Here is a 57,472-nt window from a genome sequence, read left to right as displayed (position 1 = left end):
CCAGCCGTTGATGGCAAAGTATGTTGGAATCAGCGAATACCCGGTTCTCCTGCCCCTGTACCAACAGCATGGGAGTAGTGACCTTGCTGGCCTGGGAGAAGTAATTGTCGGGCAGGGCGGCATAGCGTGGATTGCCCGGCTCGAACTTCACCGCGTCGTGGTTGGCGTTCACCATCTTGAGCACATGGCGGTAGTAGTTGACGCTAATGCCGCCAAACAGATCGCCCAACCTGTCGTGAGTCTCCTTGGCCATGTTCTCGTGCATGAACAGGGCCGGTTTGCCGGCACCCCACATAAAGCTCAGCATATGGCACTCGGACGAATCGCATTCATGGTGGAACCAATCCACCCCCATTGCCAGCAGCTTGCCGGCCGACCAGGCCGGCTGGTGCCGCCAGCGCGGATTGACATATTCCAACCCCAGCAGCCAATCACAGGCAAATGGCCCCAAGCCCAGTTTCAGCTTGGAAAAGGGGGGCACGCGGGCGGTCAGGGCGATGCTGTTGAGGATCACGCTACTGACGCCACCCACCTGGCCGGCGAACAGGCTCATGCCGAAGGTGAGGGCGCCGACACAGTGCGCGATCACATGGATGCGCTTGTGCGGGCCGACCAGCTGGCGCAGGGTGGCGATGGCAGCGGGGTGGTCGTACAGCGCCAGGTCGTCCAGGTTGGCGCTACCCCGGACCAGGTTGTAAGGAAAGCGGTTGCTGCCACGATGATCGAGTGTGAAGACATCCCCATAACCCTGATCCAGCAGGTGCTGCACCAGATTCTCGTGCTCGGGCATGATGAACATGTCGGACGAGGTGGTCAGGCCGTGGATGATCAGGACCACATCATCGCAACTGGCGCGCTGGAAGCGGGTCAGTGATAGCCCCAAGCCGTCGCCGGTAGTGAAGGCATGCTCGCTGATGCAGGCGCCTTGTACGCCCTCCGTGGTGTAGCGTGGGTAGAGTCGGGGGGCTTCATGGGGCCTGGGTGGCAAGGAGGGGCCGTAGATCTGCCAGAGCGAGCCGGCGAAGAATTCACCAAAGGCAGCCAGCCCGACCAGGCTGTTGTTGCCCGCTGCATCGGTCGCCCTCACCGTGCGCAGCACCTTGGCAAAATCCACCACACCCAGGCTCAGTATGCCGGTGGCCAGCAGATCGCTCTGTGGCGCCTGCTCGGGCGTGACATGGCCGACAAACAGGTTGGTATAGAGCGTGGTGGTGTCGTGCCACAGGTCGAAACCGAAGTGGTGCTGCACTTCCTTTTCGCCTGCCAGGGTAAAGCGCTCGCCATCCTCGTTGCGGCAATAGACCCGGTAGTTCATGACCTTGCGATCGCGGTCTGCCGTATTGGGCATCAGCATGAAGCGGCCCGATTCCACCTCGGCCCGGCCACCCACCAGCGGGCCTTCGACATAGCCTGTCAATTGCGCCGCGTGCTCGGCCGTATCGAGAAAGGTTTTAAGGTCATCGACATCGACGTTGACATGCAAGGCCAGCGGCAGGCCGGCAGCGCGACCCTCCTCGAAACCATCGCTGAAGCTGCTGCCGCCCAGGCTGGCGTAGCCGCTCATGGTCTCGGCAAAATGTATGCGTATGCCGCTGAGATGTTCGTTCATGCCTCTCTCCTTCTGTTCTTATGCTTAGCGGCCCTAACCAAACCCGGCTTGGTGGATCGGCAGCGCTTGCTTGCACACCTCGCTACAACAGGCTGTCTGTCGGAGCTTGGCCGGTGATGCCATGTGCTATCCATTCTGACAGCGCGGCAATGGTGGCGGCAGGGTTGGCCCCCAGTGCGGTGGGCATGATGGCGCCATCAGCGACATACAGCCCCTGGTAGCCGAACACCTGGCCCCGATCGGCCTCGGCAGCGCTGACCACGCCGGCCTCGGGGCCATCGGCCAGGGTACAGCCCCCCAAGGGGTGGACGGTAACATTGTTGCGCATGGGGCGCAGCCAGGTGGGCAGGGGCAGGAACACCTCACCGCCAATAAAGCGATTGAAGCGCTCACCCAGCGCCAGGATGGCATCGTATAGCGGCTGGCTGGTCTTTTGCGGCCAGTCCAGGTCCAGGTAGCCGGCCGGGTTCAACGAGAAACGGCCGTCGGCCTGATCCTGGCCCATGCACAGCAATACGGCGCTGTACTGGGTGATATCGTGCTGCAGCAGCCGGTTGAGCAAAAAGCCCACCTGCTGGTTCTTGCGGCCCGGGTAGAGTGAGCAGATGGCTGCCCACGCCACCTGCAGCAGTGCCTTGAACTTGTCCCAGGGGTGCAGTACCGGCTGCAGGGCGGCCATGGCCCAGGCCGCATGGGTGGGGACGCTGGCGTCCTCCAGCAGGAAGGCGCGCTGCGGGTCGTATTGTTCGAACAGATGGTGGTCTGTGTACTGGGTGATGACCGGGCCATAGGTGGAGTTCACCGGCACTTTGCTGTCGAGGGCGAAAGAGAGGAAATCGCCGTTGCCGGAAAAACGGTAGCCCAGCCGCTGGCTGATGGCGGGCAGGCTGCGATGGATGTCGCGGCAGCGCAGCAGCAGCTCGTTGCTGCCCAAGGTGCCCGCCGAGACGATAACCCGCCGGCTGGTCACGGCGGTCACGGTATCGTGCTCGAAGTCGTCGAAGTACACGCGGTAGCCATGCTCGCCCCTGGCATTGGCATCGTCCTCACCCTGGGCATTGAGTGGCACGATGCGCTGGACCTGGGCCTGGGTCTGCACCTTGGCGCCATGTACGGTACGTGCCACATGCAGGTAATTGAGGTCGGTGGTGTTCTTGGCATGCACATTGCAGCCTATGTCGCACTCGCCGCAGTAGGTGCAGGAGGTCTGCACCGCACCGTAGCGGTTGGGCTCCTGCACGCCTATCTGGGTGGCTTGGGCCTGCTTGCCGTAGCTGTAGCCATTGCCGAAGTACACGGCAATATCGGCCAGCTTGCTGCTGAGCTTCTGCTCGGCGGCAAAGCGCTGAAACTGCTGGGTGCGCAGGATAAAGCGGCGGTCGGATTGATCCTGATGGGGAGGGATGGTGCGGGCGCCCAAGACCGACTGGGCCACATCGTAATAGGGGGCCAGGGTGGCGAGCTTGAGCTGGATGGGCCAGTGCTGGTTGAAGGTGTGCTCGGGTGGGCGCAGGAACACATTGGCGTAGATCAGCGAACCGCCGCCCAGGCCGGCACAGGTGACGGTATCCATATGCGCGAAGCTACGCACATCGAACATGCCCAGCAGCCTGCCCTTGGCCACCTTCTGCTTGCGTACATGGCGGGGACGGTTGCCGGCGGCATCATCAGGACACCAGAAGTTATTGGCCAGGTCTGCCGGGCTGCGTGGGAAACTGCCTTGTGGATAAGCCTTGCCGCGCTCCAGCAGCAAGACCTGGCCGGGCCAGCGCTTGCTGAGTCGGGCGCACATCACCGCGCCACCAAAACCACTACCGATGATGATGGCTTCATATTCCGGAGCAAAGGACATGTTGCGGGCTCTCACTGGGTAACAAACTGTGCTGGAGTTTAGTTGAGCCTGGTCAACAAGCCAGCATTAGAAAAGGGTGCCTGATCTGCTAGGATGCAGTGTTTCCCTTGCTTGGCAGGGCGCCTACCCCAGCCTCAGTCTGCAACAGCGGCGATGCGCAGGGCCGATGTCGTCCCCGGCCGTGTGGCAATAGAAGGCGCAGGCACTGTTTGCGCCATGCCGCTGGAGGATTACCCTGCGCCCGACGGCCTGGCACCACCAAAGAATATGTCCGTGCACTCCAGCTACCACCGTCCCTTCCATAGCGTCCTGCATTGCCTGCTGGTGCTGTGCCTCTGCATGGCAGCGGCCATGGCGGCCGAATCGCCGATGCTGGCCCTGAGCCAGGACGATCCCGATGCGGTGCTGCTGACCAGCTATATCGAGGTACTGGAAGACCCTTCGCGCAGCCTGTCACTGATGGATGTACAGCGGCCAGAATACGCTTCGCGTTTCGAGACGCGACCGACCAAGGGCGATGCGCTCAACTTCGGGCTATCGGATTCCGCCTGGTGGCTAAGGGTGAAGCTGCGCAATACGGGCAAGCAGCCGGATTCGCGCCTGCTGGAGATTGCCTACGCCCATCACGAGAAGATCGAGTTCTTCATGCCGCTGCCTGGGCAGGGATACAGCATGCTGTTGAGCGGCAGCGGGCTGCGCTTTGCCGACAGGCCCTATGCCAACCGCTTTTATGTGCTGCCGCTGACGGTGCCGGCAGGTGCGGAGCAGACCTACTACCTGAAGCTGGAGTCGGAAAGCTCCATGGATATCCCGATCCGGCTATGGCGTAGCGCGGCCTTTGCCGAGCACGAGCGCCGCGATTACATGGGACAGGCCTGGTATTTTGGCATGGTGATGGCCATGGGGCTGTTCAACCTGCTGCTGTTCGTGGCATTGCGTGACCAGTCCTATCTGCTGTACGTCTGCTTTATCACCAGCGCGGCGATGTCGCTGGCCTGCTACAACGGCGTGGCCTACGAGTTCCTGTGGCCCAATTCCCCCGCATGGTCCAAGGTGTCGACCATGATAGGGTTCGCCACGACCTGCATCATGTTGCTGCTGTTCATGCGGCGCCTGCTGGAAACCGCCAGGAATGTGCCTGTGCTCGATAAGGTGCTGCTGGGCGTGGTAGGCCTGCATCTGTTGCAGATCATCGGCTTTCTTTACTCCTTCCGCACCACCATCATGCCCGCCATTGCCCTGGATTCGGCGACCATGTTGCTGGTGCTGGCGGTGGGCATCGTGTGCCTGATACGGCAGCAGCGCAGCGCAGCCTATTTTGTGGTGGCCTTCAGCGTGCTGCTGCTGGCGGCCACCATGACGGGCCTGCGCAGCTTTGGCCTGCTGCCCACCAACTTCATCACCGTCAACGGCATGCAGTTTGGCTCGGCCCTGGAGATGCTGCTGCTAGCCTTTGCCCTGGCAGACCGCTTCAACTCCATCCGGTTGGAAAAAGAGAAGGCGCAGGCCGAAGCGCTGGCGGTCAATCAAGAGCTGGTCGAGACACTGCAATCCTCCGAGCGGGTGTTGGAGGAGCGGGTGGAGCAACGCACGCACGAACTGATGGAAGCCAATGACCGCTTGCTGGAACAGGAAGGCGCACTGCGCCGTGCCATGCTGGTGGCAGAGAATGCATCCAAGCTCAAGAGTGAGTTCCTGGCCAATATGAGCCACGAGATACGAACACCGATGAATGCCGTTATCGGCATGGCCTATCTGGCACTCAAGACCGAGCTGACAGCCAAGCAGCATGACTATGTGAGCAAGATACACAGGGCGGGCGTGTCACTGCTGGCGGTGCTGAACGATGTGCTGGATTTCACCAAGATCGAGGCTGGCAAGCTGGAGATGGAGAACGTGGAGTTCTCGCTGGACGAGGTGCTGTCCAATGTAGCTAATGTTACCGGCCAGAAGGCACAGGATAAATCGCTGGAATATCTGTTCCAGGTACCGCCCAATATCCCGCGCCACTTGATGGGTGACCCGCTGCGGCTGGGGCAGGTGTTGATCAACTTGGCCAACAATGCCATCAAGTTTACCGAGCGGGGCGAAATACATCTGAGCTGCCGGTTGATCTCTCACCATGCGGGCGGGGTGACGCTGGAGTTTGCCGTGCGCGACTCGGGTATAGGCATGACGCCGCAGCAGGCGGCCCAGCTGTTTCAACCCTTTACCCAGGCCGATGGCTCGACCACTCGCAAATATGGCGGCACGGGCCTGGGGCTGACCATCTGCAAGCGGCTGGTGAACATGATGGGTGGCGAGATCAGCTTGGAAAGTGAGGTGGGCATAGGCTCCACCTTCCGTTTTACCGCCAACTTCGGCATCGCCCGCGACACCAAGCCGGCGCCATCTGCCCGGCCTGTGGCGTTGCAGGGACTGCGCGCGCTGGTGGCAGACGACAATCCAGTGGCATGCGAGATACTGGCCGATGCCTTGCTCAATCTCTCAATAGGCGCCGATACGGCCCGTGATGGTGCTGAAGCCTTGCTGGCCATCCATGATGCCGATGCGGATGAACCCTATGACGTGGTGTTCTGCGACTGGAAGATGCCGAGACTGGACGGGATAGAGGTGGCGGAGGCCTTGAACCGAGCCCAGCTACGTCATCCACCAAAGTTTGTCTTGGTGACAGCATTCGGGCGTGAGGAAATACGCCAGCACGCCGAGGCCGCGGCGGTGGATGGCTTCTTGCTCAAGCCCATCAATCTATCCAGCCTGGTGGACACCCTGATGCCGCTGTTTGATTCGGCCGATCAGCGCGACTTCAAGCCGGCTGCGGCCGACGGCTTACCCCGCTGGCCCGGCTACAAGGTGCTGCTGGCCGAGGACAACGAGATCAACCAGCAGATCGCGGTGGAGTTGCTGCAGACCGAAGGCTTTGTGGTGGATATCGCCGGCACCGGCCGCGAGGCGCTGACGCTATTGCATGCGCACCCGGCCGATTATTACAGCCTGGTCCTGATGGACGTGCAGATGCCGGAGATGGATGGCCATGAGGCCACCATCAAGATACGCCAGGAGGCCCGCTTTAATCGCTTGCCTGTCTTGGCGATGACGGCCCACGCCCTGGTGGAGGAGCGGGAACGCTGCCTGCGGGAGGGCATGCAGGACTGCATCACCAAGCCGGTCGACCCGGACATGATGTTTCGTACCATCGCCCAGTGGCTGACCCCAGGCGTTGCGGTGCCTGCACAGAGCTTGGCCAGCAGCACTACTGCGACCGAAGCCGCAGCGCCCGTGGGCGAGGCGGTGGTACAGCTGTTGGGCTTTGATACTGCCACCGCGTTGGAGCGCATGGGCGGCAGGGTGGAGTTCTATCACCGCATGCTGGCCAAACTGCCCTCTGCGCTGAAGCATACGGTGGCCGACCTGGAAGCCGCCTTGCGGGACGGGGACCGGGCGACGGCAGAGCGCCTGGCACATACCACGCTGGGTGTGGCCGGCAATATCGGTGCGGTGGAACTGGCCGAGCTGGCAGCCCAGATGGAGTCGGCATTGCGCAAGGGCTCCGAGACGCCTACCTTGCTGCTGGCGTTTGAAGCCGCCATTGATAGCGCTTTGGCGCAGGTGGAGCAGCACTTTCCGGCGGCCTAGCGGCGTCTACAACACCCTGCAGGCGCTTTGTGTACGCATGCTGCCCCCTGAATAGGCTGCTGCGCACACCCGCGCCAGGCCAGCATCGCCAAGCCCTCATGCCTTGCGGCCGACCGGCCGGCCTGTGCGTGCTGCCAGCCGCCTAGTCCGGCTTTATCAGGCGCGCAGCGATTCCAGTTGCAGGGTCACCTTCAGTTGCAGCTCACGAATCTCCTGACGGAGCTCCTCGGCCTCGCTGCAACAGGGGTTGAGGATGCTGAGCTGTACCCGCATGGCACTGAGCTTGTTCATCATCTCGACTTCTGGCGGGACATAGCCGGCGCTTTTCAGCATCTTGTAACCCATGCGGAGATCTTCCGGCGTGGCGTCAAAACCATCGTCGTTGGCTAGGGGCTTGCCCCAACTCGGTGCCTGGCGCAGCTCACCGTTCTGCTCATTTGAGCGTATATAGGCTGCAATTTCATCATCGAACGTCTTGAGTGTTTTACTCACTGTATAGCTCCTCCATTGTTGTCCCTGCTGTTTCCACGGTATGGATTGCAGGCCAGAGCATGGGCAGATCTCTGGCGTCGGGCGGTTGGTGCGGCGTGCATCAGGCGGCGAAGTGCTAGATGCCGTATCGCTTGTTTTGCGCCGATTATATCGATGACAAGGGTGGGCTGCCTGCGTACTGGCGAGACCTGGCCCCGCTAGGGGCGGGGGGCCAGCATGTTGAGTCGCAGTGATTGGCTGGCGCTACAAGCGCGCTACGGCACCTTGAAGTAGTTGACCTGCGCCGCCCCTCGGTATCACACTGTATGTACCTTTCATCCACCACAGGAGCACAGCGCCATGAAGACATTTGACCTTGCCCTCCTGTCGGCCACTGCCTGAGCCTAGCCTCACCCCTGTTTTGCCTGCCGGTATGTACTGAATCACCGGTTGGTCTGTGTTCCAAATCGTTTGTAAACCAGGTGCGTTGGCGCCCGCGTGCTGCGTGGCCGACTTCCGCTCTTCTTTGTGCTGCTGGCCTATAGGCTGGCAGCGTCGTGCGCGGCTGCGCGCAACAGGACCTGGAATACAACGACATCATGATCGAATTCGATTTCGAAACCCTGCGTCAGATTGGCCTTACCCAGCAACTCGCCAGCCAGCTGGCTTTCCTGCCCCCGGCTGCGCCGGGTAGTTGTTTGATGCGCATTACCGAAGTACAACGCGACCTGCTGCAGGTGCATGACGGCGTGGCAGAGCACACTGCTCGTGCCTTGCCCGCCCTGGTCAATCTACTGCAGGAGCAGGGCACGGGCCTGGCGGTGGGTGATTGGGTGGTGGTGGCGCCGCATGCCCACGGCGAGTGGTGGATAGCCCAGCAGCTGCCGCCCTTTACCCACCTGGCCCGACGCGCCAACGATGGCAGGCGGCAACCGCTGGCCAGCAATATCGATACCGCCCTGCTGGTCATGGGCCTGGATCACGACTACAACCTGCGGCGCATGGAGCGCTATCTGGCGCTGGTGCAGGCCAGCGGCGTGATGGGTGTGGTGGTGCTGACCAAGGCAGATATCGGCGATGCCGTAGAGGCACGTATGGCCGAGGTGCACCAGCGGCTACCTCGCAATATCCCGGCCTATGCCGTCGATGCCCTTGCACCCGATACGGTGGCTGACCTGGCACCGTGGCTGGCGCCGGGGCAGACGCTGGTATTGCTGGGTTCCTCGGGCGCGGGCAAGTCCACCCTGACCAATACCCTGAGCGGCAGTGCAAGCCAGCTGACGGGCGATGTGCGGCGGGGGGATGGCCGAGGCCGCCATACCACCACGGCCCGTTCGCTGCATCTATGCCCATCGGGCGTCTGTATCATCGACACCCCTGGTCTGCGCACCTGGCGGCCTGATGCGGATGAGGAGAGCCTGGCGGCGACCTTCGAAGATATCGAGGCGCTGGCGGCGCATTGTCATTTCCGTGATTGCCAGCATGAGGATGAGCCAGGTTGCGCGGTGCGTGGGGTGGTGCAGGATGATCGGCTGCTGAACTACCACAAGCTGTTGCGCGAGGTGCGCCGCAGCCAGCAGACACCGCTGGAGCGCAAGGCCATGCAGGCCAAGTGGAAGGTGATAGGCAAGGCAGGCAAGGCGCGCTCCAATGAGAAGCGGAGGTTTTGAGATGGCAGACCTGCAGGACACGGCGCTGGATTTACGGGTGATGCGCGCCACCCCATCTGATCGTCTGCCGCTCCAGCACATGCTGGAGCTTTACCAGCACGATCTGTCCGAATACTGGGACATGGAGCTGGACGAGCATGGCTTGTATGGCTACAAGCTTGATGCCTATTGGCTGAACGCCAATTATCACCCCTTTGTGTTCAGGGTGAATGGGCGCTATGCCGGCTTTGCCCTGGTGAACGACATAGTCTGCCGGCCGGATAACCAATACTGGATGGCGCAGTACTTTGTGCTGCGCCGCTATCGCGGCCGGGGTCTGGCGCAGCATGCGGCCCTGCAGGTTTTTGATACCTTGCCAGGGAGGTGGGAGGTGGCGCAGGTGCCGCGCAATCTGCCGGCACAGGCCTTTTGGCCCAAAGTCATTGCCGGCTATACGGGCAATAACTTTGAAGTGGCGCGGTGGCAGGATGGCCCTTGGGAAGGGCCGATGCAGTGCTTTGATAATCGCGGCCGCGCCAGCTACCCGCTGGCTATAGACTGAGCGCCGTCCGGCAGTCAGTCAGTCGGCGGCCTGGGGATGGCTAGCCAGATCATCACCTGTCGCCGGGGTGGCAGTAGCCACCCGGTTGCGGCCTTCATGCTTGGCATCGTAGAGCGCGGAGTCGGCGGCGTGCAGCACGTCGTCGAGGTGGTGACCATGCTCGGGGAACACGGCAATACCGATGGAGACCGTCAGCGCCAATTGCTTGTCGCGGTAGGGCACCCGCAACTGTTCAACCTGCTGGCGCAGTTGTTCGGCGCGCTGGCGGGTGGCATTCAGTGTGGCCCCGGATAGCAGGATGGTGAACTCTTCGCCGCCGTAGCGGCAGGCAATGTCACCCGCCCGCAAACTACCTTTCAGCAGGCCGGCAAAGGCGCGCAATACCTCGTCGCCTACTTCGTGGCCATAGGTGTCGTTGATCATCTTGAAATGATCCAGGTCCAGCATCATCAAGCCGACCGTGCGATTGTTGCGGCGTGAGCGGCGCTCGGATTCTTCCAGCGCCCCATCCAGGTAGCGGCGGTTATACAGACCGGTCAGGGGGTCGTGGGTGGCCTCGTTGAATAGTGCTTCGCGGGTCTTCAGGCTCACCAGGGCCAGGGCGGCGCGCTTGGCCACGCCATCCAGAAAGGCCGGATCGTGCAGGCCACGTGGGTGGCGCAGGTGCAATAGACCCAAGGTCTCGCCATTGCCTATCAGGGGCACGCACACATGGTCGCTGTGGTCGCTGACATGCTGGCAGTGCAGATTCTGCTGCAAGGGGTCGGCCGGGTGTATCTGGCCGCGCCGCAGTGCCCAGCAACTGCCGGGTGGGAAAGTTTTCTCCGCCTCGGGCATATTGCCCCAGCTGCTTTCCTCGGTGACCAGGCCGGCCTCCTCGTCCATCAGGTAGATGGCGCCGGTAGCGGCTTCCAGATAGCCGGCCGAGAAGTTGCTCAAGACCTGGGCCAGCTCGTTCACCGAAACACAGCTTTGCATCAGGTCGCCCATCTTGTTCAACTGCTCTATCTCGGTGGAGCGGGCGGCTTGCTGCCGCAAGGATTCCTCCAGCTTGCGGTTGACCACCTGCAGCTCGGTCTGCATGCGCTGGCGATCGGCCACCTCACCCTGTAAGCGGGTATTGGTCTCGGCCAACTGGGCCGTGCGCTCTGCCACCATGGCTTCCAGATTGTCGGACAGCTGGCGCAGGCGTTCTTCGCTGTTCTTGAGCTCCAGCTCTTTGTCCCTGCGGGCCGCAATCTCCTCCGATAGCTTGAGATTGGCTTCGGTCAACTGCCTGGGGCTGGGCAGGGCGAGTACCCGGGGAATCATGCGCCACAGGGCGTAGGCGGTAAACAGCGAGATGATGGCGGTGAATACCCTGGCCCAGGCATCTATCCAGTAGATGGGGTACCAGATGCTGATGAGATCGAGGAAGTGGGTAGTGCCACAGGCCAGGATGAAGGCGGCAAACAGCAGCATGACCTGATTGAAGTGCAGGTCGGCACGCTTGCGGGCAATGGTGATCAGCGCCATCGGTATGCTGAAGTAGGCCATGCCTATGGCTGCATCGGAGAGCACCATGGTCCACAGCAAGCCGGGCGACCAGGCAAAGCAGTAGCCATGGGGGATGAAACCCTGGCCTATGAGCAGTTGGGTCAGATTGTCCAGCATGGGCACCTCCGCCATTCCGGATGGTCGCTACGCTGGCGTGCGCGGCGGGATGGCTATTATTAGTATTCTATGATTTTTTAACTAAAGTGGGGCCCAACATTACGCTTGTGAATTACGCACAGGATGAGCCTAGCTGGCCGACGCTTGTGAGGCCAGCCCTTATTTCTGGCGTGTGCCTGTACCGTCGACTATCAGTGGGGCGTGGAGGTCACGGGCTTGCCAATCGGTGTGGGTTAGCGCGGTCAGCACATGATCACGCCAGATACCGTCTATCAGAAGGTAGTCGGGTGCGTAGCCTTCTTGCTTGAACCCCAGTTTGGCCAGCACCCGGGCACTGCGTTCGTTGTCGGGCAGATGGTTGGCGGCGACGCGGTGCAGGTTGAAGTCATCGAACAGCCAGTCCAATGCCAGCCTGAGCGCACGCACCATGCGGCCTTTGCCCCATTCCGATTGCGCCAGCGAGTAGCCGAGGGTGGCGCCGTAATGCGGATAGCCTGAGATGTTGGTGAAATTGACAGTGCCGATGACGGTACGGTTGTCGGCATCGAACACAAACAGGCAGGCACTACGTCCTTCCTCCAGCTGGTTGCGGTGCATGGCCAGTCGCATATGACAAGACTCCAAGGTATAGAAGTTGTCTGGCCGGCGTGGCTCTACTGGGCCAAAGGCCGTTCGGTTGGCCTGAAAAAACGCCAGTATGGCGGGGGCGTCGGTTGCTTGGCCCTGGCGGACCACCAGGGTGCCATCGCGTAAGTCGGGGCTGTGTCTGTGCATGATGGAGCGGACCAGTGCGGCTGGGTATAGGTTGACGATAGTGCAAAAGACAACGCCCGGCAGGGCCGGGCGTCGCGACAGCAGCAAAACAGAAATGCAATTACCGCTTCATGTTCAGGCTGCTGTCCTGGCTGGCAAACCAGGCCGACAGATTGTCTATATCTGCCTTGGTCAGGGTTTTGACCATGCCGGCCATGATGGCGTTGTTGCGCACGCCGTTCTGATATTGCTTGAGCGAATGCTTCAAGTAATCGGCATGCTGGCCGGCCAGCACCGGGTATTGCGGATTGGTGCTCTTGCCATCCACATTGTGGCAGGCAGCACAGAGCTGCTCGGACTTGGTACGGCCAGCGGCCAGGTCTGCGGCTTGTGCCGACAGTGCCAGGCCCGCCAGGGCGGCCACGGTATAACGTAGTGCGTTCATCGGGCTCCCCTTATTTCTTCTGCGCAGCGTAGTAGGCGGCGAGGTCGGCAATATCCTGTTCGGACAACTGCACGGCAATGCCATTCATGGTGGGGTGTTTGCGGGCACCCGTCTTGTAGCCTTGCAGCGCCGCCGCGAGGTATTCGGCATGCTGGCCACCGATCTTGGGCACATGATAGACATCCGGGAAGGCGGTCTTGTAGCCAGGAATGCCGTGGCAGCCTATGCACATCGAGTTCTTCTTGGCGCCGTTGGCCGCATTGCCAGCGGCATGCGAGGCCAGCGGCAAGGCTAGCAGGCCCAGTAGCAGCCAGGTTGCGTTGTACTTCATGTCACCTCCCATATTGGTATCTTGCTTCGACGGGGGAGTCGTCGAAATCCGCAGCATTGTAACGACGGGGCGGCTACCCTGCCAGTCAAGCCCGCTGCTTTATTAGGCAAGGGAGTCTGGGCGTGGTTTTTCTGCCCGCGCCGGAGCGGTAAGGGCAGGCATGGCCAGTCGTGCTGCTAAGAGCCTGTTCCATGTCTTTTCGTCGTGCGCTTGCCCGCTGGGTTGATCTGGAGAATAGCCAGGCACAAGACGTGGTGGGCAGGCAATAACAAGTTAGTGCCAAGCGCCACAATGCAGTGAATGGCCGCTTTCCAGTTCAGCCCTTCGAGTTCACAGCCTTGCCGACGAATGGCAGCGTTGCATGCCGCTAAAGGTACCCGTACCGCTGCGCGTCTTGCGCCTTGCCCATCATCCGGCAAGGTTGCGCGCCCAGCGGGCCGGCGCACGGCGAAAAGACATGGAACAGGCTCTAAGGCATGATGGCTAAACCGCCCATTGATGTGCGACGACAAAGGAACGGCGTTATGATGCAGACATCCTCCTGTCCGATACATGTGTACATGCCATGCAAGTAGATCAAACCCTGGGGCTCAACATCAGCGCGGTTGAGCGAGAGACTGGCCTGTCCAAGGAGCTGTTGCGCATCTGGGAGCGCCGCTATGGCTTTCCGCTGCCGGGGCGTGATGCGCAGGGGGATCGTGTTTACCCACCCGAACAAGTGGAGAAGCTCAGGCTGGTCAGGCGCCTGCTGGATAGAGGATTGCGCCCCAGCAAGATAGTCCGGGGCGAGGTGGCCGAGCTGGCGCAGCTGCTGGAGCGCATGGGTAGTGGAGGCCGCCACGGCGCGAGCGGCACTGACGTCGATCCTTTGATTGAATGCTTGGCACGGCGCGACCTGGGTGAGTTGCAGCGCTACCTGCAGGGCGAACTGGTGGTGCGCGGCCTGCGCGACTTTGTAGCCGAGTTCATGCCTCAGGCCAACAATCGTATTGGCGAGGCCTGGTTCTCCGGGGAGATAAGCGCCTGGCAGGAACATTGTTATGTAGAACAGATTTCGCAGACGGTGCGTATGGCGGTCAATGGCATCAATCAGCCCCTGGCGGCGCCACGCGTACTTCTGACTACCCCATCGGGCGAGCAGCATGGGCTGGGGCTGCTGATGGTGGAGGCCATGCTGCGCATGCAGGGCTGCCAGACCTGGTCGCTGGGGACTTCGCTGCCACTAGACGATATGGTGGAAGCCAGTTGCGAGCTGGGCTGCGATATCCTGGCGCTGTCCCTGTCGTCGACCTTCCCGGTACGCGAGGCCGGCGAACTGGTGGCCGTGCTGCGTCAGCGTTTGCCTTCGGCGGTATCGCTATGGTTGGGCGGGGCGGGTGTGGGTGGCTTGAAGCGCCTGCCGCCCAATGTGCTGCGGCTTGAACGATTGATCGATATCGCGCCCGCCGTGGGGCACTGGCGGACAGAGCACTAGGGTCTCCCTGGAGCCTGCTCAGGCTTCGCGCCCATCAGTACCCTCAAGCCATGATAGGCTCTCAGTCGTCAGGCTGTTCCTGCCGGTCGGGCAGGGCGACCGCCACTGCTCGTACACTGCTGCGGGCTTTTTTCCAGCGAGGGGCGATCAGGCGCATGCCGCGCACCCGTTTGACGGCCTCCAGGCAGTAGATGCCACCAGCCACCGGCCACCAGCGTTGGCCGGCATACTCCATAAAGGCAAAGCGGTTGCGCCAGCCGCATTGAGCTAAGGGTGGTACATAGCAATGGACCCTGCTGGCGCCTGCTTCAAAGTTCAGCAGGGCCATCCAGTCCTTGATGCGCGGCAGGCTCAGGAAGTGCCCCTGCCAGGGCATGCCCTGGCCGCGCTTGCTACGGCGGGCCATGCCCCATAGGCTCCAGGGGTTGAAGCCCGTCAGCATCAGGCGGCCTTCCGGCACCAGTACCCGTTCGGCCTCGCGCAGCACGGCGCGCGGGTCGGCGTGGAAGTCCAGCGTGTGGGGCAGCACCAGCAGGTCTATGCTGGCGGTCGAAAAGGGGAGTTGCGCAGGGTCGCAGTTGAGCGAGCAGTGCTGCGAGAGACCGGCCGTTAGCCGCGTCGGCATGCGGTTGCTGCGCAGCAGGTCCAGCCCCGGTAGTTCCAGTTGTACTGCGTAGTAGCCGAATACATCGGCGACCGCACTGTCGAAGAAACGCTGCTCGTGCTCCAGTACGCACTGGCCCAGCGGGCTATGTAACCATTGGGCGAACTGCTCAGGCAGCACGGTATTGAAGGAGTCTTGCATGTCGACCATCCTGCCTGTTCCCATACTCCAGGACAACTATGTCTGGTTGATGCACCAAGCCGGCCATGCTTTGGTTGTAGATCCGGGGGTTGCCGCGCCGGTAGTGGCTCAACTTGAGACACTGGGTTTGCATCTGAGTGCCATACTGGTTACCCACCACCATGGCGACCATACTGGCGGCCTGGCTGAGCTGGTGGCCCGCTATGGCTGCCCGGTCTATGGTCCACCCAGCATTGCCGGTGTCAGCCAGGGTGTGGGTGAGGGCGGCAAGGTGAGCGTGCCCGGAATGGGCGTAAGCTTTGCCGTCATGGCGGTACCCGGTCATACGCTTGATCATATTGCTTACCATGGCGAGGGCGTGGTGTTTTGCGGGGATACCCTGTTTGCCTGCGGCTGTGGCCGGCTGTTTGAAGGCACGGCTACCCAGATGCAGGCCTCGCTGGCGCGGCTGGCGGCCTTGCCGGACGAGACGCTGGTGTGCTGTACCCATGAATATACGCTTTCCAACCAGCAGTTTGCGCTGGCTGTAGAGCCCGATAACCCGGCATTGCAGCAGCGCCACGAGGCTGATCGCTTGCGGCGAGAGCAGCAACTGCCTACCTTGCCCTCCAGCATAGGACTGGAGCGGGCGACCAACCCCTTCTTGCGCTGGGCGGAACCGGCTATCCAGGCGGCAGCGGCCAGCCAAGGTGCCATAGACAATGGCCCGGTAGCGGTGTTCGCCACCCTAAGGGAGTGGAAGAATGTATTTCGCGGTTGAACTGACGAACGGCAAGATGGACTAATACCCGTTCCACCACCAAGGTCATTGTGGGGTGTGATGGTGCTTTGTATTGATTCATAAGGAAATTTCAGGTTGACGCACTACCGCCATGCTCCTACCATCGCGGCAGTTTTCATTTACTTGGCATGTCCCATCAAAGCATGGGATGCACGAAACACTCGCTGCGTCCCTTCGGCCGGCGGACCTTCAACAGGTGCGGCCCCTTTGTTCGCGACGTGCCTTTTTCATTTGAGCCTATGACCCAAATCCATTTCCGACTTGCTCCTCTGTTTGCCCTGGTGGCCGCCCTGTTTGCGCCCCTTGCCCATGCAGGCGATGCCGTCGCGGAACAGGCCACCATGACTGAGCCGGCATTGCTTGCCGCGCCGATCGATGCCGCCGCCGCCGAAACCACTACCGAACCCGTGACCGATACGGCGCTGGAATCCGCCACTGAAACAACGCCAGCATTTGCCCCTATTACCCCCGAAAACCCACTGATGACCTCGCCGCCCACCACCACGGGCACCGATGCCGATCTGTGGGCACGAGTGCGGCAGGGCTTCAAGATGGGCGAGGTGGATACCCCGGCAGTGCGCGCGCAGGAACGCTTCTATGCCAGCCACCCGGAGTACATGAAGCGGGTGGTCGATCGTGGTCGCCGTTACCTCTACTTTATCGTCAGCGAGGTGGAACGCCGTGGCATGCCCACCGAGATTGCACTGCTGCCCATTGTTGAGAGCGCTTTTGTGCCCAAAGCGCAATCGCATGCGCTGGCATCGGGCCTGTGGCAATTCATTCCGTCTACCGGGCAGCGTTATGGCCTGGAGCGAACTTGGTGGTACGACGGTCGGCAGGACGTCATGGCTGCCACCTATGCGGCGCTGGACTATTTGCAGGATCTCTACAACCTGTTCGGTGACTGGCAGCTGGCCTTGGCAGCCTACAACTGGGGCGAGGGCGGCGTAGGCCGTGCGCTGGCAAAGACCCGCGCCCGTGGCCTGGAAGACGACTTCGACACCATCAAGAAGCCACGCGAGACCGAAAACTACGTGCCCAAGCTGCTGGCCGTGCGCAATATCATCGCCAATCCGGAAGCCTTCGGAGTGAAGATACCGTCGGTGCCGGACAAACCGTATTTCCAGCCTGTCAGCACCGGCCGCCACATGGACCTGCAACTGGCCGCACAGTTGGCCGGCACCACGGTGGACGAACTGCTGCACTTGAATCCAGGCCTGATACGGCCGGTGTTTGCCCACAAGGAAGACCGCAAGCTGCTGTTGCCGGTCGATAAGGTGGAAAACTTCGAGCGCAACCTTAAGAGCTATGACAAGCCACTGCTGTCGTGGCAGCCCTATGTCACCAAGCGGGGCGAATCGCTGGACGGCATTGCCGACAAGTTCAATATCCAGCTGGCCGAACTGCGCGACGTGAACAAGCTGGGTAGCGCCCGTGCTGCCAATGGCCAGACCATCCTGGTGCCCATACGTGACAATATGGACGTGAGCGAGCGGCAGAACCTGGCGGCCTTGATCTCCGGTGCCATCAAGCCGGACGACAAGGAAGACGACGCTGCCGGGGAAGCTCCGCTGCCCGCAGCGCGTGCCATGCCGGCGGTGCAAACCACCCGTGTTGTGACGCGCTACCGGGTACAGCGTGGGGATACGCTGTTTTCCATCGCCAAGCGTCACGGCATGACCGTTGCCGATATCAAGGTGCTCAATGACCTCAAGTCCAATAGCGTGACCGTGGGCAAGATGCTGAACCTGGATGTGGAAAGCGGCCAGGAGCCGGAGGTGAGGCTAGCCAGCAGCAAGAAGCAGGCCGACAAATCGAAGAAGGCGCGTGATCGCCAGCACGTGGTACGCAGTGGCGATACCCTGGACGAAATCGCCCGCCGCTACGATGTCAGCGTGGCCGACCTCAAGCGCTGGAATCGGCCGGCGGCCAAGGGCGTGCTGCGCGTGGGTTACAAGCTGCAGATCCGTAACGCCAGCTGATAGCCCCGTATTGGGCAGGTGTATGCCAAACAAACAGCCCCGCATTGCGGGGCTGTTTGTTTGTTCGCTTACAGGTCGGTGGCGGCCACAAAGCGGGCCAGCAGCTTTTCCAGACCCAGCTTGTCGGCGGCGCTGAAGCGGTGGGTTTCCGGGCTGTCGATATCGAAGACGCCCACCAGTCGGCCGTCCTTGATGACGGGTAGGACGATCTCGGCGTTCGAAGCCGCATCGCAGGCGATATGGCCGGGGAAGGCATGGACATCGTCGACCACGATGGTCTCCCGCTGCTGGGCGGCGGTACCACAGACACCACGGCCAAAGGGAATACGCACGCAGGCCACCTTGCCCTGGAAAGGGCCTAGTACCAGTTCGTCACCGCGCGCAAGATAGAAGCCTGCCCAGTTGAGGGCATCCAGCGTCTGGTAGATGAAAGCAGAGAACTGCGCCGCATTGGCGATAAAGTCCCGCTCACCTTCGAACAGGCTGGCCAATTGGCGGTCCAGCTCGTCGTAGTTGGGCGTGCGGCTCTGGTCGGCGGTGTGGAACATGGCGATATCCTGATGGAGGGGCAGAAATGATAGCACTGCGGGGAACGTCTTGAGCCGGGTCAGGGTCAACAGGCCAGCATAACAAGTCTATAGGGGGAAGCATGCGGTATGGGCGTCGCGCCATGTGGGTGGGGATGGGCGTATCAATGGGGCTGCACATCGTTCTATTCTGGGTTTGGCCCATCATGCAGCAGCAGCGACGTGCTGGCCTGGCCGACGATCCGCCTACGCTACGGCCCAGGCCTGCCATGCAATGGCTGTGGCTACCTACACCGCCCAGCAGCCGCGCCGAACCACAAGCCCGCGCCGCACCATCGCCCCGGCCAGCCAGTACCCGATCATCTCGTACACTGTCCCGTGCCGCCCCAGTACAGCCACCACCAACGACGACCGCCATAACGTCGCCGCCGCTGGTAACGGCACCCACGACCATCTCCGCCGATCCCTTTGCGTTGGCGCCGGATGAAAGCCTGACCGAACGCGCCTTGCGCAGCGCCGGCGCGACCGACCTCGCCCTAAGGCAAGAGGCCGATGCCGCCCGCCAGTTGCTGCCGGTCAAACCACTGCCGCACAATCTGATCAAGCTGCCACCTATCGTGCAAACCGCCATGGCCAAGCTGTTCGAACGCGAACTGGGTGAGCTGGTGGTGCTGAATGTGGTGACCTCGCAGGAGGGGAGCAACCGTGTGACTCGCGTGTATACCAATAAGGGCCTGTACTGCGTGAATGTGCCGCTGGTGCGTTCGGCGGCCTTCCGTGGCACACCGGTGGTGCCTACGGCAGGCGGCTGCGGGCCTTAGGAGACCGTGGCCCTTTCGTGCGGAACCAAGCCTATGGGGACGACCCGTAGGGGACGACCTGTAGGGACGACGGCCCGCGCCACCGGTCTGGTCTCGCACGGTAGTAAACGTCGATTGGGCGGCACTGGCGCTCAAGCGCGGCTACTTCGACGCGAGCAGAGGTGCGACGGGCAGACCGGGTGGCGCTTCCCAAACGGTTTGCTGTAGTGCTAGTATTTGCCGCGCTTATCCCTCACTCATCAACCTCACTGTAAAGGAGAAAAACACCATGCAACACACTGTTTCCACCCTCTGCAGTGCCCGTGTCTAGGTTGATCGAGACCTCCCAGCTTTAGCTGCACTCTCGTATTGCCCCAGGCGCCGGCCTGCCAAATCAGCGTTTTATCAATCTGGTATGGAAATACGATGGGCAATTACGTTCAGGATCTGTCTGACCGCGTCACCTTGATCGCGGCGGAAGACACTTGGATCGAAGGCGATGCGATCCAGCAATTACACAACACAGCAAAACTCCCAGGCATGAGCCTGGTGGCCGGCATGCCCGACCTGCATCCCGGTCGTGGTTATCCTGTCGGCGCGGCCTTCTTTGCTGCCGAGCATCTGTACCCTGCCTTGATCGGCGGGGACATAGGCTGTGGCATGGCGTTATGGCAGACTGATATCGATGCCAGCAAGGCTAGTATCGGCAAGCTGGAGAAGAAGCTGGGCAATATCGATGGTCCGCTCGATGACAGCTGGCAGGCCGCCGTCGCGGCCTTGGTTCCGGCCGACATGGGCTTTCAGCAGGCGCTGGGCACCATAGGTGGCGGCAACCATTTTGCCGAGCTGCAACGGGTGGATGAGGTGTACGACCCAGCCGCGCTGGCGCAACTGAAGCTGAAGAAAGGCGTGCTGCAACTGCTGGTACACAGTGGTTCGCGCGGCTTGGGCCAGCATATCCTGCGGCAGCATATAGACCAGCATGGCCACACTGGCTTGGTTGCAGACTCCGCGGCGGCGCGCGGCTATCTGCAGGCGCACGACGGGGCTGTGCAGTTTGCCGAGGCTAATCGGCAACTGATCGCCCGGCGCATACTGGCGCGTTTGCACGCCGAGGGCGAGCAACTGCTGGATATCACCCACAACATGGTATGCCGTGCGCAGGTGGGCCAGCAGGATGGCTGGATGCACCGCAAGGGTGCGACCCCGGCGGACCGTGGTGCCGTCGTCATTCCCGGCTCCCGCGGTGACTACAGCTATCTAGTGCAGCCCCTGCCCAATGCAGTCAGCCTGTATTCATTGGCCCATGGCGCGGGCCGCAAGTGGATGCGCAGCGAGTGCAAGGACAGGCTGCTCAAGCGCTATAGCTATGCCCAGCTGAGCCGAACCCGCCTGGGTAGTCATGTGATCTGCGCCGACCGGGAGCTGATCTACGAGGAAGCGCCCGAGGCCTACAAGCCGATAGACAATATCGTTGCCGTCCTGGCGGGGGCGGGCCTGCTGCAAGTGGTGGCTCGGCTGAAACCGGTACTGACCTACAAGACCCGTGGGGAGTGCTGCGATTGATCTTGCTACAACTCTCTGCGGGCCAGGGGCCTGATGAGTGCTGCCTGGCGGTGGCCAAGGCGCTGCAGCGCCTGCAAGACGAGGCCGAGCAAAGCCGGGTGGCGACCGACATCCTTGAGCAGGAACCAGGAGACAAGGCCGGGACTTACCGCTCGATATTGATCAGCCTGGAGGGTGAGGCCGAGGCCGAGCTGGCCCAGCAATGGGAGGGCACTCTGCAATGGACCTGCGCCAGCCCCTATAGGCCTCGTCATCTACGCAAGAACTGGTTTATCGGAGTAAGCCGCTGCGCCATGCCAGCCAACGCGCTGGCCAGCGAAATACGCTACGAAACCTTGCGTGCATCGGGGCCGGGCGGGCAGCACGTCAACAAGACCGAGTCGGCGGTGCGGGCCACTCATGTCGCCACCGGCCTCAGCGTCAGGGTGCAGACCGAGCGCAGTCAGCATGCCAACAAGCGGCTGGCGGCCTGCCTGCTGGCCCACAAGCTGGCCATGCGGCAGGCGACAGGTATGGCAGCATTGCGGTCTGAGCGACGCATGCAGCACTATCAGATTGAACGCGGTAGCCCAAAGCGGGTCTTTGCAGGAGAGCGCTTCCAGGCAGTCATGCCATAGTGGATACGGGCTGGCTTAGGCCAGCCCGGATTCCACTTTCTTTGATAGAGCGGGTGATCCATGAAGGTCTTGCCATCCATCGTTGTTGTCGCGCTGTTGCTGCCCTATGCCTCGATGGCATGGGCAGCCACTTTTGCGGACAAGCTGGTCGCGGCGGCGCGAGCCCGTACCCAGCAGCATGAAGTCTATGACGGTGCCTACCAGCGCATTGCTTACCCCATGGGCGATGTGGCCGACAACCGTGGTGTCTGCACCGACTTGGTGATACGTGCCTATCGCAAGCAGGGTGTGGATCTGCAGGTGCTGATACACGAGGACATGGCTCGGCATTTTGGGGCCTATCCCAAGCTATGGGGCATGCGCGCGCCAGACCGCAACATCGATCATCGCCGCGTACCCAATATCCAGACCTTTATGACACGCGCCGGCGCAGCCTTGCCAGTGAGCCAGGAGCCGACCAGCTACGCGCCTGGCGACTTGGTGACATGGCGCCTGCCCGGCAATCTGCCGCATATCGGCATCGTCTCGGACCAACGGGTCGGCGGCAGCAAGCGGCCCAAGATCATTCACAATATCGGGGCCGGGCCGGTGGAGGACGATATTCTCTTTCGCTATCCTATTACGGGGCATTTCCGGTATTTGAAATAGCGCCTGTTCAACCTAATGGTTGGTCACGACCTAGCATATGAGGGCTGGTAAGCGTGCCCGGCAGTCGGGCTTTATTACAAAGGGCCACTCGCATCGAGTGGCCCTTTGCCTGCCTACTTGCCAGCCGCTCTGGGCTTGGCCTGGGTGACGTAGGTTTCCAGCCAGCGGTCCTGCTCCCACAGCATGTGCATCAGCGATTCGCGGGCGCGGTAGCCGTGGCTTTCGTGGGGCAGCATGACCAGCCTGGCGGTGCCGCCCAGGCCTTGCAGGGCCTGGTAGAGCCGCTCGCTCTGGATGGGGAAAGTGCCAGGGTTGTTGTCGACTTCGCCGTGGATGATCAGTAGGGCATCCTTGATCTTGTCGGCATGGTTGAACGGCGACATGGTTTGGTACACGCCCTGCGCCTGCCAGAAGTTGCGGTCTTCGGCCTGAAAGCCGAATGGTGTCAGCGTGCGGTTGTAGGCGCCGGAGCGGGCGATGCCGGCGCGGAACAACCGGGTATGGGCCAGCAGGTTGGCGGTCATGAAGGCGCCATAGCTATGGCCACCGACGGCAATGCGGTCGCGGTCGGCCACGCCGCGTTTGACGACTTCGTCGACGGCGGCCTGCGCGCTCTGGGTCAGTTGCTGCAGGTAGCTGTCGTTCGGCTCCTTGTCGCCTTCGCCTATGATGGGCATGGCCGGGTCGTCCAGCACGGTGTAGCCACGGGCCAGCATGACCAGGGGGCCACCCAGGCTGATGCGATTGAAGCGATAGGGGGAGTCAGTCACCTGGCTGGCTGCCTTGGCCGATTTGAACTCCTGCGGGTAGGCCCACATCAGCATGGGGCGGGGGCCGTCACGCTTGGGGTCGTAGCCGGCTGGCAGATACAGGGTGGCCGTCAGTTCCACGCCATCGGCCCGCTTGTAGCGTATCAGCTCCTTTTGCATGCCCTTGAACTGCGGGTAGGGGTGTGGGAATTGCGTCAGCGCACGCGGGGCAATCCGGCGTACCAGGTCGCGCAGATAGTAGTTGGGGCGCTCGTCCACGGCCTCGCGGCTGGTCACCAACCGCTGGCCTTCATCATCCAGTACGGCCACGGTGCGTTCGTAGTACGGTGCTTCGGAGCGCCACAGGCGTTCGGTCCTCTTGCTATCGAGGTGGAAGCGATCCAGGAAGGGACGGTCGCCTTCCGGGCTGGCGCCTTCGCCGGCCAGTAGCAGGGTGTTGCCGTCCTTGCCGGTTTGCAGCACGGGCCGGCCGTAGCCGTTGAGGCGGGTCAGCGGGGTGCCGGGGGCGCTGTAGCGATCTTCAGACTTGCGCGACACGATGAGCTCGGCCGCTGTAGCCGGCTTGCCCGGCTGAATGCGCCAGGTGCGGGTGTCGCGAGTCTTCCACCAGCCTTCGGTGACCAGGGCCAGATCATCACGGCCCCAGCTGATGTCTTCTACCCGTGCGGCAACATCCAGCAGGCGCGTGGCCGGCTGGTCGAACGGTGCAGCCTGCTGGAACAGCGTGTCGCGCACCTTGGCTTCACGGTTAGGATCGCCGCCATCCTGGGCTTCGGTCCAGTGTACGGTGGCGGGTGCATCATCGCGCCAGGCAAAGTCGCGCGGGCCGGGTTGGACGGCATCGTTGCCGCTGGGCAGGCGCTCCAGCAGGGGCTGTTCGGCCAGCGTCCTGATCAGCTTGCCCTGGGTATCCCACACCTGGGTGGCACGGGGGAAGCGCGATACTGGCACCAGATAGGAATAGGGTTGGCGCAGCACGCCCAGCAGCAGGTATTTGCCATCGGGCGAGCCCTGCAGGCCGATGACGGTAGCGGGTTTGCCCACCCGGCTCAGTTTGCCATCCGTGCCTACCAGGGCGATCTGGGTTTGCAACTGCCATTCCAGTTGCGCTGCGTCGGCCGGGTTCTTGAGCATGTCGGCATAGGTGCGGGTCTGCGAGGTCTGGCCGCCGGCCGTCTGCTGTGTATTGGGCCCGGCTGGCACGCTTGAGGCGACGGGGGCGGCGGCCGGATCCTGCGGTGCTAGCCTGACCAGCAACTGCTTGTTGCCGCCCAGCCAGCCGAACCCGTTACCGGCGATGGCGTTCAGGTGCTCTCTGATCAGGCGGCGGGCCTGACCCTGGGCCACATCCAGCAGCCACAGTTCAACGCCGTTGTCACCCCAGCGGCTGAAAGCCACCCAGCGCTCATCGGATGACCAGGCGATATCGGCGATGCGCGGATCGGCCGGCAAGCCTTGTACTGGCCGCTGCTGGCCCGTGCCTACATCCAGCAGGCTCAGGCCATTACCAAAATCAAACCGGCTGGCGGCGCGCATGCGGGGGTTGATGCGCAGCCCGGCCAGGCGCAGCTCTGGTTGTGCCACGGCGCTAATGCTGGGCAGGGCTGCCATGCCTACCAGCAGGGCGGTGCTGCGTTTGGGGCCAAGGTTGAAAAGGGGGCCGCGCGGTGCATCGACCAGCGCCTGCAGCTCGGCAGGGGGCGTCTGGTAGTGGGTGTCGGCCAGGACCATGCTGCCGGGCAGCAAGGCTGCGCACAGCAGGGCCAATGAGATCGGGGTGGAACGTTGCATGGGGTCTCCATGGGTTGGAAGCTGGCTTGCCTTTCGGGGCAGCCACGTACGGTCTTCGAGTGGGGGTGATCGCGTCAAATGATTGCGATGAAGCGTAAGGAGGCAGGACGAATGGTGTGGGGATTCCGGCACAGCGTGGTTAGCATGGGTTGACATTGTCATTGTTGAATTGTGCTGATCTAATACCATAATGTAACCATGCATAACCAGTAAGAGATGTTTTGATAATACCGGTATTGTTTTTGGCCTTGATCGGCTGCATGGGGCCGGGATAGGGCTCCAGGCCAGCGCAGGCCTCCTCACGAGAGTGCACCGCTATCGCCGCGAGGGGTGGTGCAGCCCATAAGCCAGCCGGGCAATGTATCCGGCTACCTCGCCCAACCTACAGATATGGATGGAGCAACCGCATGAACCCAACCCCTACCTTGGCCAGGCGCTTTGCGCTGCGCACCCTTACCCTTAGCCTGGCCACGGCCGGTGTGCTGTATAGCCCCAATGCCCTGGCGGCGAGTTGTGCGGCCGCCTGGGCCGAAGGTAATACCTATGCCACGCATGCCTTGGCCAGCTACCAAAGCAAGAACTACAAGGCGCTACAGACCCATACCGCCCATGTAGGTGCCAATTGGAACCCTGCCGCAACGCCTACCCTATGGGCTTATCAGGCAGACTGCGCTGGCACGCCAACGCCAACGCCAACGCCAACGCCGACGCCGACGCCGACGCCGACACCGACACCGACACCGACACCGACACCAAACACCTGCTACCAGGCATGGAGCGCGGGGACGGCTTATACCGGTGGGCAGCGGGTGACCTACAACGGCCGTAACTACGAGGCCAAGTGGTGGACGCAAAGTGAGGTTCCGTCCGCCAGTACTGGCAGCGGCAAGCCCTGGAACGACTTGAGCGCTTGCGGGACACCGACTCCAACTCCAACTCCAACTCCAACTCCAACTCCAACTCCAACTCCAACTCCGACTCCGACTCCGACTCCGACCCCCACGCCCACGCCCACGCCCACGCCCACGCCCACACCCACACCCACACCCACACCTGGCCTGCCCAAGCATGCACTGATCGGGTACTGGCATAACTTCACCAATCCCAGCGGCCCTACCATGCGCATACGGGACGTCTCTGACGATTGGGACGTGATCATGATTTCGTTTGGCGAGGATGGGGGCAATGGCAGTGTGACTTTCAACCTGGACCCCGGCGCAGGTACGGAGGCGCAGTTCATTGCCGATATTGCCGAGAAGCGGGCGCGAGGCAAGAAGGTGGTGCTGTCGCTAGGCGGGCAGGAAGGCCGGATGACCTTGAATACGGCAGAGAACGTGACCAACTTCGTCAACAGCCTGCATGGCCTGATCAACAAGTACGGGCTGGATGGTATTGATCTGGACCTGGAAAGCGGTGCCGGTGTGGTGCTGGGTACGCCCATCATCAACAACCTGATCACGGCAATGAAGCAGCTCAAGGCCAGGGTCGGCCCCGGTTTCTATCTCTCCATGGCACCCGAGCACCCGTATGTGCAAGGGGGCTATGTGGTGAACTCCGGCATCTGGGGGGCTTACCTGCCCATCATTGATGGCCTGCGTGATGACCTGAACATGATCCACGTGCAGTACTACAACAATGGTGGCTTCACCTATGTGGACAACCGGACCTTGAATGAAGGCACGGTCGATGCGCTGGTGGGGGGGAGCCTGATGCTGATCGAAGGCTTCAAGGTCAACTACGGCAATGGCTGGGAGTTCAAGGGGCTGCGGCCTGACCAGGTGGCGTTTGGCGTGCCGTCCGGCCCGCGCTCTGCCAACCAGGGTTTTGTCACGCAGCAGACCGTGAAGGAGGCGCTCACCTGCCTTACCCAGCTGGTGAGCTGCGGCAGCGTGCGGCCCAAGCAGGCGTATCCCAGCTACCGTGGGGTGATGACCTGGTCCATCAACTGGGACAGGTATGACGGCTATAACTTCTCGCGGCCAGCCAAGGCCAGCCTGCAGGCGCTGCCTTGAGCGGTGGCCATTTGCAGGTAGGGACTAGCGTCTCTGCCTGATAGACCTGCGCCAACAACAAGACCCGCCTGAGCGGGTCTTGTTGTGTGCAGCGCGGGCAAGCCTGTCTGATAGGTCGATCAGAAGTTGTGGCGCATGGCGACGCCGAACACCTTGGGATCGTCGCCGCGTGCCGGCCGGTACTTGTTGTCGCCGGCTTCGAAGCGTGCGCGTGCGCGTGCGTCGTTGCTGAACTGGGCGTAGTAGCCGTAGAAGGACGTCATCTTGCTGATGGCGTAATTGACTTCGATGGCGAACAGGTCCACGCCGTCGTTGGCATTGGCGGCGGATTCATCGGCTGTACCGATGGAGGCCTTGTAGGTCATGGGGCCGACCTTGTAGGCACCGTTCACGGTCAGGGTATCCACCTTGCGGCCGGCGTCGTTGTCGAGCTGGCTGATGGCGGCGCCCAGGGTGAAGTCACCAAACTTGGCGCCGGCAATCAGCTTGCTGGCATGCCAGTCTTTGCCCTTGGCTTCCTGATCCTGTTTGACGTCATAGGCTGCGCCGACATTCCACTTGCCGCCATCGTACTCTGCCGACATCGAATACACCTGGCGATTGGAACCCACTTCGGCTGGGGCGGTGTAGCTGCCCTTGGCCTCATCCGGGCCGTAGGCCAGCTTGATCTGGACGCCGCTGAACTTGGGGCTGTGGTACTGGATCACGTTCTTTTGGCGGGTATGGAAGTTCAGCTCCGATGCCTTGCCATGGGTGATCTGTTCCACCGAGTCGCCCTGGTTCCACAGCAGACCCACGTTCTTGTCCAGGGATTTGAACGGCGTATCGTAGTTGCCCATCAACACCGTACCAAACTCGCCCTTCAGGCCGACGAAGCTGTTGCGGCTGGCAAATGAACCACTGTTGGCGCTGTCGTCGGGCGATACACCGCTCTCGATCTGCCAGATGGCGCTCAGCCCGTCGCCCAGGCCCTCTTCGCCACGGAAACCCAGGCGGGAGGAGAAGTTTTGAACGGCAACGCGACGGAGCTTGCCGTCATTGTGCAGTTCCAGACCCATATCCATACGGCCATAGACGGTGACATTGCTGTCGGCGGCGGAGGCCACGGTGCCGACCAGGGCCAGTGCGGCGGCAATTGCATGTAGTTTCATTGGAGTGCTCTCTTCCTGATGGGATTAATTGCGGGGGTATCAATATCGATTGATGCGGAAAGTACGTGGTATGGGGGTAGTGGTATTGGCACCAAACCAGCGTTCGTAGATGCGCTCGGCTTCGCCGCTGTCTTCAATTTCGGTCAGGGCGCGGTTGATCGCGGTACGCAGCTTGGTCTCACCCTTGCGCATGCCGATGGCGATGGGGTTGACGTTGATGGGGTAGTCCGGCATTTCGTAGCGCTGCTTGTTGGGCAGCTCGTTCCAGATGCTGATCAGCAAGGCTTCTGCAGCGACGATGGATTGCACTTTGCCGCTGGTCAGCATGGCGGTCAGCTCGGGTTTGTCCGGCGCGGTGACCAGCACAGCGCTGGGGAACTGCTTGCGCATCAGTTTTTCCAAAGGGCCGCCAGCGGTGACGCCGATGGAGACCGTGTAATAGTCATCGTACGAACGGATTACGCCCTTCAAGGCCAGCGCCTTGGTCTGGTTCATGAAGTAGCCGTAGCTCAGGTCCACCTGCTTGGCTACGTCGGGGGTCTTGCCCAGGCTGGCCATGATCAGGTCTATCTTGCGATCCAGCAGCAGTTGCACCCGGTTGCCGGTTTCCACCGTCTTGAAAACAGGTTTGAGGCCCATACGCTTGGCGACGGCGACGCCCATATCGATGTCGTAGCCCATGACGGTTTTGGTCTTGGGATTGAATTCACCAAAGGGCGGGGACGAGTCCTTTACCCCGATGACGATTTCGCCCTTGGCCTTGATCTGGTCCAGATCATCGGCCTGTGCCTGGGCGGGCATCAGCATGCTGGCGGCGAGCAGGTATGCGCAGTAGAGGGATTTCATATGCAGTTACTCCAAAGTCCTATGGGGTGGGCGCTCATTTTTTACAGAAGTCGGCAGAGCGCTTGAAGACAAAGGCGGTTTTGGTGGATTCGACGGGGTCGGGTGTCAGGCCCGAAGGGCTTTGCCACAGCTTGAACCATTGGGCAGCCACCTTGGCCGTGGCTTCGTTGGCCTCGGCATTGCCGTCCATTTCATAGCGGAATGAGGCCTCGATCAGGGCGGGGCGCTCTTCATCGCCGAAATACCACATCGATAGCTCGGTCTCGGCCCAGCTGTTACCCAGCTTGATCTCAGGCAGGGTGAAGGTTTCTTCGCGTATGCTTTCCTTGATCACCGGCTGCACAGCCTTGTCGGCCGGTATGCCCAGTCGTTCGAGTTCCGGCAGGTAGGACTGCAGGCTCTTGATAGTGTCCAGCGTGGCACTGCTCTCCAGCTTGGCCTGCAGCGCACGCGACTGCTTGATCTGCAGCGGTGGCACCACGTCTTCCTCCTCCTTGACCTTGGCGCCCTTGGTCCAGCTGCCGTCCACATCACCGCGTAGCTTGATGGTCAAGGTGCGCTTCTTTTCGTTGCCACGGTCGCGCACAATCAAACCGGCCTTGGTCAGCAGACAGTCACCGGGGGTGTCGAGAAAACGCACGGCCCGGGTCTTGTCACGAGAGGTCTTGCCCCGAGTTTCCAGGTTGATGGGGCCTTTGGCCAGATTGAGCAGGCTACGCTCGATGACGAAGGAGATTTCGCTGGGTTCGTAAGCCTCGTAGGCCGTTGGGTCGACTATCATCTTGTATTCACGGCTGGCCGGCGCGGCAGTGGCGCAGCAGGCTGCCAGTGTGAGTACGGTAATTCTGAGCATGGCGTGCCTCTCCTGAGCGTAACAATTGATGCAATATATTGAATGGTAACCTTGGCGCCAAAGCAGTTGCTTGGTATTACTCCATGGCTTGATCTGGATTAACCGTGTAAATGTGCCTGGTGGCCGCTACCCGGTAGCATCCCGCTATCCACTTCACGCCTAGACCCTGAAGCCGCTGGCGGTATGCTTGAGTTCCTGCGCCAGCACGTCGAGCTCGGCAAACGCCTTGCTGATTTCACGCAGCGACAGATCGGATTCGGCTGTCATCTCGGCGATATGCTCCACATTGCGGGCAATGCTCTCGCTGGCTTGGCTTTGTTCCGACAGCGCCAGGTTCACGTCGCGCGTCTGCCCTAAGGTGGCTTCTGCACTGCCACTGATACGCTGCAGATACTCGGCCGCCCGCTCGGTCTGCTCCACCCCGCCGTTGACCAAGCCGGTCACCTCGCCCATGCGGCCTGCGATGGACTGGGTATCGTTCTGCACCGCACCGGTCACTTCAAAGATGTTCTGGGTAGCCACCCCCGTGCGCTCCGCCAGCTTGCGTACCTCGTCGGCCACCACCGCAAAACCGCGCCCCTGCTCGCCAGCTCGTGCAGCCTCGATGGCGGCGTTGAGGGCCAGCAGATTGGTCTGCTCGGCGATCTCCTTGATCACCACAGCGATACGGTCGATCTCCTTGGAGCGACTATCTAGCCCTTGCACCAACTCGACTGCGGCGCGCACACCATCGGCAATATGGCGTATCTCAGCCGCCGCATCCGAGGCCAGCTTCTGGCCAGTACGAGCCAACTCGGCAGAGCTCGACGAACTGGCCTCAGCCGCCTTGGTGCTGTCGGCTACGTGGGCGATGCTGACAGTCATTTCCTCTACCGCAGCCGCCGTGGCGGCCGTGGTGTTGGCGGTTTCGCTGGAGCGTTGCTCTATCTGCCCTATGCGCCCCGATAGCTGCTCTGACGCCCCTGCCAGAGTGGAAGATGCCTGGTTGAAGCGGCCTACCATATCGCGCAGGCTGGCCTGCATGCGGCTGACGGCCCCCAGCATGCTGTTGCCGCCGGCCGAGCCGCTGATGGCCACGGTCTGGCTGAGATCGCCCTGCGAGATGGCCACGGCGATATCGTGGGCATACTGCGGCTCGCCCCCCAACTGCTGCAGTATCTTGCGCGACATGGTGAGCGAGAGCGTGGCCAGCACGCCGATGATGGCCAAGCTCAGCAGCACGAACTGCACGGCACGGGCCCAGAAGGCATCATCGATATCATCGACAAACAGGCCGAAACCCACCATCCAGCCCCAGGGCTCGAACTTGCGTATGCCGTTGAGCTTGGCCACCTTGGGGCCATCCTTCTTGCCAGGCCGTGTCGCCATGGTCTCGGCAAAGCCGCTGTCGGCCTTGGCCAGGATGGCCTGATATTCGTCCGAGATATGGCGACCATCAGGCAACTTGGCGCCCTTGTCCACCTTGCCGATACGGTTTTGATCGGGGTGGACCAGCAGCACGTCCTCCATCGAGCGCAGTATCAGGTAGTCATCACCCGACCGCAGCCCCCCCAGGGCCGCCTTGGCCCGGGCCTGCGCCTCGTCACGGCTCATGGCGCCGCTGGTTTCCAGCTTGTGGTAGTGATCAAGCATGCCGGCTGCAAGCTGGAGCAGGCGATCTATCTGTATCTTGCGTTCATCCAGCATGGTGTCGCGCAGGGCGATCAGGCTGAAGGCCGACACCAGTGCCATGCCCAGGACAGAGGCCGAGATAATCAGCCATACACGGGTTTTCAGCTTCATCTGGCGCTCCTTGGGTATGACGTCCTGCCAACGCGTATACGGCGCTGCAGCAAGGCCTTTGGTCATGGGCTTGCTGAAAACTATAGATTATTTATTAACAGTTTTAGATCAAGCTCGGTGCACGGTGTGAATCGCGCAACAGCCTGCTTTGAAGGCTAGGGGGCGAAGGATGTCCGGGCAGTGCCTAGTACCTGCCCTTACGACTGTGGCGTGCCTAGTGTCGGCGGCAACGGGCTAGCCCTTGGGTATCTCTACGCCCGTAAGCAATGAGGTGGCGCTGGGGATTAAGATTGGGCAGCAGGAAGCTGATAGCGAGGTATTTATGGAAGAGTTAGTACGTGTAACGGGTGTTGTGGAGCAGATACGGACTCGGCCCGAGCAATATTTCTCCTTTAACGGGGTAATAAGCGACGCGCGTCTGCTGGCATGGTTGGTATATGAGGTGGGTGTGCTTGTGCATGCTTGCGATGTAAAGAAAGTGGGAGCGTTTTGGGTCGTACATTCGACGGAAGACTGGTTTCAGTTGCGACCCAAGGAGCAAGACGCCGATTACTTTAACGTAGGGCGCGGACTCCCAGAGGCAGGGGTAAACATGATGGGGTGTGGCCCGGTTTTACGGGCCTTTGCGAATGTATTGGGCACTGCAGTGGATGGTCATATCACTTGGGCCGTCGGGGCCGATACGGTGATGCTTGAAGGGTTGCTGTTTGCAGGGCGCGAAATGAAAGGGCGTTGCGTATTTTTTTCTTGCGAGACGCTGGTTTTATAGGAGCTGAAGCGCCCACAGCGTGTTTCGCGAGCTGGTAAGCCCTTGGGTATTGCAATGCTTACCAACGCTATGCGCCAGGTTGGCATCACGCGTCTGTCCCAGGGGGGCTTCTGCGCTGCCACTGATGCGCTGCAGATATTCGGCAGCCCGCTCGGCCTGCTCCACCACGCCTATGACCAGGCCGGTCACCTCGCCCATGAGGCCTGCGATCTCCTTGGAGCGGCTATCTAGCCCTTGCACCAGCTCGACTGCGGTGCGCACGCCATCGGCAATATAGCGTATCTTGGCTGTCGCATCCGAGGCCAGCTTCTGGCCTGTACGGGCCAGCTCGGCCGAACACGACGAACTGTCCTCGGCCGCCTTGGTGCTGCCGGCTACGTGGGCGATGCTGACCGTCATTTTCTAAAGAGCAGGGAGAATTGACGATTGCGCGCCCGCCCGGCTACCTTGGGTGACTGACGGAAGCCTCGATTTTCAATTGGCACGAAAGCGAAACCTCTGGAAACTCCCTTGAACGCTAGACCACACAAACAGACGTTTTTTTACGCTGTATGGAAATGACTTCAGCACCTTCAGCCGACTACATCCGAACTCTCGAAAGCGAGCGGACACAAGCCTTGGTCCGACGCGACATAGCGCTGGCAATGCGACTTCACGCTCGGGATTACCAATTGATCACCCCAGGGGGCAGGACCTACTCGCTCACCGAGTATCACGAAGACATCAAGTCAGGTGCACTGCGATATGAGGGCTGGGAAATCGGTCCCTGCGAAGTTCGACTCTCACCGTCGATGGCTGTCATCCGCTACAAAGCAAAGCTTCTGTTAGCTTCTGGGGTGATCCATTGTTGGCATACGGATACCTACGAGTTTCAAGATGGCACTTGGCAAGCGGTGTGGTCCCAGGCCACGGCAATTAATTAGGCTGGTCTAACCGTTTGAAGCTTATTCTCCAGCTGGCAAGCGCGTGGCCTAACTGATGCTGGTTTTATAGGGGGGCAGCACCAGTAGGTGGCGCGGGGTGTGCGTGGCGATGCCTAACGCCATCCACGCCGCTGGACGAGTCGTTAGTGGCGACGCTGCGCGGACTGTGGGGTGCCTAGGCCCGGGCGGCGCAGATGGTTTGGGGCGGGGTGCGGTCGTAGCCTGATCGCCAACATGGTAGCGCCAGGGCAAGCCGTGCTTACCGTTGCCCGCGATGGGCCTGGTACTGCATCACGATTTCGCTGTATCGCTGGGCAAAGCGGTAGCAATCGCCAGGCCAAAGTGCCGACAGGTAGTTGCTATCCTCGACGGTTTTGCCGCTAAGACAAGTGCGGATATTTTCTTATTCATTGCCCCTTCCTATGCACATAGAGTTTAACAGGGTGGCTTAGCTGTTTATTCAAGACATCAGAATAAACGGCGTAATCCATGCCTTTGTTATTTATTCCTCGCCAATCCCTGAAGCTGGGATTGGTTACGTATTTGGTCTGGCTTTGTTGCACAACTCCTCGCACCTGAGCCCAGCCGATAAACTACGGCCATGACCAAACCCGCTCCCGCCATGCAGAGGTATGCGCCGGCCAGTGGAAAACCCGGTCGCCAGCACACCTTCTCCGACGCCGCCATCCAGTTCTGCCTGTCGATCAAGGTGCTGTTCGGCCTAGCAATGCGGCAGGCCATCGGCTTGGTCGAGAGCCTGATCAAGCTAGCTGGGCTGAATTGGCAAGCGCCGAACTACAGCACGCTCAGCCGGCGCCAGCATATGCTAACGGTGCAGATTCCGGCTGAAGAGAGCCGCCAGCGTGAGTACCGACGGCGCTTACGACACCAAGCGCTGCCATCGTGCGATTGGCGAACGCGGCGCTTGAGCGATCATTCCGGTGCGCAAGAACGGCCGGCCTTGGAAAGCCAATCAAGCTGGCGCCGCAGTGCCCAAGGAGTTGCAGATTCGCGCCGCACTGCTGGACCGTTTTACCCAACTGGGTACGCCGCAGACGGTGCGTGTGGCATAAATCCGTCCGGGGTTTGGGGAGACTCAACCTTCAGCTGCGTTGTGCAACAAGGCTGTTCAATACTATACAATTTAACATGCTGATTTAATTGAAATTTTCAGGATTTGCGAGCGATTGATGAGAAGGATGCAGCTTCTTCGGTTCACTTGTTTCGTTGCTGTTTCTCGCTATGGTTAGGTAACGGGGCACTTTTTGATCGGATACCATGGGAGACCGCAATGAAACGAGCTGTAGGCTGGCTAATGCTTTGTGCTGCATTTGGTGTGTCGCACGCCGACACCTTTGTCGTGGTAACGGGGAACGACTACGCGCCGTTCGCTGATCAAAAGCTACCCGAAGGCGGGATGACCACCGAGATTGTCAAGCGGGCGCTTGCAGAGTCAAAGGCGGAGCTGAAGCTGGATTGGCAGCCTTGGTCGCGTGGCTTGGAGGAAACAAAGGCCGCCCGCTTTGCCGGTACTTTTCCCTACCTCAAGACACCTGAGCGAGAAGTGGAGTTTCTCTACTCGCAACCGATCTACACGATTGAAGATCGCCTGTTTGCAAAGCCCGGCAGCAATCTTGATGCGGCGAATCTCAAAACCTTGGAAGGCAAAAAAATCTGCCTGCCCTTGGGTTGGGCGCCCGCTGCCAAATTGGCGCCAATGCTGAAGTCCGGGGCGCTGAAGCAGGACCAGCCGAAGGATATTTCGACTTGCGTGAAAATGGTGCAGGCAGGTCGAGCTGATTTCTTCGTGACTGATCAATTTCAAGGTAATGCCGCATTACAAGCCGCAGGTGCAAAAGACATCAGCATGGGCGCCAGCACAGTGGGTAGTGCAACCTTGCATTTGATTGCCATTAAGAGTGGGTCGCAAAGCAAGGCGCTGCTTGATGCGTTCAATAATGGCTTGGCCGCATTGAAAAAGAGTGGCGAGTACGAGCGCATCGTCAATAAGCACACGAAATAAATGAAACGGGGCGGGCGCCAGTCATGGCGCATCGCTGCCGGCATGTCCGCAGCGAAAGGATTACCAGTGGAGCGAATGGCATTGGTCACCAAGCGTGATTTAAAGGTTGCTGCGCTGGTGCTGGGCATCTGCTGTAGCGCGCACGCTTTGGCCGAAAGCCTGCCACTGGTCAGCGGTAATGACTATGCGCCCTATGCTGATGAAAAGCTGCCGCATGGCGGTATGGCGACCGAGATTGTGCAAAAAGCATTTGAAGCTGCTGGTTTGAAATCGCATATCGACTGGTTGCCTTGGGCGCGCAATCTGGCCGCCGTACAGTCCGGGCGCTATGCGGCAACCTACCCCTATCGCAAGACGGCAGAGCGAAAACGTGATTTCTATTTTTCTGAGCCGGTATTTGAGTCTGAGGAACGCATCTTTGCCAGGCGGGGTAGCAAACTGAATGGAGCGGATTTAAGCAGCGTGCTGAAAAAGCGCATCTGCCTGCCCCCCGGCTGGTCTGCCCCCGACCCAATTGCCACATTGCTTGCCAAGGAAAAGATACAAGTCGAGCGTCCGAATGATATTTCCACCTGCATCAGAATGATCGCCGTGGGCAGGGCTGATTTTTTTGTGACTGATGGCATACAGGGGCGCGCTACTTTGGCGCAGATCAGGCAACAGGATGTAGTGCAGATGCCAGGCGTGGTGGCCCGCTCGGCCTATCACCTGCTTACAGCCAGAAATAATGAGCATGCGGTGCGCTGGCTTAATGCATTCAATCAGGGCTTGGCGCAATTGAAGAAAAGCGGTGCCTATCGCCGCATTGTGCTTGAACACGGTGGTGAATGACTATTGGCCTTCGCTGAGCGCTTGATTAATTTTGCTCAGCAGCGCAGCAGGGCCCGGGAACGGGCGTGACACCATCAGCCGCAAGGCTTGTTGCTGTTCGCCAATCGATTGTTGCGTCGTGGCGAAGCGCTGCACCAGCACGGTAGATTGGGCTGAATGAAATGAAGCCCAATGTTTACCGCGAATGTTGGGCTTCGCTTCGCTCAACCCGACCTATTGGCAATGCCATTAAGTTAAGCCGCCTTGTAAGCCGGATGGAAACCAGCGATCTGCACACCTTTGTGGCGCGGCACGCTGCGATCCGGCCGAGTCCGCTCAAACACATGTGATCGGCGCAACCGGTCACTCAAACGCTGCAGATGGCCAGCCACATCCCTTGCCAGCAACAGACGCGGCAGCTAGTGTCGCAAGGACTTGAGGACTAACGTCGCATTCAGCCTCACCCGCCAGCCTTTCCCATCAACACGGTGACTAGCCAGCCCGTCCACCGCCGGCTCCACCTCCAGCGTCAGAATGGCTGCGCAATTGAGGTGTGTCAGCGCCGTAAAGAAATCTTGCCGCACTGTATGCGGCATGATGCCTGTCCAGTTCTCCACCTGCAGGCGAGCCTTGATCAGCTTGAAGCCTTCCTCGATCCGCCAGCGACTGTGGTACAGATCAGAGAAGGCCGCAGGCCGAATGGCAGGGTCGAATACATTGGTCGCCAACAACAGGATGGCGCCATTGGGCAGCAGGGCGCATATCAGCCGAACCGGCAATGTTTGCGTGGCATCGCCTATCTCCACCAGCACATCATCGACTGGACCACAGGCGAATTGGGCAACCGCATTCCAGCACTTGGCACTGATCCGTACGCAAAAGCCGATGCCACGCTCGGCCAGGGCACCCAGCCATTTCCGTGATGGATAGCTTCTATCCATGACCACCAGGTCGGGCGGGGCTAGGCATGGTAGATGATGGGCGGCCAGTGAGCGATCATCGTCGGCATAGCCACCCAATACGGCATCCACCACGCAGCCGCGGGCCACATCGAACAGTGCGGAAGGCTGGGCTAATGGACGGAATCGGTTACCGGCCGTGGATAGTCCACCGAATGCTTGGGCACATTCTGGCACGGGTGGCACGCGTAGCGTGGTGGAGTCGAGCGCCAAGACACGGCGGCCCTGCCAGCCGGGTGCGGGGAGGTGGTGTGCCATCAAGGCAGCGCTATGCTGGAGTAGTGTGCGCATGGCTTGGTCGCTGAGTGCTTGCCGCGCCTGGCAGACAGCACTCTTGCTGATGGAGTCGGTGCTTGCGTGGTTCAGTGCGTGGTCATAGAAGGCATCCAGCTCGGCTTGAAGGCCGGCTCGGGGCATATTGAGCATGAAGGTAACGAGCTGCGGCAAGGGCAGCTTGCGTGCGCGGGTAAAGGCGGCGGGGTGTAGACGTGCTTGGGCAGCGAATTGGTCGCTACGCAAAAAATCGCCAAGAGCTGAGAAGATGGCATGGCCGTTGCTCTTGCATGGTGTGGCTCCGAGAGCGTTTAAGAGTGGTGGTGGTTTACATCAACACACTGTTTATATTGGTGTTTTCCTATTAACTTAATGGCATTGGGTCTGGACTAGGTGACAAAGCTCATCTTGAGCCAATTTGGCTACAGGACACAGCTGATACTCTGCGCTACCGGCTGGCGAAGACGAAATTGCAAGCATCCTATGGGCGTCAATGATAGAAATTTCATCCGCATGCGAGCAGATTGATCAATGTCGCAACACGCTTTCACCATTTCGGGAGATGCGCTATGGACGTAATGCGCAGACGCATTTTGGCCGGAGTCGCCGCTGGGGTGGGGGCTTACCTTATTGGTCCCACGGGTGTGGCTTTAGCGCAAGGAGGGGGCAGAAAACGGACTTCGGTGATTGTCATCGGTGCCGGGATCGCGGGCCTGGCCGCTGCGCGCGCACTGCGCCAGGCTGGACTTGTGGTGACGGTGCTGGAGGCCCGTCAGCGCATTGGCGGCCGGGTATGGACAGACGTCAATGACGGCGTGCCGATGGATGTCGGCGCCGGCTGGATACATGGACCCGATGGTGGCAACCCGATCACTGCTCTGGCGAGGCAGGCTGGCGCGGCGACGTATATGACCAACGACGATTCCGTTATGGTCTTTGATGCTCAGGGTGTGGATGTTACCGATCGACAGTTTTCAGAAGGCAGCAAGCGGGTCGCTGCGTTGCGCCGCGCCGTGGAGTCGGCCATGGACGATGATGCTGTGAGCGACACCTCGCTGGCGGCGGCTATTCGGGCGGCAGATGACACAGCATTGGCCGACCCCTACGTGCGCTATGAATTAACCTCCAATCTCGAATTCGATACTGGTGGTTGGCTAGAAGCCCTATCGGCGCGCAATCATTTCAATGACGACAAGTATCCTGGAAAGGATGTGCTCTTTCCCGGCGGCTACGCAGCAATCCCAAAGCTTTTGGCGGCGGGCATCGATATCAAGCTGGGCAGCGTTGTCAGTGCGATCCGGCATACTGACTCATACGTGACGGTGGAGTCCGGCGGGGTGTCCTATACGGCGGATTACGCCGTCGTCACTCTGCCGTTGGGTGTGCTAAAGCAAAAAAGCGTGGTGTTCTCGCCCGATCTGTCGGCCGGCAAACAGGCTTCTATGGGCCGGATTGGTATCGGTCGCATCAACAAAGTCTTCCTGCTTTTTGACAAGGCATTCTGGCCGATTAAAACTCAGTACTTCGGCTTTCATTCGCCGTTGCGTGGGCGTTACGCCTATTTCGTCAACTACCGTACTTTCAGTGATATCAATTGCCTAGTGACCTTCGGCTTTGGCGAGCAGGGCGAAGCGGTGGAAGCCATGACTGAAGCCCAATTGATCGCTGATGTAAGTCCGGCGCTCAAGACCATGTTTGGGGCAGCAGCACTGGCCCCGCGGCGCGCCATAGCGACCCGCTGGAACTCGGATCCCTTCGCCCGCGGTGCTTACACCTTCGCCGGGGTCGGCGCGACGGAGCGTGATCACCTGAGCCTGGCTGCGCCAGAGGGCAAGCGCCTTCTTTTCGCAGGCGAGCACACGCACGAAATCTACCGTGCCACTGTCCATGGAGCCTACCTGTCCGGTCTGCGTGAGGCTAAACGGATACTGGCGGCGGCTTCAGCGTAAGGCGCTTTCAGGTACGCAGGGGGCTCCCGATGACCGCCTAGTCTCAGTGTCCACCCCCATTCTTGCAGGAGGGCCGCCGATGCGGTTTGGTAGTGCTCAGCGAGTAGCGAGTTCTGACAGGCAGGAATTAGTCTGAAGCGGGAGTGGCTTCTCGCAACCCACCGGCAGATATTGGCCATCCTCGGTCTATTCCCCATTTCAACCCTTTAGGTTAGGGCGAAAAAAGAAAACCCCCGTAAAAACGGGGGTTTCTGGCATTTCTCTCACCACGTCGTAAGTAGACGTTATTTAGAACGGAATATCGTCCTCAAAGTCGTCAAAGCTCTGCGGCTTTTGCGGCGCAGGGCGCGATTGGCCGCCTGCGGCTGCTGGGACACCGCCGCCGCGCTGGGCGGGTGGGGCCGAGGGGGCGTCGTTGTAGCTGGGGGCGCTCTGGTCGTACTCGGCGCCGCTGCTCATGCCGCCAGACTTGCCGCCCAGCATCTTCATTTCGTCGGCGATGATCTCGGTGGTGTAGCGATCCTGGCCGGTGGTCTTGTCCTGCCACTTGCGGGTCTGCAGGCGGCCTTCGATATAGACCGAGCTACCCTTCTTCAGGTACTGGCCGGCGATTTCGGCCAGGCGGCGGTACATGGTGATGTTGTGCCACTCGGTTTTTTCCTGCTTCTGGCCGCTGTTCTTGTCCTTCCAGGTTTCGGTGGTGGCGATGCTGAAGTTGCAGATGGCCGAGCCATCCGGCATGTAGCGCATCTCGGGGTCGCGGCCCAGATTGCCGATCAGCAGGACTTTGTTGAGCGATGCCATATTGCGTTTTCTCCAATGGATAAGGTGGCGCGGCACTGGATTTGCCGGCCACCGTCGTATGTGTTTACTGAATCACTAAAACTGCTGCCAGCGCGGGCATACCAGCGCGGGTGTATCTGGGCTCAGGCGATGCCGAGCAGCGCATGCGCGCCGGCTTCGTCCCATCCCTCGCGCATGACCTTGAGGTAGGCCACGCCTTCCTCTGCGATCACCACGGCTTCTTTTACGCCGGCCAGTTGGGATAGCTGGCGGGCCAGCTCGGTGGCGTTGCCCAGTTGCGCATCATCGATATGGTACATCATGGTGCGCACCGGCATAGGGGGTTTAAGCCCTAAGGTGACTACCAGCCAGATGCCGATCAGGGCGGCGCAGAACAGGTGGACGGTCAGGGCGCCGCCGTGCTGGTACAGGGTGGCGCCAGCCGCCGAGCCCACGGCAAAACCCAGCGATTGGGTGGTGTTGTAAACCCCCATGGCGGTGCCCTTGGCATCGGCCGGGGCGATCTTGGAGATCAGGCTGGGCTGGGTGGCCTCCAGGATATTGAAGGCGATGAAATAGAGGCCCAGCCACACCATGATCTGGGTCAGCGTGCCAAAGCCGCTGGCCATGCCCAGCTGGGCCACCAGCATCAGGGCGACGGCGGCGGTGAACACCTGCTTGAGCTTGTTGCGGGTCTCGCCCACGATAACGGCGGGCACCATGAGGATGAAGCCGATGGCCATGACCGGCAGGTAGACCTTCCAGTGCTCGCCTGCGGCCAGGCCCACGGTCTGCACCAGTGCCAGTGGCAGGGTGACGAACAGGGCCATCTGGGCGGCATGCAGGGCAAATACGCCGTAGTTGAGTCGCCGCAGCTGCGGATCGCGCAGTACGGCGCCCAGGCGCTTGGGGTTGGCTTCGGCGTCGGAATGGAAGCGGCTTTGCGAGGGGTCGGGGATGATCTGCCAGACGCCGATGATGGCCGCCAGCGCCAGCCCGCCAGTCAGGAGGAAGATGCCTGAGAGGCCTATGCTGTCTGCCAGGGCAGGGGCGGCGACCAGGGAGATGGAGAAGGTGATGCCTATGCTGCCGCCGACCATGGCCATGGCCTTGGTGCGGTTTTCCTCACGCGTCAGGTCGGCCAGCAGGGCGGTGATGGCGGCAGAGATGGCGCCGGCCCCCTGAAGGGCACGCCCTATGGTGAGCCAGAGCAGGTTGTCGGCCATGGCGGCGATCACGCTGCCTACGGCCAGCATCAACAGGCCGCCATAGATGACGGGCTTACGGCCTATGCGGTCGGACAGCATGCCCAGCGGCAGTTGCAGCAGTGCCTGGGTCAGCCCATAGATGCCCATGGCGATGCCGACCAGGGTGTGGTTGTTCCCTCCCGGCAGCTTGGCCGCATACAAGGCGAACACCGGCAGCACCAGGAACATGCCAAGCATGCGCAGTGCGTAAAGACCGGACAAGCCGGCGGAGGCGCGGAGTTCTAGCGGGGACATGGTGCTTGGGGGGCTGGAGGGTGTTGCCGGAATGCGAAAGGCGGGATTCTAGCAAATCTGCCGCGATATCCCCGCCTGGTGTGCTGAATTAACTTATGCCATGGCAGGAGGGCGGGGCTGCCGTGGCGGGTGCTATGGCCGGCAAGCCTTGATGGCTGCGGTACTCCCGGTGTGGCCTGGGGTGGGTTTGGCAGGAGCGTGCAGTAGTGCCGTGCGGCAGCAGAACTTTTGCCGTGTAACTCCGGTAAACTCGCGGATTGCCTTACCCGCCCAGTTAGAGCCCGGCCATGAGCTACCATCCTGTCGACCCGAACAATCTGATACGCATACGGGGTGCCCGCACCCATAACCTGAAGAATGTGAATCTGGATCTGCCGCGTCACCAGTTGGTGGTGATTACCGGCCTGTCTGGCTCGGGCAAGTCGTCGTTGGCCTTTGATACGCTCTATGCGGAAGGGCAGCGGCGCTACGTGGAAAGCCTGTCGGCCTATGCCCGGCAGTTCCTGCAATTGATGGAAAAGCCGGACGTGGACCTGATCGAGGGGCTGTCGCCGGCGATCTCCATCGAGCAGAAAGCGACCAGCCACAATCCCCGTTCCACCGTGGGCACGGTGACCGAGATACATGACTATCTGCGTCTGCTCTATGCGCGGGTGGGTACGCCATATTGCCCCGATCACAACCAGGCGCTGGAATCGCAGACCGTGAGCCAGATGGTGGACCATGTGCTGGCGCTGCCCGAGGACACCAAGCTGATGATCATGGCGCCGGTGATCATGGGCAAGAAGGGTGAGAACCTGGATCTGTTCGACGAGCTGCGCGCCCAGGGCTTTGTGCGGGTGCGGGTGGATGGCGAAGTGCATGAGATTGATGCCATACCCAAGCTGGACAAGAACAAGAAGCACACCATCGAGGTGGTGGTGGACAGGCTGAAGGTGCGGGCAGACCTGAAGCAGCGGCTGGCCGAGAGCTTCGAGACGGCACTGCGCCATGCTGACGGCCGCGCCATTGCGGTGGAGATGGACAGCAACAAGGAACACTGGTTTTCGGCCAAGTTTGCCTGCCCGGTCTGCAGCTACAGCCTGCCCGAGCTGGAACCGCGCCTCTTCTCGTTCAACAACCCCATGGGCGCCTGCCCCAAGTGCGACGGCCTGGGGTCCATCCAGTTCTTTGACCAGAAGCGGGTGGTGGCCTTGCCTCACCTTAGCCTGGCAGCCGGTGCCATCAAGGGCTGGGACAAACGTAACCAGTTCTATTTCCAGATGCTGCAGGCGCTGGCCGAGCACTATGGCTTTGATGTCGATGCCGAGTGGGATGCGCTGACGGCGGAAGTGCAGAAGGTGGTGCTGCATGGTTCGGGCAAAGAAGAGATACGCTTTATCTACCTGAACGAGCGGGGCACCAAGTTCGAGCGGGCGCACCCCTTCGAGGGCATCATTCCCAACCTGGAACGGCGCTACCGCGAGACCGATTCGGTCGCGGTGCGCGAGGAATTGTCCAAGTACCTGAACAACCAGCCTTGCCCCAGCTGCCATGGCGCCCGCCTGCGGCTGGAGGCACGGCATGTGCGCATTGCCGACAAGAATGTATTCGAGATCAGCCAGCTGGCCTTGCGTGATTCCAGCAAGTTCTTTGCGGAGCTGACCCTGCAGGGTAACAAGGCGCAGATTGCCGAGAAGATCGTCAAGGAAATCGGTGACCGGCTGGGCTTCCTGGTCAATGTGGGGCTGGATTACCTCAGCCTGGATCGGTCGGCCGACACGCTATCGGGCGGCGAGGCACAGCGCATACGGCTGGCATCGCAGATAGGCTCGGGCCTGACGGGCGTCATGTACGTGCTGGATGAGCCTTCCATCGGCCTGCACCAGCGTGATAACGACCGCCTGCTCGGTACGCTGATGCGCCTGCGCGACCTGGGCAATAGCGTGATCGTGGTGGAGCATGATGAGGATGCCATACGCGCTGCCGACTGCCTGGTAGACATGGGGCCAGGGGCCGGTGAACACGGCGGCCAGGTGCTGGGAGTGGGCAGGCCGGAGGAAATCATGGCCAACCCGGATTCCATCACTGGCCAGTTCCTCTCCGGCGTGCGCAAGATTGCGGTACCCGCACAGCGGCGCCAGCCGCAGCCAGACCGTTGGCTGACCTTGAAAGGCGCCCGTGGCAACAACCTCAAGGGCGTGAACCTGGCCCTGCCGCTGGGTATGATGGTCTGCATCACCGGGGTGTCCGGCTCGGGTAAATCCACCCTGATCAACGACACCCTGTACGCCGCTGCGGCCCGCGCCATCTATGGCAGCAACGAGGAGCCGGCCGCGCATGACGAGATCGTGGGGCTGAATCAGTTCGACAAGGTCATCAATGTGGACCAGTCCCCCATAGGCCGCACGCCGCGTTCCAACCCGGCGACCTATACCGGCCTGTTTACCCCGATACGCGATCTGTACGCTGGCGTGCCGATGTCGCGCGAACGCGGCTATGGGCCGGGGCGTTTCTCCTTCAACGTCAAGGGTGGCCGCTGCGAGGCCTGCCAGGGCGACGGCGTGATCAAGGTGGAGATGCACTTCCTGCCGGATGTGTATGTGCCCTGCGATGTCTGCCACGGCAAGCGCTACAACCGCGAGACGCTGGAAGTGCAGTACAAGGGCAAGAACATCACCGAGGTGCTGGAGATGACGGTGGAGCAGGCGCGCGAATTCTTCGATGCCGTGCCCAGCATAGCCCGCAAGCTGCAGACCCTGATGGATGTGGGCTTGAGCTATATCCGGCTGGGGCAGAGCGCCACCACGCTGTCGGGTGGTGAGGCACAGCGGGTCAAGCTGGCCTTGGAGCTGTCCAAACGCGATACCGGCCGCACGCTCTACATCCTGGATGAACCGACCACCGGCCTGCATTTCCATGATATCGACCTGTTGCTGACGGTGTTGCAGCGCCTGACCGAGCATGGCAATACGGTGGTGGTGATCGAGCACAATCTGGATGTGATCAAGGTAGCCGACTGGCTGGTAGACCTGGGCCCCGAGGGTGGGGCAGGTGGCGGCCAGATCATTGCGACCGGCACGCCCGAGGATGTGGCGGCCAACCCGGCCAGCCATACCGGCCACTACCTGAAAAAGCTGCTGGGCTGATCCCATGCCGGCGTGCCCCGGCTGTATCTATACAGCGGGGGCTGCGCTGCCTAAAGTGGCGCCTTGCCGCGCCTATCGAATCGCTGTCGCGACCGGCCCCACAGGCCGGTCGTTTTCCTATCCCGTACAGGAATCGCCATGAACGCCTCCAGCCAGAATCCCGTCGTCGCCCGTATTGCTGCCTTGCGTAGCGCCATGCTGGCGCAAGGCCTTGCGGCCTATATCGTGCCCTCGGCCGACCCGCATCTGTCCGAGTACCTGCCTGGGCGTTGGCAGGGCAGGCGTTGGCTGACGGGTTTCCGTGGCTCGGTAGGCACGCTGGTGGTGACCGCCGATTTTGCCGGGCTGTGGGTGGACAGCCGCTACTGGACCCAGGCCGAGGCCGAGCTGGCTGGGTCGGGCATTGCACTGATGAAGATTGCGGTGGCCAGCAGCCCGGCACATCTCGATTGGCTGGCAGGCAATGTGGCGGCGGGCGCCAGCGTGGGCGTCGATGGCGCCGTGCTGGGGCTGGCGGCAGCCCGTGCGCTGCAGGCTGCGCTGGATGCCCAGGGCATCGTGCTGCGCACCGAACTGGATCTGCTGGAAACCGTCTGGACCGATCGCCCCAGCCTGCCTGATGCCGCCATCTACCAGCATGAAGCGCCCCATGCCACGGTGAGCCGGACCGACAAGCTGGCCCTGCTGCGTGGCGAGATGCGACGTTTGGGCGCCGACTGGCACTTTGTTTCTACCCTCGACGATCTGGCCTGGCTGCTGAATCTGCGCGGGGCCGACGTGAACTACAACCCGGTGTTCGTCGGCCACGCCTTGATCGGCCAGCATGGCGCCACCCTGTTTGTGGCGGCCGGCAAGGTGGATGCGGCCTTGGCCGCCAAGCTGGCGGGGGATGGCGTGCAGGTGGCCGGGTATGCCGAGGCCGCCGCCGCCCTGGCGGCGCTGCCAGCAGCCGCCAGCCTGTTGATCGACCCGCGCCGCATCACGCTGGGACTGCGCCAGGCCGTGCCGGCAGGTGTCAGGGTGATCGAGGCCATCAACCCCTCCACCTTTGCCAAGTCGCGCAAGAGCGAGGCCGAGGCCGGGTTTGTGCGGCAGGCCATGGAGCAGGACGGCGCTGCGCTGTGCGAGTTCTTCAGCTGGCTGGAGCAGGCGCTGGGGCGTGAGCGGGTGACCGAGCTGACCATAGACGAGCAGATCACTGCCGCACGCCAGCGCCGTGCCGGCTTTGTCTGCCCCAGTTTTGCCACCATTGCCGGTTTCAATGGCAACGGCGCCATGCCGCATTACCGCGCCACCCGCGAAAGCCACGCCGTGATAGAGGGCGACGGCCTGCTGCTGATCGACTCTGGTGGCCAGTACCTGGGTGGCACCACCGATATCACCCGTGTGGTGGCGGTGGGCCAGGTCAGCCCGGCGCAGCAGCGCGATTTCACCCTGGTACTCAAGGGCATGATTGCGCTGTCGATGGCACGTTTTCCGCAAGGCACCCGCAGCCCGCTGCTGGATGCGCTGGCAAGGGCGCCCATCTGGGCGGCCAATATCGATTTCGGCCATGGTACTGGCCATGGCGTGGGCTATTTCCTCAATGTGCACGAGGGGCCGCAGTCCATCTCGCCCCATAGCCCACCCGAGCCGCATACCGCCATGGAATTGGGCATGATCACCTCCAACGAGCCGGGTATCTATCGGCCGGGCCAGTGGGGTGTGCGTATCGAGAACCTGCTGCTGAATGTATCAGCCGGCGGTGGCGAGTTTGGCGAGTTCCTGGCGTTCGAGACGTTGACCCTGTGCCCCATCGATACCCGTTGCGTGGACAAGGCGCTGCTGCGTGCCGATGAACTGGCCTGGCTCAATGACTACCACGCCACTGTGCGCAGCCGTTTGCTGCCCTTGGTGGAGGGCGCCGCGCGCGACTGGTTGCTGCAGCGTACCGAGGCAATCTGACACGGCTGGGGGGGTGATCTAGACTGGATGCATGCCCACTGGAGACACCCTATCCATGTACCGATGCTTGCTGGCCCTATGTCTGAGCTGCTCCTTGCAGGCACAGACCCTGGAGGTTGGGGCGTTTTCCGTAGCGCCCTGGATCATTGCTACCGGTAACGACAAGGTGAGCGGGGCGCTGGTGGATTTCTACAACCAGGACGTGGCGCCCCGTGCCGGGGTCACCTTGCGCTGGCATGGTGCGGTAACAGTCAGCCGGTTGGTGGAAGATCTGCGGCTGGGCAAGCTGCAGTTCTCCCCCATCCTGACCCGTACCCCGGAGCGCCTGCAGCAGCTACGGTTCGGCAACACCTTGGTTGCCCGTTTCGAGCCTTGCCTGGCGGTACTGCCAGCATCGCCGCTTAAGCAGCTTAACCGCCCGGAGGATCTGGCTGGCTTTACCATAGGTTGGACCGTGGGCGGCAAAAACCCGGATTTTCTCGATAACCCTGGCATCAATATGGACAGGACCGGGGTGCCCGAGTGGGAGCTGGCCAACCTGGGCAAGCTGCGGCTGGGTCGCATCGATGCGGCGTATTTTTCCAATCCCCTGACCCCACTCTTCTTTCGACCCATTGCCTCGGTGCAGTATCGCCTGGTGAAAATACCAGTGCCGCCGATCGCGCTCTACCCAGTCTATCCCCCGGATACTGACCCGGCATTGGTGGCACGGATGGATAAGGCTATTGCAAAAGCTTTGTCAGAGGGGCGGCTGGAGCGGCATCTGAGTAACTATCTGCCGCCGGAGTAGCATCTGGACCACGGTGCTGTTTGCGATTCTGTTCGCGCCCAAGCGTGTGCAAGATAGGGACACATTCGGAAACACTCGCCTATTCCACGTCACGGTTCTAAGATTGCGGCCGTTCATGACCGCTATCGAGAGCTGTGACCATGCAAAACCCGTTCGCCAATCTACGTTGGGGCCGCTGGCTGTTGGGCCTGTTGCTGCTGACTGGGTTCTCGCTGGCTGGCTATCTCTGGGTGGTGACCAGCTGGAGCTATGCCGAGGGCGAGCGGGCTGGCTATGTGGAGAAGCTGTCCAAGAAGGGCTGGATCTGCAAGACCTGGGAGGGCGAGCTGGCCATGATCAATATCCCTGGGACCTTGGCCGAGAAATTCCCCTTTACCGTGCATGACGAAAAGCTGGTGCAGGCCATCAATGACAGCATGGGCAAGAAGGTGACGCTCTATTACGAGCAGCATGTAGGTGTGCCCACCACCTGCTTTGGCGAGACCATGTATTACGTGACGCGGGTGCGTACGCTGGAGCGCTAGCGCCCGATATGAACCCAAGCCAGGGATGGCGGATGGGGGGGCGGGGCAGGCGCCAGGGCAACTCTGGTGCGCAACAGCAGCGCAAGCTGAACCCGCAGGCGCTCTCCTGGTTGTATCCCCCCGCACTCGCCGCCGCGCGAGAGTCTCGCTAGCGGCGGTGGATAGGCGACGACACAAACGACAACGCCCTCCTGTATGGGAGGGCGTTGCTTTTACCGTGGCGTGGCGGCTTACTTCTTGCGGATGATCAGCTCGAGTATGCGGTCGGCCAGGTCGGATGGCGTGCCGCCGCCTTCCGGGCGATACCACATTATGGTCCAGTGCAGACCGCCCAGCAGCACCTTGCGCAGCAGGCGGGTGTCTTCGTGTACCAGGCCGGCGGCGGCGGCTTCGTCCAGCACCTGTTGCCAGTCGCGCTCATAGCTGTCACGAAGCTTGATCAGTTCGGCGCGGGCCTTGTCCGAAAGGCTGGGCCATTCATACAGCAGCACCGACAGGGCGCCCTTGTCATCGCCCAGCAGGGTGTCGAGGTGGACACGGCAGACGGTGCGCAGCTTTTCCATCGGCGTCTTGGCCTGGCCCAGCGCTTCTTCCAGGCGATCGGTCAGATCGCCTATGCCGGCAGCCATCACGGCGACCAGCATCTCTTCCTTGGTGCGGAAGTGATAGAACAGGCTGCCCGATTGCATGCCAACCGCCTGGGCCAAGTCACGCACGGTGGTGCGCTCATAACCTTGCTCCTTGAACAGCCGGCTGGCGGCTGCGATCAATTCGGCCCGTCGTGTCTTCTCTTCTTGTGTGGTCATGATGCTTTTCTAGTAGGTGCTGATGTGTCCAGACGATGCGGTATTTTATACGCAATCGCCCGGTCAAGCGCACGCTTGTCATCGGGCATTCCTACGGCATATGCGGGGTGTCCTGCTACCATGTAGCAAAATCAGAGCTACCCCGGAGGTCTACCCATGCGTCCAGCCTTGTTTGCCGCCCTGTTGTGCGGCCTGGCCACCGCTGCTGAAGTCGAATCATTTTCACCACAAGGTGCGGTACGTAATATCCGCCAGGCCAAGGCCATATTCAGCGATGCCATGGTGCGGTTTGGCGATCCACGCCTGCCCGACCCGTTCAGTATCGCGTGTGGTGATGAGCAGGGCAGTGGCCGCTGGATAGACGACAAGACCTGGGTCTATGACTTTGTGCGTGACCTGCCTGACGGCAAGCAATGCCAGTTCTCGCTCAAGCCGGGGACCAAGACCCTGAAGGGTGAGGCGTTGGCCGCCGTGCGATATGACTTCAGCACCGGCGGGCCTGAGCCAGGTGGACGATATGGCCGTACCTGGCCCAGCAGTGGCGATTGGGTGGCCGACAATCAGGTCTTCATCATTCCCTTTGATGTCGCCCCTACGCCGCAAAGCCTGCTGGCCAAGACCCGCTGTGAAGTTGCTGGCCTGCGTGAGCGTCTGCCCGTGGTGGTGTTGGCTGCAGCCGAGCGGGACAAACTGTTCAAGGCGGTATTTGGCGCGCCAGCGGGCTGGCCCGACAATGGCGTGGCGCTGCGCTGCCAGCGCCCATTGCCGGCTGATACGGCCATCAAGCTGGTATTCGACGCCGGCCTTGCCACCGCAAACGGCTTGAGCCTGCGCGAGCCCATGAGCTTTGACTATCAGGTGCGCCCCCACTTTACAGCGACGCTGACATGCGAGCGCACCCGTGGGACGGCAGGTTGTGTACCCATCAGCCCGATTGAGCTGTATTTCAGTGCCTCGGTCAGCGCGACCACGGCCCGCGCCATCGTATTGAGCAGCAACGATGGCAAGCAGCGCTGGGCCGCCGAGCCCATCATCAACGAACCGGGCACGCTGGAAGACGAAGACGGCAAGCGCATGGAGCCGGTGCAGGGGGTGCGTTTCAAGCCCTTGTTCCCCGAGGGCGGCACCTTGCGCCTGAGCCTGCCTGCCAATCTGCGTGATGAGTTCAACCGGCCTTTGTCCAATGCCAAGGAGTTTCCGCTGGCCGTCAAACTCGACAGCTTCCCGCCTCTGGCCAAGTTCGCGGCCAGCTTCGGTATCGTCGAGCGGTCGGTAGGGGCGCTGCCGGTGACGGTGCGCAATGTCGGCGAGGCAGCGCGCGCAAACGAACCTGCTGCGACGGGCGTGTTGGACAAGATCGTGGACCTGGCCAAGGCCGCCACTGGCAATGCTGCGCCCAACCAGGCCAGCCTGGGCCTGGTGTACCGGCAACTGACGCTGACCCGCGAGGCAGACATACTGAATTGGTACTTGCGCCTGCGCCGTGGCGCCAACGGCAGTGAAAACCAGGACTACCGGGCGGCGTCGCTGCTCAAGGGGGTGGCCGATGTGAAGCGCTATCGCCTGCCGGCGCCCAACGACGACAAGGCGGCCGAAGTGATAGGCATACCGCTGCCGCAATCGGGCCTGACCATCGTGGAAGTGGAGAGCACCCGCCTGGGGCAGCGCCTGTTGCAGCCGGTGGCGCCCATGCAGATAGCCGCAGGCGGCCTGGTGACCAATCTGGGCGTGCACTTCCGTCGTGGTTTCGACGATGCGCTGGTGTGGGTGACCACGCTGGACAAGGGCTGGCTGGTCAATGCGGCCAGTGTCAGCCTGCTTGATTGCAAGGGCAAGCTGCTGGCCAGCGGCAAGACCGACAAGCAGGGCGTATGGCGCCATGCCCAGCCGCTGCCGGGTTCACGCTATGACTGCCCCATCTATGCCTTTGCCCGCCTGGGCGATGATGTCAGCTTTGTCTCCTCGGAGTGGGACCAAGGCATCGAGTCGTGGCGCTTTGGCCTGAACACGGAATACGACCGTGACTATCGCCGTACCTTTCATGCAGTGTTTGATCGCGGCCTCTATCGTGCCGGCGAAACCGTTGCCATCAAGGTGTTCGCCCGCGAGAAGACGGCGGGTGGCTTTGGCTGGCTGGCCGATGCCAAACTGCCCAACCAGATCAAGCTGACGCACCGTGGTTCGGACGACAGCGTGGTGCTGCCGGTGAGCTGGAAGAACGGTGCCGCCACCCTGAGCTGGAAGGTGCCGGAAGCGGCCAAGCTGGGCAGCTACGATGTGGTGATGGAGCGTAAGCGGGGCGAGCAGGTGGATAGCCTGGGCTCGGCCGGTGATTTCAATGTGGCGGAGTTCCGGGTGCCGCTGATGCGGGGTGCCCTGAAGCTGCCAGCCCATGCCGTGGCCAGCGACAAGGTGAATGCCGTGGCCCAGGTGCAATATCTGGCAGGCGGCCCTGCTGCGGGCGAAAAGGTGAAGCTGCGGGCGTCCGTTTCGCCCATGGGCGGTCGCAGCCTTGATGATTTCGATGGCTTCTATTTCTCGCGCGGCGATGTATCGCCTGAAGTGCTGGGCCTGAGTGGTGAAGGAGAGGGCGGAGAGCAGGTGCTGAGCGTGCTGGACGCCACCCTGGATAAGGCAGGCGGCGCTAGCCTGGCGCTGAGTGGCTGGCCCATGCCCTCGCGGCCGATGTGGCTGCGCGCCGAGCTGGAATACCGTGACCCCAATGGCGAGGTGCAGACGGCGGCCAACGCCACGGCGCTGTGGCCTGCGGCCTTGCAGCCCGGGCTCAAGGTCGAGGAGATGGGGGCCAACGGCACACCCATGCAACTGGCCCTGGCCAGCCTGGTGGGTAAACCGCTGGCTGGCCGGACGGTAAAGGCGGAGGCCTGGTTGCGGCAGGTATTCAGCCACCGCAAACGCCTGGTGGGGGGCTTCTACAGCTATGAGAGCACCACCCGCTACAAGGCGCTGGGTGAACTGTGCAGCGGCCGGACCGATGCGCGAGGCCGTATGCCCTGCCTGTTGCCGGCCAAGCATGTGGGCGAGATCGTGGTGCGGGTAGCCGCCCAGGACGATGCGGGCAAGACGGCCTACACCTATGACGAGGTGTACGCCTACGGTGATGGGACGAGCTGGTCGGGTGGTAGTGACAGCGACCGCATCGACCTGATTGCTGACAAGAAAACCTATGAGCCGGGCGAAACAGCCACGCTGCGGGTGCAAATGCCGTTCCGCGAGGCGACGGCGCTGATCGCGGTGGAGCGGGAGTCGGTGCTGGAGTGGCGCACCCAGAACCTGACCGCGGCCAACCCGGTGGTCAAGGTGCCGTTGAAAGCCAGCCATGGCCCCAATGTCTACGTCTCGGTGCTGGTGGTGCGCGGCCGGCTGATGGACCCTGCCGCCACGGCCATGGTTGACCTGGCCAAGCCGGCCTACAAGCTGGGCATCATCAAGCTGCCGGTGGGTATCAAGGGCTACAAGCTGGATGTGAAGGTGACAGCCGACAAGGCGCTGTACCAGGTACGCGACAAGGCGATGGTGCGCATTGCGGTGAAGACACCGGATGGCAAGCCAGCGGCCAAGGGCGCAGAGGTTGCCCTGGCGGCGGTGGATGAGGGCCTGCTTGCGCTGCGTGCCAATGATTCCTGGAAACTGCTGGAAGCCATGCTGGGTGAGCGGCCCTATGGTCTGAACACGGCGACGGCCCAGGGGCAGGTCATAGGCAAGCGCCACTATGGGCGTAAAGCCGTGCCGGCAGGCGGTGGCGGTGGCCGTAACGGCACCCGCGAGCTGTTCGATACGCTGCTGCTGTGGAAGGCCAGGGTGGTACTCGATGCCAAGGGCGAAGCCATGGTGGAGGTGCCGCTGAATGATTCGCTGACCAGTTTCCGCATTGTTGCCGTAGCCAATGCCGGTGCCGACCGGTTTGGAACAGGCTCGACCAGCATACGCGCCAGCAAGGATGTGATGCTGTTCTCTGGTCTGGCCCGCAGTGTGCGCCAGGGCGATCGCTTCGAAGCGGGTTTTACCGTGCGCAATACCACCAGTCAGGCACTCAAGCTGGTGGTCCGGCCCAAGGTGCAGGGCTTGGCAGCGCTGGCACCACAGCAGGTGGAGCTGGCGGGCGGTGCAGCGCAGGAACTGCTGTGGCCAGTCACGGTGCCGGGCGATGCCAGTGAATTGAAGTGGACGGTGGAGGTGGCCAGCGACAGCGGCAAGCTGTACGACACCATCAGCCAGCCGCAGGCGGTGCTGGAAGCCGTGCCGGTGCGGGTGCTGCAAGCAACGCTGGCCCAGCTGGCACCCGACTACAACCTGCCGGTGGCGCGGCCTGCCGATGCCCTGCCGGGCCGTGGCGGCCTGGAGGTGACCTTGTCGCCCAGCCTGGTTGCAGCGCTGGACGGGGTGGAAGGCTATTTCCGACGCTACCCCTATACCTGCCTGGAGCAGCAGACTTCCCGCGCCTTTGGCTTGAATGACCAGGCCGGCTGGCAGGCTGTGGTCGGCCAGCTGGATGCCTATCTCGATAGCGATGGACTGGCGATGTATTTCCCCGGCCTGTCGCGTGGTAGTCCGGTATTGACCGCCCATTTGCTGACCTTGTCGGCTGAAAGTGGCTGGGCCTTGCCGGATGCCGGCCGGGAACGCATGAAATCCGCCCTGACCGCGTATGTACAGGGGCGTCTTGCAATTACCCCGTCGGGCAGCAACAGTACCAATCGTGCAGCATACAAGCTCGATGCCATTGCGGCGCTGGCGCGCCACGGCGCGGCTCGCCCGGCCATGCTCGATGGCCTGGTGCTGGAGCCCAATCGCTGGTCTACCGCGACCTTGCTGGACTGGATGGCGGTGCTGGACAAGGTGACCGACCTGCCGCAGCGGGCCGAGCGTATCAAGGAGGCCAGGCAGGTACTGAATGCCCGGCTGGATTTGTCTGGCACGACCCTGAATTTCTCTGGGACGGAACGCTGGGAAGGCTGGTGGATGATGGACAGCCAGGATGCTGATGCAGCGCGCATCCTGATTGCTGCGCTGGATCGCAAGGAGAAGCAGGCAGACCTGGGCCGTATCGCCCGAGGCCTGGTAGGACGGCAGCAGCGCGGCCATTGGGATACCACGGTGGCCAATGTCTGGGGTACGCTGGCACTACGGCGCTTCGCCGCCGAAGTGGAGGCCGGCCAGCCCACCGGACGTACGGTGGCCAAGCTGGTTGGCGAGCAAAGCCTGGACTGGGACAAATCGGCCAAGGGTGGCAGCCTCAAGCTGGCCTGGCCTGACAAATCCGGCAGCCTGGGCCTGAGTCACCAGGGCAGCGGCAAGCCATGGGCTGTGATACAGGCCCGCGCGGCACTGCCCCTGAAGGCGCCGCTGGCTTCGGGCTACAGGGTGGAGAAGCAGTGGACTGCAGTGGAGGCGCGCGGCAAGGGCCAGGCCAGGGGCGATGTCTGGCGCGTGCGCCTGACCATACACGCTCAGGCTGACATGAGCTGGGTTGCCATTAATGACCCGATACCGGCTGGTGCGCAGTTGCTGGGCCGTGGTTTTGCCACTGATTCGAAGTTGCTGGCAAGCAACGAGGAAAGCTCGGGTGCCGGGCCGACCTTCGAGGAGAAGGGTGACACCGCCTACAAGGCCTATTACGAGTGGCTGCCCAAGGGTAGCCATACGGTGGAATACACCGTGCGACTGAACACCCGTGGCGACTTTGCCTTGCCGCCAACACGGGTCGAAGCCCTGTACGCGCCAGAAAGATTTGGCGAGATTCCTAACCCTGCCCTCAAGATAGAGTGAGTTACTGCCGATTAACCCTATGTGAGTAATGCCAGAATCTGGCTTACAATTCGTAAACAGGATTAATAAAGCGCCGGAACACAATGACAACACGCATGTTTTTGCTTGCCATGATGGTGTTGGGACTCTCCGGTTGTGAGCGCCTGACCGAGCTGGCCAACCAGGCCAAGCTCAATGGCCGGGCAATCGGTGCGGCCTGCCGGCATTCCGGTCGGGCGCTGGAGGACTGCTTTCAGCGCAACGTTCGTGTCTCAAAAGCCGATATTTTTGCCGGCTGGAAAGAGATGAACGAATATATGACCAAGAACAAGCTTGATGTCATCACGCCACCCCCCGACCAGCCGCCCAAAGGGCCGGTGACCTCGGTGGAGATAGGCGGGGGCACCGAGCCTGCGGATGAGGCGGCGAGCGAAACCAGCTCGACCCCTGTCACCGAGAAGCCGGCAGCGGCAACGTCTGCTGCCGGCGCTTGAACAACACCGTATCAACCACTTGGTGTCGCATGATCGCCACGCTGAAGCAAATCCCGTTGTTCTACGGACTCTCCGATGAGGAGCTGTCCCATATCGAGGCATCCGCCGCTGCCAAGACCTACCCCAAGGGCGCCATCATCATCAACGAAGGGGACGCCGGTAGCTCGATGTTCCTGTTGATGCAGGGGCGGCTCAAGGTGTTCGTCAGCGACTCCAACGGCAAGGAATACGTGCTGGCCGTGCTGGGGCCGGGCGAGTATGTGGGTGAGCTGGCCCTGCTGGATGACGAGCCGCGCACGGCATCGGTGGAAACCGAGGAACAGAGCACCTTTCTGGTGATCCAGAAGGAGGACTTCCTCGCGCTGCTGCACAACCATCCCAATATCCAGTTCAAGGTGCTGGTCAGTTTGGTCCGGCGTACCCGGCAACTGACCGAGGCAGTCAAGAACCTGGCGCTGAAGGATGTCTATAGCCGTGTCAGGCTGTTGTTTGAAGACCTGGCGGTGGAACTGGAAGGCGTGATGCAGATCGAGGGCCATATGACCCAGCAGGCCATTGCCGACCGGGTGGGCTCTTCCCGCGAGATGGTGGCCCGTATCATGAAGGAACTGGTGTTTGGCGGGTATGTGCGTATCGAGAACCGCCGGCTCATCATTCTGCAGAAGCTGCCAGAGGCATTCTGACCTGTCTGGCTGCAGCTGCAGCAGAAAAGACCAGCCCAGTGGCTGGTTTTTTTTGTGCCAAGGCAAGGTGTGGAGCATTCAGCTTTGGTTCACTGCACCCGGCGCATAGTGCGTTCCATACCCCAACGTAAGGAGCACGCCATGAAACACCTTGCCCTCTTTAGCCTGATTGCCACCAGCTTCGTGGCTGCCCACGCAGACAGCTTCAATGATACGGCCCGTGTGAAGAGTGTGGAGCCGCAATACGAGCGTTACAGCACGCCGCGCAAGGAGTGCAGCAGCGAATGGGTGACCGAGACCCGTCGCGTTGGCGGCGAGCGTCAGTATGGTGGCGCGGTGGTGGGCGGCATTGCTGGCGCCGTGATCGGCAACCAGGTAGGCAAGGGCCATGGCCGCGAGGCTGCCACTGCCCTGGGTGCCGTGGTCGGTGCGCTGGCCGGTGACCGTATAGACAACCGTGACAACCACGAACGGTATGAAGAAGTGCCGCGTGAGATCAAGCGTTGCCGCACGGTGGAGGACTGGGAGAGTCGCATCACTGGCTACCGCGTCAATTACGAGTACCGTGGCCAGCAATACACCACCTTTACCCGCGACAATCCCGGCAAGACCATGTCTGTGCGAGTCTCGGTCGAACCGCTTGAGCCGTAATACAATATCGGGAACCACCCTGACAGGACACGCCATGATGAAACCCTATGCCTTGCTGTGCAGCCTGCTGCTAGCCTTCTCCCTGCCCGCCTGGGCTGATGTCAGCCGTGACGACGCCGCTGCCGCCGCGCAGCGCCAGAGCGGCGGCCGGGTCTTGTCGGTCGAGAAGGGCGAGCGTGAGGGCAAGGCTGCTTGGCGCGTCAAGGTGGTGACGGCGCAAGGCGAAGTGAAGATCATCTATATCGACGTGGCCAGCGGCCGCACTTTGTGAGCAGACCATGCGCCTGTTGTTGATTGAAGACGAGACTGCCCTGCGGCAGAGCCTGAAGAAGCAGCTGGAAGCGGATGGCTACCGGGTGGATGAGGCGGCCGATGGCGAGGACGGTTTGTTCCAGGCCAGTGAGTACCCTATCGACTTGGCCATCGTCGACCTGGGCCTGCCACGCATGAATGGCCTGACTGTGGTAGAGAAGCTGCGTGCTGGTGGCAGCACCTTGCCCATCCTGATACTGACGGCTCGTGGCAGTTGGCAGGACAAGGTAAAGGGGCTGGAGGCCGGTGCCGACGATTACCTGGTCAAGCCCTTTGAATACCCCGAACTGGCGGCGCGGGTGAAGGCCCTGCTGCGCCGTGCCCTGAAGGCGACCTCGGATGTGCTGACCATAGGCCCGCTGTCGCTGGATTTCTCGGCCCAGCAGGCCAGCCTGGGTGACACGCCCATCGAGCTGACCACCTTTGAATACCGCGTGCTGGAACTGCTGGTGCGTGAGCGGGCGCGGGTGGTGAGCAAGCAGGAGCTGTCCGATTATCTCTACCCGCATGATGAAGACCGCGACAGCAATGTGCTGGAGGTGCTGATAGGCCGTCTGCGCCGCAAGCTGGACCCGGACGGCAGCCTGGCACCGATAGAGACCTTGCGCGGACGTGGTTACCGCTTCGTCCTGGCATGACGACAGACCTGGCGGCGCCACCCGCTGTCCGTCCGGCGGGCTCCATACGCACCCGCTTGATACTGGGGGCTGCCGTGGTGCTGGTGGCTTTTCTGGTTGGTGCTGGCTGGGCGCTGGAGCGGGCACACGCCGACAGCGTGCGATTGGCCCGCTATGACAGGCTGCAATCGACCATCTACCTGTTGCTGGCCCGTGCCGAGCTGGACCCCGATGGCGGCCTGATCATGCCTTATTCGCTGCCAGAGCCGCGCCTGGCACTACCCTCGTCCGGCCTGTACGCCAATATCTCCAACCCCAATCACCGCGAAGAGTGGCAGTCGCCGTCCACCCTGGGGCTGTCGCCGCCTTTTCCGCGCAGGCTGGATGCGGGCGAGTG

Annotated in this window: 48 protein-coding genes and 1 pseudogene (2 of these 49 only partly in view); 28 read left to right on the top strand and 21 right to left on the bottom strand. The window is 61.5% G+C overall.

All coding sequences use genetic code 11. From position 1 onward, the window contains the following. Both QQK16_RS02255 and QQK16_RS02250 read right to left on the bottom strand, forming a co-directional pair. Positions 1-1,609: the 5' portion of an alpha/beta hydrolase gene (locus QQK16_RS02255; protein WP_284194795.1), read on the bottom strand. The gene continues 137 nt to the left of window position 1, outside the view; the window shows 1,609 of its 1,746 coding nt (coding positions 1-1,609); the start codon lies at positions 1,607-1,609; its stop codon lies beyond the left edge, outside the window. An 82-nt stretch (positions 1,610-1,691) separates the two neighbouring features. Continuing rightward, positions 1,692-3,461 carry a GMC family oxidoreductase N-terminal domain-containing protein gene (locus tag QQK16_RS02250; RefSeq protein WP_284194794.1) on the bottom strand — a complete coding sequence of 590 codons (1,770 nt, stop codon included), beginning with the start codon at positions 3,459-3,461 and terminating at the stop codon, positions 1,692-1,694. 153 nt (positions 3,462-3,614) lie between these two features. On the opposite strand from QQK16_RS02250, the gene QQK16_RS02245 reads away from it, so the two are divergent. Continuing rightward, entirely contained in the window at positions 3,615-7,097 is a 3,483-nt protein-coding gene (locus tag QQK16_RS02245) for a hybrid sensor histidine kinase/response regulator (RefSeq protein ID WP_284194793.1), read from the top strand. Between the two features lie 156 nt (positions 7,098-7,253). On the opposite strand, the gene QQK16_RS02240 is transcribed toward QQK16_RS02245, so the two are convergent. Further along, complete coding sequence (locus QQK16_RS02240) at positions 7,254-7,589, bottom strand: DnaJ family domain-containing protein (protein WP_284194792.1); 336 nt, start codon at positions 7,587-7,589, stop codon at positions 7,254-7,256. 536 nt (positions 7,590-8,125) lie between these two features. Between QQK16_RS02240 and rsgA the strand changes: the two genes are divergently transcribed. After that, positions 8,126-9,238, top strand: a complete 1,113-nt coding sequence (gene rsgA / locus QQK16_RS02235) for a ribosome small subunit-dependent GTPase A (protein ID WP_284194791.1) — start codon at positions 8,126-8,128, stop codon at positions 9,236-9,238. 1 nt (position 9,239) lies between these two features. Next, a complete protein-coding gene (locus QQK16_RS02230; RefSeq protein WP_284194790.1) occupies positions 9,240-9,779 on the top strand; it encodes a GNAT family N-acetyltransferase in 540 nt (179 codons plus the stop codon). A gap of 18 nt (positions 9,780-9,797) precedes the next feature. Here the strand turns inward: QQK16_RS02230 and QQK16_RS02225 are convergent, their stop codons facing one another. From QQK16_RS02225 to QQK16_RS02210, 4 genes are all read right to left on the bottom strand, one after another. Continuing rightward, positions 9,798-11,432, bottom strand: a complete 1,635-nt coding sequence (locus tag QQK16_RS02225; protein ID WP_284194789.1) for a diguanylate cyclase — start codon at positions 11,430-11,432, stop codon at positions 9,798-9,800. Positions 11,433-11,591: 159 nt separating this feature from the next. Then, entirely contained in the window at positions 11,592-12,206 is a 615-nt protein-coding gene (locus tag QQK16_RS02220; RefSeq protein ID WP_284194788.1) for a GNAT family N-acetyltransferase, read from the bottom strand. A gap of 100 nt (positions 12,207-12,306) precedes the next feature. Next, a complete protein-coding gene (locus tag QQK16_RS02215) occupies positions 12,307-12,630 on the bottom strand; it encodes a c-type cytochrome (RefSeq protein WP_284194787.1) in 324 nt (107 codons plus the stop codon). 10 nt (positions 12,631-12,640) lie between these two features. Then, the gene (locus QQK16_RS02210) at positions 12,641-12,961 is read right to left on the bottom strand and encodes a c-type cytochrome (protein ID WP_284194786.1); all 321 of its coding nucleotides are present in this window, start codon (positions 12,959-12,961) and stop codon (positions 12,641-12,643) included. 565 nt (positions 12,962-13,526) lie between these two features. Between QQK16_RS02210 and QQK16_RS02205 the strand changes: the two genes are divergently transcribed. After that, complete coding sequence (locus tag QQK16_RS02205; protein WP_284194785.1) at positions 13,527-14,435, top strand: MerR family transcriptional regulator; 909 nt, start codon at positions 13,527-13,529, stop codon at positions 14,433-14,435. Positions 14,436-14,496: 61 nt separating this feature from the next. Here QQK16_RS02205 and QQK16_RS02200 read toward each other — a convergent pair whose 3' ends face one another. Beyond that, positions 14,497-15,240 carry a class I SAM-dependent methyltransferase gene (locus QQK16_RS02200; protein ID WP_284194784.1) on the bottom strand — a complete coding sequence of 248 codons (744 nt, stop codon included), beginning with the start codon at positions 15,238-15,240 and terminating at the stop codon, positions 14,497-14,499. Between QQK16_RS02200 and gloB the strand changes: the two genes are divergently transcribed. Both gloB and QQK16_RS02190 read left to right on the top strand, forming a co-directional pair. After that, positions 15,239-16,000: a hydroxyacylglutathione hydrolase gene (gene gloB, locus QQK16_RS02195; protein WP_284194783.1), complete on the top strand. Its 762-nt coding sequence runs from the start codon at positions 15,239-15,241 to the stop codon at positions 15,998-16,000. The genes QQK16_RS02200 and gloB overlap by 2 nt on opposite strands. Before the next feature lie 260 nt (positions 16,001-16,260). Beyond that, positions 16,261-18,003, top strand: a complete 1,743-nt coding sequence (locus QQK16_RS02190) for a lytic transglycosylase (protein ID WP_284194782.1) — start codon at positions 16,261-16,263, stop codon at positions 18,001-18,003. 68 nt (positions 18,004-18,071) lie between these two features. Here the strand turns inward: QQK16_RS02190 and QQK16_RS02185 are convergent, their stop codons facing one another. Then, entirely contained in the window at positions 18,072-18,551 is a 480-nt protein-coding gene (locus QQK16_RS02185) for a GAF domain-containing protein (protein WP_284194781.1), read from the bottom strand. 101 nt (positions 18,552-18,652) lie between these two features. Between QQK16_RS02185 and QQK16_RS02180 the strand changes: the two genes are divergently transcribed. The 4 genes from QQK16_RS02180 to QQK16_RS02165 all read left to right on the top strand — a co-directional run bounded on the left by QQK16_RS02180 (position 18,653) and on the right by QQK16_RS02165 (position 22,161). Further along, positions 18,653-19,351, top strand: coding sequence for a hypothetical protein (locus QQK16_RS02180; protein ID WP_284194780.1), 699 nt, complete (start codon positions 18,653-18,655; stop codon positions 19,349-19,351). Positions 19,352-19,756: 405 nt separating this feature from the next. After that, the gene (locus QQK16_RS02175) at positions 19,757-20,896 is read left to right on the top strand and encodes an RNA ligase RtcB family protein (RefSeq protein WP_284194779.1); all 1,140 of its coding nucleotides are present in this window, start codon (positions 19,757-19,759) and stop codon (positions 20,894-20,896) included. Next, complete coding sequence (prfH, locus tag QQK16_RS02170; protein ID WP_308446974.1) at positions 20,884-21,513, top strand: peptide chain release factor H; 630 nt, start codon at positions 20,884-20,886, stop codon at positions 21,511-21,513. The genes QQK16_RS02175 and prfH overlap by 13 nt, the downstream gene beginning before the upstream one ends. 60 nt (positions 21,514-21,573) lie before the next feature. Beyond that, positions 21,574-22,161 carry a DUF1287 domain-containing protein gene (locus QQK16_RS02165; protein ID WP_284194777.1) on the top strand — a complete coding sequence of 196 codons (588 nt, stop codon included), beginning with the start codon at positions 21,574-21,576 and terminating at the stop codon, positions 22,159-22,161. A gap of 113 nt (positions 22,162-22,274) precedes the next feature. Here QQK16_RS02165 and QQK16_RS02160 read toward each other — a convergent pair whose 3' ends face one another. Then, the gene (locus QQK16_RS02160; protein ID WP_284194776.1) at positions 22,275-24,722 is read right to left on the bottom strand and encodes a prolyl oligopeptidase family serine peptidase; all 2,448 of its coding nucleotides are present in this window, start codon (positions 24,720-24,722) and stop codon (positions 22,275-22,277) included. Between the two features lie 407 nt (positions 24,723-25,129). Here QQK16_RS02160 and QQK16_RS02155 point away from each other — a divergent pair, with 407 nt between their 5' ends. Further along, the gene (locus QQK16_RS02155) at positions 25,130-26,734 is read left to right on the top strand and encodes a chitinase (protein WP_284194775.1); all 1,605 of its coding nucleotides are present in this window, start codon (positions 25,130-25,132) and stop codon (positions 26,732-26,734) included. Between the two features lie 119 nt (positions 26,735-26,853). On the opposite strand, the gene QQK16_RS02150 is transcribed toward QQK16_RS02155, so the two are convergent. The 4 genes from QQK16_RS02150 to QQK16_RS02135 all read right to left on the bottom strand — a co-directional run bounded on the left by QQK16_RS02150 (position 26,854) and on the right by QQK16_RS02135 (position 31,366). Beyond that, the gene (locus QQK16_RS02150) at positions 26,854-27,885 is read right to left on the bottom strand and encodes a porin (protein WP_284194774.1); all 1,032 of its coding nucleotides are present in this window, start codon (positions 27,883-27,885) and stop codon (positions 26,854-26,856) included. A gap of 39 nt (positions 27,886-27,924) precedes the next feature. Beyond that, on the bottom strand, positions 27,925-28,731 hold the full coding sequence (locus tag QQK16_RS02145; protein WP_284194773.1) for a transporter substrate-binding domain-containing protein: 807 nt from the start codon (positions 28,729-28,731) through the stop codon (positions 27,925-27,927). A 34-nt stretch (positions 28,732-28,765) separates the two neighbouring features. Continuing rightward, complete coding sequence (locus tag QQK16_RS02140) at positions 28,766-29,584, bottom strand: hypothetical protein (RefSeq protein WP_284194772.1); 819 nt, start codon at positions 29,582-29,584, stop codon at positions 28,766-28,768. A gap of 159 nt (positions 29,585-29,743) precedes the next feature. Continuing rightward, entirely contained in the window at positions 29,744-31,366 is a 1,623-nt protein-coding gene (locus QQK16_RS02135; protein ID WP_284194771.1) for a methyl-accepting chemotaxis protein, read from the bottom strand. A 241-nt stretch (positions 31,367-31,607) separates the two neighbouring features. Here QQK16_RS02135 and QQK16_RS02130 point away from each other — a divergent pair, with 241 nt between their 5' ends. After that, on the top strand, positions 31,608-32,135 hold the full coding sequence (locus QQK16_RS02130; protein ID WP_284194770.1) for a hypothetical protein: 528 nt from the start codon (positions 31,608-31,610) through the stop codon (positions 32,133-32,135). Here QQK16_RS02130 and QQK16_RS02125 read toward each other — a convergent pair. Beyond that, complete coding sequence (locus QQK16_RS02125) at positions 32,130-32,534, bottom strand: hypothetical protein (protein ID WP_284194769.1); 405 nt, start codon at positions 32,532-32,534, stop codon at positions 32,130-32,132. The genes QQK16_RS02130 and QQK16_RS02125 overlap by 6 nt on opposite strands. 152 nt (positions 32,535-32,686) lie before the next feature. Between QQK16_RS02125 and QQK16_RS21285 the strand changes: the two genes are divergently transcribed. After that, positions 32,687-33,058 carry a nuclear transport factor 2 family protein gene (locus QQK16_RS21285; RefSeq protein WP_368860121.1) on the top strand — a complete coding sequence of 124 codons (372 nt, stop codon included), beginning with the start codon at positions 32,687-32,689 and terminating at the stop codon, positions 33,056-33,058. A 407-nt stretch (positions 33,059-33,465) separates the two neighbouring features. Here the strand turns inward: QQK16_RS21285 and QQK16_RS21280 are convergent, their stop codons facing one another. Then, entirely contained in the window at positions 33,466-33,621 is a 156-nt protein-coding gene (locus QQK16_RS21280; protein ID WP_368860120.1) for a DUF6402 family protein, read from the bottom strand. Between the two features lie 59 nt (positions 33,622-33,680). Between QQK16_RS21280 and QQK16_RS02120 the strand changes: the two are divergent. The 3 genes and pseudogenes from QQK16_RS02120 to QQK16_RS02110 form a co-directional block, all read left to right on the top strand. Then, positions 33,681-34,131: pseudogene (locus QQK16_RS02120) on the top strand (transposase); the annotation flags it as partial. Positions 34,132-34,349: 218 nt separating this feature from the next. Further along, positions 34,350-35,081 carry a substrate-binding periplasmic protein gene (locus QQK16_RS02115; protein ID WP_284194768.1) on the top strand — a complete coding sequence of 244 codons (732 nt, stop codon included), beginning with the start codon at positions 34,350-34,352 and terminating at the stop codon, positions 35,079-35,081. A gap of 42 nt (positions 35,082-35,123) precedes the next feature. Continuing rightward, entirely contained in the window at positions 35,124-35,912 is a 789-nt protein-coding gene (locus tag QQK16_RS02110; protein WP_284194767.1) for a substrate-binding periplasmic protein, read from the top strand. Here the strand turns inward: QQK16_RS02110 and QQK16_RS02105 are convergent, their stop codons facing one another. Beyond that, positions 35,913-36,119, bottom strand: coding sequence for a hypothetical protein (locus tag QQK16_RS02105; RefSeq protein ID WP_284194766.1), 207 nt, complete (start codon positions 36,117-36,119; stop codon positions 35,913-35,915). Positions 36,120-36,310: 191 nt separating this feature from the next. Continuing rightward, on the bottom strand, positions 36,311-37,369 hold the full coding sequence (locus tag QQK16_RS02100) for an IS4 family transposase (protein WP_284194765.1): 1,059 nt from the start codon (positions 37,367-37,369) through the stop codon (positions 36,311-36,313). A 323-nt stretch (positions 37,370-37,692) separates the two neighbouring features. Between QQK16_RS02100 and QQK16_RS02095 the strand changes: the two genes are divergently transcribed. After that, a complete protein-coding gene (locus tag QQK16_RS02095; protein ID WP_284194764.1) occupies positions 37,693-39,072 on the top strand; it encodes a flavin monoamine oxidase family protein in 1,380 nt (459 codons plus the stop codon). A gap of 288 nt (positions 39,073-39,360) precedes the next feature. Here QQK16_RS02095 and QQK16_RS02090 read toward each other — a convergent pair whose 3' ends face one another. Beyond that, a complete protein-coding gene (locus tag QQK16_RS02090; RefSeq protein WP_284194763.1) occupies positions 39,361-39,876 on the bottom strand; it encodes a single-stranded DNA-binding protein in 516 nt (171 codons plus the stop codon). A gap of 122 nt (positions 39,877-39,998) precedes the next feature. Next, positions 39,999-41,357, bottom strand: coding sequence for an MFS transporter (locus tag QQK16_RS02085; protein WP_284194762.1), 1,359 nt, complete (start codon positions 41,355-41,357; stop codon positions 39,999-40,001). Positions 41,358-41,644: 287 nt separating this feature from the next. Here QQK16_RS02085 and uvrA point away from each other — a divergent pair, with 287 nt between their 5' ends. The 4 genes from uvrA to QQK16_RS02065 all read left to right on the top strand — a co-directional run bounded on the left by uvrA (position 41,645) and on the right by QQK16_RS02065 (position 47,743). Continuing rightward, a complete protein-coding gene (gene uvrA, locus QQK16_RS02080; protein ID WP_284194761.1) occupies positions 41,645-44,485 on the top strand; it encodes an excinuclease ABC subunit UvrA in 2,841 nt (946 codons plus the stop codon). A 138-nt stretch (positions 44,486-44,623) separates the two neighbouring features. After that, complete coding sequence (locus tag QQK16_RS02075; protein WP_284194760.1) at positions 44,624-46,429, top strand: aminopeptidase P family protein; 1,806 nt, start codon at positions 44,624-44,626, stop codon at positions 46,427-46,429. 55 nt (positions 46,430-46,484) lie between these two features. Continuing rightward, positions 46,485-47,219 carry a substrate-binding periplasmic protein gene (locus QQK16_RS02070; RefSeq protein ID WP_284194759.1) on the top strand — a complete coding sequence of 245 codons (735 nt, stop codon included), beginning with the start codon at positions 46,485-46,487 and terminating at the stop codon, positions 47,217-47,219. A gap of 140 nt (positions 47,220-47,359) precedes the next feature. Then, positions 47,360-47,743 carry a hypothetical protein gene (locus tag QQK16_RS02065; RefSeq protein WP_284194758.1) on the top strand — a complete coding sequence of 128 codons (384 nt, stop codon included), beginning with the start codon at positions 47,360-47,362 and terminating at the stop codon, positions 47,741-47,743. Positions 47,744-47,973: 230 nt separating this feature from the next. Here QQK16_RS02065 and QQK16_RS02060 read toward each other — a convergent pair whose 3' ends face one another. After that, complete coding sequence (locus QQK16_RS02060) at positions 47,974-48,549, bottom strand: TetR/AcrR family transcriptional regulator (RefSeq protein WP_284194757.1); 576 nt, start codon at positions 48,547-48,549, stop codon at positions 47,974-47,976. 156 nt (positions 48,550-48,705) lie between these two features. Between QQK16_RS02060 and QQK16_RS02055 the strand changes: the two genes are divergently transcribed. The 7 genes from QQK16_RS02055 to QQK16_RS02025 form a co-directional block, all read left to right on the top strand. Continuing rightward, positions 48,706-54,339 carry an alpha-2-macroglobulin family protein gene (locus tag QQK16_RS02055; RefSeq protein ID WP_284194756.1) on the top strand — a complete coding sequence of 1,878 codons (5,634 nt, stop codon included), beginning with the start codon at positions 48,706-48,708 and terminating at the stop codon, positions 54,337-54,339. A gap of 95 nt (positions 54,340-54,434) precedes the next feature. Beyond that, entirely contained in the window at positions 54,435-54,812 is a 378-nt protein-coding gene (locus QQK16_RS02050; RefSeq protein ID WP_284194755.1) for a hypothetical protein, read from the top strand. Positions 54,813-54,841: 29 nt separating this feature from the next. Continuing rightward, positions 54,842-55,495, top strand: a complete 654-nt coding sequence (locus tag QQK16_RS02045; protein WP_284194754.1) for a Crp/Fnr family transcriptional regulator — start codon at positions 54,842-54,844, stop codon at positions 55,493-55,495. Between the two features lie 141 nt (positions 55,496-55,636). Further along, positions 55,637-56,146 (top strand): glycine zipper 2TM domain-containing protein, encoded by a 510-nt coding sequence (locus tag QQK16_RS02040; protein WP_284194753.1) that lies wholly within the window; start codon positions 55,637-55,639, stop codon positions 56,144-56,146. Positions 56,147-56,180: 34 nt separating this feature from the next. After that, positions 56,181-56,417 carry a PepSY domain-containing protein gene (locus QQK16_RS02035; RefSeq protein ID WP_284194752.1) on the top strand — a complete coding sequence of 79 codons (237 nt, stop codon included), beginning with the start codon at positions 56,181-56,183 and terminating at the stop codon, positions 56,415-56,417. A gap of 7 nt (positions 56,418-56,424) precedes the next feature. Beyond that, a complete protein-coding gene (locus QQK16_RS02030; RefSeq protein WP_284194751.1) occupies positions 56,425-57,096 on the top strand; it encodes a response regulator transcription factor in 672 nt (223 codons plus the stop codon). After that, positions 57,093-57,472, top strand: partial view of an ATP-binding protein gene (locus QQK16_RS02025; protein WP_284194750.1) — the beginning only. 982 nt of this gene lie beyond the right edge of the window; only the first 380 of its 1,362 coding nucleotides appear in the window; its start codon is at positions 57,093-57,095; its stop codon lies beyond the right edge, outside the window. Before QQK16_RS02030 ends, QQK16_RS02025 begins: the two co-directional genes overlap by 4 nt.

The organism is Chitinimonas prasina, assembly GCF_030160395.1.
In the GTDB taxonomy this organism is placed as follows: domain Bacteria; phylum Pseudomonadota; class Gammaproteobacteria; order Burkholderiales; family Chitinimonadaceae; genus Chitinimonas; species Chitinimonas prasina.
The sequence above is the reverse complement of the archived record's forward strand: the minus strand, read 5'-3'. Positions and strand labels throughout refer to the sequence as shown.

What these genes read in the sequence shown, in the direction of transcription:
- QQK16_RS02250 (WP_284194794.1), bottom strand. Translation starts at nt 3,461, where the DNA reads ATGTCCTTTGCTCCGGAATATGAAGCCATCATCATCGGTAGTGGTTTT.
- QQK16_RS02245 (WP_284194793.1), top strand. Translation starts at nt 3,615, where the DNA reads ATGCGCAGGGCCGATGTCGTCCCCGGCCGTGTGGCAATAGAAGGCGCA.
- QQK16_RS02230 (WP_284194790.1), top strand. Translation starts at nt 9,240, where the DNA reads ATGGCAGACCTGCAGGACACGGCGCTGGATTTACGGGTGATGCGCGCC.
- QQK16_RS02225 (WP_284194789.1), bottom strand. Translation starts at nt 11,432, where the DNA reads ATGCTGGACAATCTGACCCAACTGCTCATAGGCCAGGGTTTCATCCCC.
- QQK16_RS02220 (WP_284194788.1), bottom strand. Translation starts at nt 12,206, where the DNA reads ATGCACAGACACAGCCCCGACTTACGCGATGGCACCCTGGTGGTCCGC.
- QQK16_RS02215 (WP_284194787.1), bottom strand. Translation starts at nt 12,630, where the DNA reads ATGAACGCACTACGTTATACCGTGGCCGCCCTGGCGGGCCTGGCACTG.
- QQK16_RS02210 (WP_284194786.1), bottom strand. Translation starts at nt 12,961, where the DNA reads ATGAAGTACAACGCAACCTGGCTGCTACTGGGCCTGCTAGCCTTGCCG.
- QQK16_RS02205 (WP_284194785.1), top strand. Translation starts at nt 13,527, where the DNA reads ATGCAAGTAGATCAAACCCTGGGGCTCAACATCAGCGCGGTTGAGCGA.
- gloB (WP_284194783.1), top strand. Translation starts at nt 15,239, where the DNA reads ATGTCGACCATCCTGCCTGTTCCCATACTCCAGGACAACTATGTCTGG.
- QQK16_RS02200 (WP_284194784.1), bottom strand. Translation starts at nt 15,240, where the DNA reads ATGCAAGACTCCTTCAATACCGTGCTGCCTGAGCAGTTCGCCCAATGG.
- QQK16_RS02190 (WP_284194782.1), top strand. Translation starts at nt 16,261, where the DNA reads ATGACCCAAATCCATTTCCGACTTGCTCCTCTGTTTGCCCTGGTGGCC.
- QQK16_RS02185 (WP_284194781.1), bottom strand. Translation starts at nt 18,551, where the DNA reads ATGTTCCACACCGCCGACCAGAGCCGCACGCCCAACTACGACGAGCTG.
- QQK16_RS02180 (WP_284194780.1), top strand. Translation starts at nt 18,653, where the DNA reads ATGCGGTATGGGCGTCGCGCCATGTGGGTGGGGATGGGCGTATCAATG.
- QQK16_RS02175 (WP_284194779.1), top strand. Translation starts at nt 19,757, where the DNA reads ATGGGCAATTACGTTCAGGATCTGTCTGACCGCGTCACCTTGATCGCG.
- QQK16_RS02165 (WP_284194777.1), top strand. Translation starts at nt 21,574, where the DNA reads ATGAAGGTCTTGCCATCCATCGTTGTTGTCGCGCTGTTGCTGCCCTAT.
- QQK16_RS02160 (WP_284194776.1), bottom strand. Translation starts at nt 24,722, where the DNA reads ATGCAACGTTCCACCCCGATCTCATTGGCCCTGCTGTGCGCAGCCTTG.
- QQK16_RS02155 (WP_284194775.1), top strand. Translation starts at nt 25,130, where the DNA reads ATGAACCCAACCCCTACCTTGGCCAGGCGCTTTGCGCTGCGCACCCTT.
- QQK16_RS02150 (WP_284194774.1), bottom strand. Translation starts at nt 27,885, where the DNA reads ATGAAACTACATGCAATTGCCGCCGCACTGGCCCTGGTCGGCACCGTG.
- QQK16_RS02145 (WP_284194773.1), bottom strand. Translation starts at nt 28,731, where the DNA reads ATGAAATCCCTCTACTGCGCATACCTGCTCGCCGCCAGCATGCTGATG.
- QQK16_RS02140 (WP_284194772.1), bottom strand. Translation starts at nt 29,584, where the DNA reads ATGCTCAGAATTACCGTACTCACACTGGCAGCCTGCTGCGCCACTGCC.
- QQK16_RS02135 (WP_284194771.1), bottom strand. Translation starts at nt 31,366, where the DNA reads ATGAAGCTGAAAACCCGTGTATGGCTGATTATCTCGGCCTCTGTCCTG.
- QQK16_RS02125 (WP_284194769.1), bottom strand. Translation starts at nt 32,534, where the DNA reads ATGACGGTCAGCATCGCCCACGTAGCCGGCAGCACCAAGGCGGCCGAG.
- QQK16_RS21285 (WP_368860121.1), top strand. Translation starts at nt 32,687, where the DNA reads ATGGAAATGACTTCAGCACCTTCAGCCGACTACATCCGAACTCTCGAA.
- QQK16_RS02115 (WP_284194768.1), top strand. Translation starts at nt 34,350, where the DNA reads ATGAAACGAGCTGTAGGCTGGCTAATGCTTTGTGCTGCATTTGGTGTG.
- QQK16_RS02110 (WP_284194767.1), top strand. Translation starts at nt 35,124, where the DNA reads ATGTCCGCAGCGAAAGGATTACCAGTGGAGCGAATGGCATTGGTCACC.
- QQK16_RS02095 (WP_284194764.1), top strand. Translation starts at nt 37,693, where the DNA reads ATGGACGTAATGCGCAGACGCATTTTGGCCGGAGTCGCCGCTGGGGTG.
- QQK16_RS02090 (WP_284194763.1), bottom strand. Translation starts at nt 39,876, where the DNA reads ATGGCATCGCTCAACAAAGTCCTGCTGATCGGCAATCTGGGCCGCGAC.
- QQK16_RS02085 (WP_284194762.1), bottom strand. Translation starts at nt 41,357, where the DNA reads ATGTCCCCGCTAGAACTCCGCGCCTCCGCCGGCTTGTCCGGTCTTTAC.
- uvrA (WP_284194761.1), top strand. Translation starts at nt 41,645, where the DNA reads ATGAGCTACCATCCTGTCGACCCGAACAATCTGATACGCATACGGGGT.
- QQK16_RS02075 (WP_284194760.1), top strand. Translation starts at nt 44,624, where the DNA reads ATGAACGCCTCCAGCCAGAATCCCGTCGTCGCCCGTATTGCTGCCTTG.
- QQK16_RS02070 (WP_284194759.1), top strand. Translation starts at nt 46,485, where the DNA reads ATGTACCGATGCTTGCTGGCCCTATGTCTGAGCTGCTCCTTGCAGGCA.
- QQK16_RS02065 (WP_284194758.1), top strand. Translation starts at nt 47,360, where the DNA reads ATGCAAAACCCGTTCGCCAATCTACGTTGGGGCCGCTGGCTGTTGGGC.
- QQK16_RS02060 (WP_284194757.1), bottom strand. Translation starts at nt 48,549, where the DNA reads ATGACCACACAAGAAGAGAAGACACGACGGGCCGAATTGATCGCAGCC.
- QQK16_RS02055 (WP_284194756.1), top strand. Translation starts at nt 48,706, where the DNA reads ATGCGTCCAGCCTTGTTTGCCGCCCTGTTGTGCGGCCTGGCCACCGCT.
- QQK16_RS02050 (WP_284194755.1), top strand. Translation starts at nt 54,435, where the DNA reads ATGTTTTTGCTTGCCATGATGGTGTTGGGACTCTCCGGTTGTGAGCGC.
- QQK16_RS02045 (WP_284194754.1), top strand. Translation starts at nt 54,842, where the DNA reads ATGATCGCCACGCTGAAGCAAATCCCGTTGTTCTACGGACTCTCCGAT.
- QQK16_RS02040 (WP_284194753.1), top strand. Translation starts at nt 55,637, where the DNA reads ATGAAACACCTTGCCCTCTTTAGCCTGATTGCCACCAGCTTCGTGGCT.
- QQK16_RS02035 (WP_284194752.1), top strand. Translation starts at nt 56,181, where the DNA reads ATGATGAAACCCTATGCCTTGCTGTGCAGCCTGCTGCTAGCCTTCTCC.
- QQK16_RS02030 (WP_284194751.1), top strand. Translation starts at nt 56,425, where the DNA reads ATGCGCCTGTTGTTGATTGAAGACGAGACTGCCCTGCGGCAGAGCCTG.